The 54844-nt window shown below is 49.0% G+C and carries 70 protein-coding genes, 2 pseudogenes and 1 CRISPR repeat array (1 of these 73 cut by a window edge); of the genes and pseudogenes, 8 read left to right on the plus strand and 64 right to left on the minus strand.

Features of this window, described 5'->3' with window-relative positions; all coding sequences use genetic code 11:
• Positions 1-18 precede the first annotated feature (18 nt).
• Positions 19-2134: direct repeats of the CRISPR family, unit length 37 nt; unit sequence GTTTCAATCCTCACCCGGCTTGGTAGCCGGGTGCAAC.
• A gap of 8 nt (positions 2135-2142) precedes the next feature.
• The 16 genes from BRO54_RS20760 to BRO54_RS00075 all read right to left on the minus strand — a co-directional run bounded on the left by BRO54_RS20760 (position 2143) and on the right by BRO54_RS00075 (position 15465).
• Positions 2143-2271, minus strand: a complete 129-nt coding sequence (locus BRO54_RS20760) for a hypothetical protein (RefSeq protein ID WP_275651036.1) — start codon at positions 2269-2271, stop codon at positions 2143-2145.
• A 91-nt stretch (positions 2272-2362) separates the two neighbouring features.
• Positions 2363-2653 carry a CRISPR-associated endonuclease Cas2 gene (cas2, locus tag BRO54_RS00005; RefSeq protein WP_025949257.1) on the minus strand — a complete coding sequence of 97 codons (291 nt, stop codon included), beginning with the start codon at positions 2651-2653 and terminating at the stop codon, positions 2363-2365.
• Between the two features lie 6 nt (positions 2654-2659).
• A complete protein-coding gene (gene cas1c / locus BRO54_RS00010) occupies positions 2660-3691 on the minus strand; it encodes a type I-C CRISPR-associated endonuclease Cas1c (RefSeq protein ID WP_074042716.1) in 1032 nt (343 codons plus the stop codon).
• Positions 3684-4298: a CRISPR-associated protein Cas4 gene (cas4, locus tag BRO54_RS00015; protein WP_074042717.1), complete on the minus strand. Its 615-nt coding sequence runs from the start codon at positions 4296-4298 to the stop codon at positions 3684-3686. The genes cas1c and cas4 overlap by 8 nt, the downstream gene beginning before the upstream one ends.
• 24 nt (positions 4299-4322) lie before the next feature.
• Positions 4323-5438 (minus strand): type I-C CRISPR-associated protein Cas7/Csd2, encoded by a 1116-nt coding sequence (gene cas7c / locus BRO54_RS00020; protein ID WP_074042718.1) that lies wholly within the window; start codon positions 5436-5438, stop codon positions 4323-4325.
• A complete protein-coding gene (gene cas8c, locus BRO54_RS00025) occupies positions 5435-7210 on the minus strand; it encodes a type I-C CRISPR-associated protein Cas8c/Csd1 (protein ID WP_074042719.1) in 1776 nt (591 codons plus the stop codon). The genes cas7c and cas8c overlap by 4 nt, the downstream gene beginning before the upstream one ends.
• Entirely contained in the window at positions 7191-7901 is a 711-nt protein-coding gene (cas5c, locus tag BRO54_RS00030; RefSeq protein ID WP_074042720.1) for a type I-C CRISPR-associated protein Cas5c, read from the minus strand. Before cas5c ends, cas8c begins: the two co-directional genes overlap by 20 nt.
• 26 nt (positions 7902-7927) lie before the next feature.
• Positions 7928-10114 (minus strand): CRISPR-associated helicase/endonuclease Cas3, encoded by a 2187-nt coding sequence (locus BRO54_RS00035; RefSeq protein ID WP_074042721.1) that lies wholly within the window; start codon positions 10112-10114, stop codon positions 7928-7930.
• Between the two features lie 302 nt (positions 10115-10416).
• Positions 10417-11160: a class I SAM-dependent DNA methyltransferase gene (locus tag BRO54_RS00040; protein WP_074042722.1), complete on the minus strand. Its 744-nt coding sequence runs from the start codon at positions 11158-11160 to the stop codon at positions 10417-10419.
• Positions 11157-11513: a ribosome silencing factor gene (rsfS, locus tag BRO54_RS00045; protein ID WP_011231999.1), complete on the minus strand. Its 357-nt coding sequence runs from the start codon at positions 11511-11513 to the stop codon at positions 11157-11159. The genes BRO54_RS00040 and rsfS overlap by 4 nt, the downstream gene beginning before the upstream one ends.
• Positions 11510-12088 (minus strand): bis(5'-nucleosyl)-tetraphosphatase (symmetrical) YqeK, encoded by a 579-nt coding sequence (gene yqeK, locus BRO54_RS00050; RefSeq protein WP_074042723.1) that lies wholly within the window; start codon positions 12086-12088, stop codon positions 11510-11512. Before yqeK ends, rsfS begins: the two co-directional genes overlap by 4 nt.
• Entirely contained in the window at positions 11997-12647 is a 651-nt protein-coding gene (locus tag BRO54_RS00055) for a nicotinate-nucleotide adenylyltransferase (protein ID WP_074042724.1), read from the minus strand. Before BRO54_RS00055 ends, yqeK begins: the two co-directional genes overlap by 92 nt.
• Before the next feature lie 39 nt (positions 12648-12686).
• Complete coding sequence (gene yhbY / locus BRO54_RS00060) at positions 12687-12980, minus strand: ribosome assembly RNA-binding protein YhbY (RefSeq protein WP_074042725.1); 294 nt, start codon at positions 12978-12980, stop codon at positions 12687-12689.
• Positions 12981-12983: 3 nt separating this feature from the next.
• A complete protein-coding gene (gene aroE, locus BRO54_RS00065; protein ID WP_074042726.1) occupies positions 12984-13814 on the minus strand; it encodes a shikimate dehydrogenase in 831 nt (276 codons plus the stop codon).
• Positions 13815-13837: 23 nt separating this feature from the next.
• A complete protein-coding gene (yqeH, locus tag BRO54_RS00070; RefSeq protein ID WP_074042839.1) occupies positions 13838-14947 on the minus strand; it encodes a ribosome biogenesis GTPase YqeH in 1110 nt (369 codons plus the stop codon).
• 2 nt (positions 14948-14949) lie between these two features.
• Positions 14950-15465 carry a YqeG family HAD IIIA-type phosphatase gene (locus BRO54_RS00075; RefSeq protein WP_074042838.1) on the minus strand — a complete coding sequence of 172 codons (516 nt, stop codon included), beginning with the start codon at positions 15463-15465 and terminating at the stop codon, positions 14950-14952.
• A gap of 328 nt (positions 15466-15793) precedes the next feature.
• Here BRO54_RS00075 and sda point away from each other — a divergent pair, with 328 nt between their 5' ends.
• Positions 15794-15934, plus strand: a complete 141-nt coding sequence (gene sda / locus BRO54_RS00080; protein ID WP_008879941.1) for a sporulation histidine kinase inhibitor Sda — start codon at positions 15794-15796, stop codon at positions 15932-15934.
• A gap of 36 nt (positions 15935-15970) precedes the next feature.
• Here the strand turns inward: sda and BRO54_RS00085 are convergent, their stop codons facing one another.
• Positions 15971-16765, minus strand: coding sequence for a phosphatidylserine decarboxylase (locus BRO54_RS00085; protein ID WP_074042727.1), 795 nt, complete (start codon positions 16763-16765; stop codon positions 15971-15973).
• 123 nt (positions 16766-16888) lie between these two features.
• Here BRO54_RS00085 and pssA point away from each other — a divergent pair, with 123 nt between their 5' ends.
• The 3 genes from pssA (at position 16889) to motB (ending at position 19172) form a co-directional block, all read left to right on the plus strand.
• Positions 16889-17428: a CDP-diacylglycerol--serine O-phosphatidyltransferase gene (gene pssA, locus BRO54_RS00090; RefSeq protein ID WP_074042728.1), complete on the plus strand. Its 540-nt coding sequence runs from the start codon at positions 16889-16891 to the stop codon at positions 17426-17428.
• A 174-nt stretch (positions 17429-17602) separates the two neighbouring features.
• Positions 17603-18400 (plus strand): flagellar motor stator protein MotA, encoded by a 798-nt coding sequence (gene motA, locus BRO54_RS00095; RefSeq protein WP_074042729.1) that lies wholly within the window; start codon positions 17603-17605, stop codon positions 18398-18400.
• Positions 18393-19172, plus strand: coding sequence for a flagellar motor protein MotB (gene motB, locus BRO54_RS00100; protein ID WP_074042730.1), 780 nt, complete (start codon positions 18393-18395; stop codon positions 19170-19172). The genes motA and motB overlap by 8 nt, the downstream gene beginning before the upstream one ends.
• A 134-nt stretch (positions 19173-19306) precedes the next feature.
• Here the strand turns inward: motB and ytvI are convergent, their stop codons facing one another.
• The 28 genes and pseudogenes from ytvI to BRO54_RS00235 form a co-directional block, all read right to left on the minus strand.
• The gene (gene ytvI / locus BRO54_RS00105; protein WP_074042731.1) at positions 19307-20332 is read right to left on the minus strand and encodes a sporulation integral membrane protein YtvI; all 1026 of its coding nucleotides are present in this window, start codon (positions 20330-20332) and stop codon (positions 19307-19309) included.
• An 80-nt stretch (positions 20333-20412) separates the two neighbouring features.
• Positions 20413-21024 (minus strand): undecaprenyl phosphate transporter UptA, encoded by a 612-nt coding sequence (gene uptA, locus BRO54_RS00110; RefSeq protein ID WP_074042732.1) that lies wholly within the window; start codon positions 21022-21024, stop codon positions 20413-20415.
• A gap of 107 nt (positions 21025-21131) precedes the next feature.
• A pseudogene (locus BRO54_RS00115) lies at positions 21132-21518 on the minus strand (sigma-70 family RNA polymerase sigma factor); the annotation flags it as partial.
• 28 nt (positions 21519-21546) lie between these two features.
• Positions 21547-23040, minus strand: coding sequence for a recombinase family protein (locus BRO54_RS00120; RefSeq protein WP_047752759.1), 1494 nt, complete (start codon positions 23038-23040; stop codon positions 21547-21549).
• Between the two features lie 191 nt (positions 23041-23231).
• Positions 23232-23483, minus strand: coding sequence for a hypothetical protein (locus tag BRO54_RS00130; protein ID WP_025949280.1), 252 nt, complete (start codon positions 23481-23483; stop codon positions 23232-23234).
• Positions 23467-23832, minus strand: coding sequence for a hypothetical protein (locus tag BRO54_RS00135; RefSeq protein ID WP_050437068.1), 366 nt, complete (start codon positions 23830-23832; stop codon positions 23467-23469). The genes BRO54_RS00130 and BRO54_RS00135 overlap by 17 nt, the downstream gene beginning before the upstream one ends.
• Positions 23829-24167, minus strand: a complete 339-nt coding sequence (locus BRO54_RS00140; RefSeq protein WP_025949282.1) for a hypothetical protein — start codon at positions 24165-24167, stop codon at positions 23829-23831. Before BRO54_RS00140 ends, BRO54_RS00135 begins: the two co-directional genes overlap by 4 nt.
• Positions 24136-24792 carry an ATPase gene (locus BRO54_RS00145; protein WP_074042733.1) on the minus strand — a complete coding sequence of 219 codons (657 nt, stop codon included), beginning with the start codon at positions 24790-24792 and terminating at the stop codon, positions 24136-24138. Before BRO54_RS00145 ends, BRO54_RS00140 begins: the two co-directional genes overlap by 32 nt.
• On the minus strand, positions 24792-25139 hold the full coding sequence (locus BRO54_RS00150; RefSeq protein ID WP_074042734.1) for a hypothetical protein: 348 nt from the start codon (positions 25137-25139) through the stop codon (positions 24792-24794). Before BRO54_RS00150 ends, BRO54_RS00145 begins: the two co-directional genes overlap by 1 nt.
• Entirely contained in the window at positions 25139-25537 is a 399-nt protein-coding gene (locus BRO54_RS00155; protein WP_025949285.1) for a hypothetical protein, read from the minus strand. The genes BRO54_RS00150 and BRO54_RS00155 overlap by 1 nt, the downstream gene beginning before the upstream one ends.
• On the minus strand, positions 25537-25680 hold the full coding sequence (locus BRO54_RS19935; protein ID WP_167367361.1) for a hypothetical protein: 144 nt from the start codon (positions 25678-25680) through the stop codon (positions 25537-25539). Before BRO54_RS19935 ends, BRO54_RS00155 begins: the two co-directional genes overlap by 1 nt.
• Complete coding sequence (locus BRO54_RS00160) at positions 25674-25955, minus strand: hypothetical protein (protein ID WP_025949286.1); 282 nt, start codon at positions 25953-25955, stop codon at positions 25674-25676. Before BRO54_RS00160 ends, BRO54_RS19935 begins: the two co-directional genes overlap by 7 nt.
• 6 nt (positions 25956-25961) lie before the next feature.
• Positions 25962-26435, minus strand: coding sequence for a hypothetical protein (locus BRO54_RS00165; RefSeq protein WP_033024102.1), 474 nt, complete (start codon positions 26433-26435; stop codon positions 25962-25964).
• Positions 26436-26597: 162 nt separating this feature from the next.
• A complete protein-coding gene (locus BRO54_RS00170; RefSeq protein ID WP_074042735.1) occupies positions 26598-28421 on the minus strand; it encodes a fibronectin type III domain-containing protein in 1824 nt (607 codons plus the stop codon).
• A gap of 31 nt (positions 28422-28452) precedes the next feature.
• Entirely contained in the window at positions 28453-29526 is a 1074-nt protein-coding gene (locus BRO54_RS20315; RefSeq protein ID WP_239691168.1) for a hypothetical protein, read from the minus strand.
• Positions 29527-29590: 64 nt separating this feature from the next.
• The gene (locus BRO54_RS00180) at positions 29591-29782 is read right to left on the minus strand and encodes a hypothetical protein (protein WP_023634630.1); all 192 of its coding nucleotides are present in this window, start codon (positions 29780-29782) and stop codon (positions 29591-29593) included.
• A 56-nt stretch (positions 29783-29838) separates the two neighbouring features.
• Positions 29839-30051, minus strand: a complete 213-nt coding sequence (locus BRO54_RS00185; RefSeq protein WP_025949290.1) for a hypothetical protein — start codon at positions 30049-30051, stop codon at positions 29839-29841.
• A gap of 4 nt (positions 30052-30055) precedes the next feature.
• Complete coding sequence (locus BRO54_RS00190; RefSeq protein ID WP_074042736.1) at positions 30056-30214, minus strand: PTS ascorbate transporter subunit IIC; 159 nt, start codon at positions 30212-30214, stop codon at positions 30056-30058.
• Positions 30215-30502: 288 nt separating this feature from the next.
• Positions 30503-30688, minus strand: coding sequence for a hypothetical protein (locus BRO54_RS00195; RefSeq protein WP_139268028.1), 186 nt, complete (start codon positions 30686-30688; stop codon positions 30503-30505).
• Positions 30689-30898: 210 nt separating this feature from the next.
• The gene (locus BRO54_RS00200) at positions 30899-31198 is read right to left on the minus strand and encodes a hypothetical protein (RefSeq protein ID WP_074042738.1); all 300 of its coding nucleotides are present in this window, start codon (positions 31196-31198) and stop codon (positions 30899-30901) included.
• A 266-nt stretch (positions 31199-31464) separates the two neighbouring features.
• The gene (locus BRO54_RS00205; protein WP_239691169.1) at positions 31465-31812 is read right to left on the minus strand and encodes an FmdB family zinc ribbon protein; all 348 of its coding nucleotides are present in this window, start codon (positions 31810-31812) and stop codon (positions 31465-31467) included.
• Between the two features lie 115 nt (positions 31813-31927).
• A complete protein-coding gene (locus BRO54_RS00210) occupies positions 31928-32119 on the minus strand; it encodes a Fur-regulated basic protein FbpA (protein WP_074042739.1) in 192 nt (63 codons plus the stop codon).
• A complete protein-coding gene (locus BRO54_RS00215) occupies positions 32103-32537 on the minus strand; it encodes a hypothetical protein (protein ID WP_074042740.1) in 435 nt (144 codons plus the stop codon). Before BRO54_RS00215 ends, BRO54_RS00210 begins: the two co-directional genes overlap by 17 nt.
• Positions 32538-32655: 118 nt before the next feature.
• Positions 32656-34953, minus strand: a complete 2298-nt coding sequence (locus BRO54_RS00220) for a phage/plasmid primase, P4 family (protein WP_074042741.1) — start codon at positions 34951-34953, stop codon at positions 32656-32658.
• Between the two features lie 10 nt (positions 34954-34963).
• Positions 34964-35176, minus strand: coding sequence for a hypothetical protein (locus tag BRO54_RS00225; RefSeq protein ID WP_050437069.1), 213 nt, complete (start codon positions 35174-35176; stop codon positions 34964-34966).
• A gap of 94 nt (positions 35177-35270) precedes the next feature.
• Positions 35271-35405 (minus strand): hypothetical protein, encoded by a 135-nt coding sequence (locus BRO54_RS20765; protein ID WP_023634618.1) that lies wholly within the window; start codon positions 35403-35405, stop codon positions 35271-35273.
• Between the two features lie 22 nt (positions 35406-35427).
• Positions 35428-35622, minus strand: a complete 195-nt coding sequence (locus tag BRO54_RS00230; protein ID WP_025949295.1) for a hypothetical protein — start codon at positions 35620-35622, stop codon at positions 35428-35430.
• 42 nt (positions 35623-35664) lie between these two features.
• Complete coding sequence (locus BRO54_RS00235; RefSeq protein ID WP_025949296.1) at positions 35665-35883, minus strand: helix-turn-helix transcriptional regulator; 219 nt, start codon at positions 35881-35883, stop codon at positions 35665-35667.
• Between the two features lie 160 nt (positions 35884-36043).
• Here BRO54_RS00235 and BRO54_RS00240 point away from each other — a divergent pair, with 160 nt between their 5' ends.
• The 3 genes from BRO54_RS00240 (at position 36044) to BRO54_RS00250 (ending at position 37719) form a co-directional block, all read left to right on the plus strand.
• On the plus strand, positions 36044-36379 hold the full coding sequence (locus BRO54_RS00240; protein ID WP_025949297.1) for a helix-turn-helix domain-containing protein: 336 nt from the start codon (positions 36044-36046) through the stop codon (positions 36377-36379).
• A complete protein-coding gene (locus BRO54_RS00245; RefSeq protein WP_025949298.1) occupies positions 36376-37056 on the plus strand; it encodes a restriction endonuclease in 681 nt (226 codons plus the stop codon). Before BRO54_RS00240 ends, BRO54_RS00245 begins: the two co-directional genes overlap by 4 nt.
• 153 nt (positions 37057-37209) lie before the next feature.
• Positions 37210-37719: an ImmA/IrrE family metallo-endopeptidase gene (locus tag BRO54_RS00250; protein WP_025949299.1), complete on the plus strand. Its 510-nt coding sequence runs from the start codon at positions 37210-37212 to the stop codon at positions 37717-37719.
• A 15-nt stretch (positions 37720-37734) separates the two neighbouring features.
• On the opposite strand, the pseudogene BRO54_RS00255 reads toward BRO54_RS00250, so the two are convergent.
• The 7 genes and pseudogenes from BRO54_RS00255 to BRO54_RS00290 form a co-directional block, all read right to left on the minus strand.
• A pseudogene (locus BRO54_RS00255) lies at positions 37735-38088 on the minus strand (sigma-70 family RNA polymerase sigma factor); the annotation flags it as partial.
• A gap of 525 nt (positions 38089-38613) precedes the next feature.
• Positions 38614-38757 (minus strand): YrzI family small protein, encoded by a 144-nt coding sequence (locus tag BRO54_RS00265; protein WP_011232016.1) that lies wholly within the window; start codon positions 38755-38757, stop codon positions 38614-38616.
• Positions 38758-39128: 371 nt separating this feature from the next.
• Positions 39129-39377, minus strand: a complete 249-nt coding sequence (locus BRO54_RS00270) for a YrhC family protein (protein WP_011232017.1) — start codon at positions 39375-39377, stop codon at positions 39129-39131.
• A gap of 62 nt (positions 39378-39439) precedes the next feature.
• Positions 39440-40573, minus strand: coding sequence for a bifunctional cystathionine gamma-lyase/homocysteine desulfhydrase (locus BRO54_RS00275; protein WP_074042743.1), 1134 nt, complete (start codon positions 40571-40573; stop codon positions 39440-39442).
• 2 nt (positions 40574-40575) lie between these two features.
• The gene (locus BRO54_RS00280; RefSeq protein ID WP_074042744.1) at positions 40576-41499 is read right to left on the minus strand and encodes a PLP-dependent cysteine synthase family protein; all 924 of its coding nucleotides are present in this window, start codon (positions 41497-41499) and stop codon (positions 40576-40578) included.
• A gap of 269 nt (positions 41500-41768) precedes the next feature.
• The gene (mtnN, locus tag BRO54_RS00285; protein ID WP_074042745.1) at positions 41769-42476 is read right to left on the minus strand and encodes a 5'-methylthioadenosine/S-adenosylhomocysteine nucleosidase; all 708 of its coding nucleotides are present in this window, start codon (positions 42474-42476) and stop codon (positions 41769-41771) included.
• Between the two features lie 14 nt (positions 42477-42490).
• Positions 42491-43138 carry a class I SAM-dependent methyltransferase gene (locus BRO54_RS00290; protein ID WP_074042746.1) on the minus strand — a complete coding sequence of 216 codons (648 nt, stop codon included), beginning with the start codon at positions 43136-43138 and terminating at the stop codon, positions 42491-42493.
• Positions 43139-43327: 189 nt separating this feature from the next.
• On the opposite strand from BRO54_RS00290, the gene BRO54_RS00295 reads away from it, so the two are divergent.
• Positions 43328-43537 carry a YrzA family protein gene (locus tag BRO54_RS00295; protein WP_074042747.1) on the plus strand — a complete coding sequence of 70 codons (210 nt, stop codon included), beginning with the start codon at positions 43328-43330 and terminating at the stop codon, positions 43535-43537.
• Positions 43538-43658: 121 nt separating this feature from the next.
• Here BRO54_RS00295 and BRO54_RS00300 read toward each other — a convergent pair whose 3' ends face one another.
• The 12 genes from BRO54_RS00300 to alaS all read right to left on the minus strand — a co-directional run.
• Positions 43659-44282, minus strand: coding sequence for a YrrS family protein (locus BRO54_RS00300; RefSeq protein ID WP_084544538.1), 624 nt, complete (start codon positions 44280-44282; stop codon positions 43659-43661).
• A 66-nt stretch (positions 44283-44348) separates the two neighbouring features.
• Positions 44349-46121, minus strand: a complete 1773-nt coding sequence (locus BRO54_RS00305) for a peptidoglycan D,D-transpeptidase FtsI family protein (RefSeq protein ID WP_074042749.1) — start codon at positions 46119-46121, stop codon at positions 44349-44351.
• A gap of 106 nt (positions 46122-46227) precedes the next feature.
• The gene (gene greA / locus BRO54_RS00310) at positions 46228-46704 is read right to left on the minus strand and encodes a transcription elongation factor GreA (protein ID WP_074042750.1); all 477 of its coding nucleotides are present in this window, start codon (positions 46702-46704) and stop codon (positions 46228-46230) included.
• 110 nt (positions 46705-46814) lie between these two features.
• Positions 46815-47450: a uridine kinase gene (gene udk / locus BRO54_RS00315; protein ID WP_011232026.1), complete on the minus strand. Its 636-nt coding sequence runs from the start codon at positions 47448-47450 to the stop codon at positions 46815-46817.
• Between the two features lies 1 nt (position 47451).
• On the minus strand, positions 47452-48720 hold the full coding sequence (locus BRO54_RS00320) for a peptidase U32 family protein (RefSeq protein WP_011232027.1): 1269 nt from the start codon (positions 48718-48720) through the stop codon (positions 47452-47454).
• Positions 48721-48738: 18 nt separating this feature from the next.
• Positions 48739-49668 carry a peptidase U32 family protein gene (locus BRO54_RS00325; protein ID WP_074042751.1) on the minus strand — a complete coding sequence of 310 codons (930 nt, stop codon included), beginning with the start codon at positions 49666-49668 and terminating at the stop codon, positions 48739-48741.
• Entirely contained in the window at positions 49665-50318 is a 654-nt protein-coding gene (locus BRO54_RS00330; protein WP_074042842.1) for an O-methyltransferase, read from the minus strand. The genes BRO54_RS00325 and BRO54_RS00330 overlap by 4 nt, the downstream gene beginning before the upstream one ends.
• Before the next feature lie 202 nt (positions 50319-50520).
• On the minus strand, positions 50521-51612 hold the full coding sequence (mltG, locus tag BRO54_RS00335; protein WP_074042752.1) for an endolytic transglycosylase MltG: 1092 nt from the start codon (positions 51610-51612) through the stop codon (positions 50521-50523).
• A gap of 241 nt (positions 51613-51853) precedes the next feature.
• On the minus strand, positions 51854-52159 hold the full coding sequence (locus BRO54_RS00340; protein WP_074042753.1) for a DUF1292 domain-containing protein: 306 nt from the start codon (positions 52157-52159) through the stop codon (positions 51854-51856).
• Positions 52160-52174: 15 nt separating this feature from the next.
• Positions 52175-52591: a Holliday junction resolvase RuvX gene (ruvX, locus tag BRO54_RS00345; protein WP_011232032.1), complete on the minus strand. Its 417-nt coding sequence runs from the start codon at positions 52589-52591 to the stop codon at positions 52175-52177.
• A 4-nt stretch (positions 52592-52595) separates the two neighbouring features.
• Positions 52596-52862 (minus strand): IreB family regulatory phosphoprotein, encoded by a 267-nt coding sequence (locus BRO54_RS00350; protein WP_015375467.1) that lies wholly within the window; start codon positions 52860-52862, stop codon positions 52596-52598.
• 67 nt (positions 52863-52929) lie between these two features.
• Positions 52930-54844: the 3' portion of an alanine--tRNA ligase gene (gene alaS / locus BRO54_RS00355; RefSeq protein WP_074042754.1), read on the minus strand. Its footprint extends 722 nt past the window's final position; the window shows 1915 of its 2637 coding nt (coding positions 723-2637); the start codon falls outside the window, past its right edge; the stop codon is at positions 52930-52932.

Genomic DNA, 54844 nt, shown 5'->3' on the forward strand with positions numbered 1-54844 from the left:
TTGGACGTTCGCATTTTGATTTCAATCCTCACCCGGCTTGGTAGCCGGGTGCAACTGCCTGGCGATCATTGCTTTAATCCGCTTCGCTTCGTTTCAATCCTCACCCGGCTTGGTAGCCGGGTGCAACCATATGCGCCGACAACAGCTTGGACGTTCGCATTTTGTTTCAATCCTCACCCGGCTTGGTAGCCGGGTGCAACTAGAATTTTCCTGCAAGTTTGGGAAGACTTGTTTGTTTCAATCCTCACCCGGCTTGGTAGCCGGGTGCAACGAATGATACCAAACTCAAAGATAGAAAAACTTGTGTTTCAATCCTCACCCGGCTTGGTAGCCGGGTGCAACTGGACAAGCGGGGTGAAATAGTGAACAGACAAAAGTTTCAATCCTCACCCGGCTTGGTAGCCGGGTGCAACAATCGAGGTGACAGGCATGGGACATGACGAACGAGTTTCAATCCTCACCCGGCTTGGTAGCCGGGTGCAACTATCTATCATCGAAAGTGTGGATATTGGTGCGGTGTTTCAATCCTCACCCGGCTTGGTAGCCGGGTGCAACGTTTTTATAGATGATGCACCGGACGGTGAAAGCAAAGTTTCAATCCTCACCCGGCTTGGTAGCCGGGTGCAACTTGATAAAGATTTTAATTGTACGATTATCGAAGATGTTTCAATCCTCACCCGGCTTGGTAGCCGGGTGCAACGAATGATACCAAACTCAAAGATAGAAAAACTTGTGTTTCAATCCTCACCCGGCTTGGTAGCCGGGTGCAACAGCGACCATCGAGTTTAATTTGAGGAAACGGGAGGTTTCAATCCTCACCCGGCTTGGTAGCCGGGTGCAACCTTTTTCACCAACGGCGGCCGTAATGATGAACATCGTGTTTCAATCCTCACCCGGCTTGGTAGCCGGGTGCAACTCACCCGTGCTGGGGATAGTGTGTTTTTGCTTTATGTTTCAATCCTCACCCGGCTTGGTAGCCGGGTGCAACCTGATCGGTGTCATCCCATGCACCCCACCAACTAGTTTCAATCCTCACCCGGCTTGGTAGCCGGGTGCAACCTCCATCCCTTTTTCAAACCATTCATTCCATTCGGTTTCAATCCTCACCCGGCTTGGTAGCCGGGTGCAACGGTGTGTCGCCGCCTTCGATTGGCCCCATATTCAGTTTCAATCCTCACCCGGCTTGGTAGCCGGGTGCAACCCTAGTACTTTCACTTTCTTTCCAACTGTTTCTTTGTTTCAATCCTCACCCGGCTTGGTAGCCGGGTGCAACTAAAGCGTTGTACTCGTACGCGTCAAAAGCCTTCGTGTTTCAATCCTCACCCGGCTTGGTAGCCGGGTGCAACTCGATAATGTTATCGATCAGTGGCATTTCCACTTTGTTTCAATCCTCACCCGGCTTGGTAGCCGGGTGCAACTATCTATCATCGAAAGTGTGGATATTGGTGCGGTGTTTCAATCCTCACCCGGCTTGGTAGCCGGGTGCAACCAATTCGCCCCAAATCTTAGGGATCGCATACGTTGTTTCAATCCTCACCCGGCTTGGTAGCCGGGTGCAACGCACGGCCACTTCATTCCAATTCCGGCGCCGGCTATGTTTCAATCCTCACCCGGCTTGGTAGCCGGGTGCAACATGTCCTTTTCAAGACGCGACATGATGTCCTCTGGTTTCAATCCTCACCCGGCTTGGTAGCCGGGTGCAACTTTGATGGTCTTTATCCAGCATGCGGAAGACTTGGTTTCAATCCTCACCCGGCTTGGTAGCCGGGTGCAACTCACAGCAGCCGTGTTGATACAAAGTTGCTCAAAGCGTTTCAATCCTCACCCGGCTTGGTAGCCGGGTGCAACCGTGCGATCTTCCATATATGGCCGAGCGATTCATGGTTTCAATCCTCACCCGGCTTGGTAGCCGGGTGCAACCAAAAACTCCCCAGCGCGTATGACTTCGATACACTCGTTTCAATCCTCACCCGGCTTGGTAGCCGGGTGCAACGCGACGGGGGGTGTGGGGGAGCTCCCCCACCATGTTTCAATCCTCACCCGGCTTGGTAGCCGGGTGCAACTATTGACCTGCTTGTCCGTTTGCGAGATCAGTATGTTTCAATCCTCACCCGGCTTGGTAGCCGGGTGCAACGCCCGCGTTTAGATATCTTGTGTTGAGCAGATTTCAAGACATAAAAACGCGAACTTACACATTCCGCTTGGATCAAAGTTACAATGATCACTGATCCATTTTCCATCTTCGGCTTTATAACCAGCTTTTCCGCTCATCGCGATCCCCCCTATTTTTCAGCATCGCTTTATGTTCGCGTATCATTCTCTTCTTGCCGCACATATCATCGGCATTTTGTCATCTTTGTCATCACAAAATGATGGGATCATTATAATCAACGTAATAATCTTTTCCATAGACACGAACCGCCTTTGACCGGCTGCCGTACAATGTATATATCCGCAAACTATCTTTTTCCAAGTCAATGACACGCAACAATTGATGCTCCATTTCTTCCAGCTGCGCTTGACTGACGCTACATTCGAACACTGATTTTTGCACCCGCTGTCCAAAATTTTGGCAAATGGTCGCCACTTTCCGCAACCGTTTTTGACCGCTTGGTTCTAATGTTTCTACATCGTATGTCACTAAAATATCCAATAATGATCACCTCATGACAAATGGAGTGTACTCGGCAATATCCCCCCGTAAATGCCGGGCTAATAATCGGGCATGTACGTGAGGCAACAAACCTAGCGGAACTTTTTGATTGATAATGGGGTGCTGGATTTCTTCTTGTTTCCGTTTTTGGTAAGCAGCCAAAAAGGTTTTTCTCCCCTTTTCATTCAAAAATACAGCTCCACCCGGGCGCATGTCAAAATCGCTTTTATCCAGTTGCCTCCGGTTGATTAATGTCAGAACAAATCGATCAGCCAAGTAAGGCCGGAATTCTTCAACAAGATCCAAACCTAATGATGGCTTCCCAGGCCGCAACGCATGCAAATAACCGATTTGCGGATCAAGCCCCACCCCCTCCAATGCCGAGATGCAGTCTTGTGTTAAAATGCTGTAAGCAAATGATAAACAAGCATTGACCGGATCCCGAGGAGGCCTCCGAGACCGTAAGGTAAAGGCAAAAAATCCGTCCTCATCTGACCGTATGAGCGATGCGAACGCTTCAAAGTAGACAGATGAGGCGTATCCCTCGACTCCCCGCAGTTCATCCAATGTCGATTGTTTTCCAATATTACGTAAACTTTGGTCTAGTTGCTTTACAGATTGCTCCAACCTCGCTCGCTGCTCTGGATAATCACGCATCGCCCGTTGCAGCACGCTTTTGCTGTTGCGAATTTTACCGGATACAAAACGTGAAGCGATATGGAGCATCCTTTTCTCATCTTCCAATAGTTGATGTTGTGCTCTTCGAAGCAATACATTTCCATTTGTTCTGCCAGTGGCTCGGGCCAAAAAACGGCCATATGCATCATACCAAATGACAGAAACGCCTTGGTTGACACATTTGCCAAGCAAATACGGGCTGATCGAAACATGTCCAAACATAACAATGGCACCAATATGGTGGATAGGGACTTGCAATGTCTTTGCCCCTTCCACCTCAACGACAATCGTTTCATGATCAAGCCGTATATACGACTGTTGCGTTTGAACGTATAGCGTATTCAACAATACTTTAATCATGATCGTTCTCCTCGCTTATCCAAGCGGCTACGTTCGCAGGAACCTGTGGCATGCAAACGTCCTGCAACGAGCAATCACGGCATCGCGCATCATTGACGGGTGGCGGCAATCGGTCGTTTTGCAACATTTCTCTTACATTTTGTATCGTTTCTTCCACAAGTCGCCGCAAAGGTTTGGTCACGTCTACTTCCAACCGTCTTCTTGACTGATAATAGTATAAGGCCCCCTTTGCCACCGGTCGATCGAACATTTCTTCTAGGCAGAGAGCTTGAGCCGCCAACTGCACCATATCCGCCTCTTTCGTTTTTCGTTTTCCGGCTTTGTATTCCACTGGATATGGCGTTCCATCAGGAAGAAATTCTACACAATCTGCTTTTCCTATAATCCCTAAACGTTCCGACCAGATTGGCAAAGCACGCTCTACTCTTCTGTCTCCCAACTGTTCTCCTTCCGGTGTATCTACCCGTTCATGCACCCGATTCCCTCTCAGTGTAAAAACATTCTCCTCAAAAGTCTGTTCGAGATGAATCAATGCACATTGACGTGGGCAGTACACATAATGTTGCAAAGCCGATAGCATAATCCACTCATCTTCAGTCCACTGCATAAAACCAACCCTTTCGCCAACGTTTTATACAAGGCGCGTCACGGTGACCCCAGGAAACCCTTCAAGAAAAACGTCTTTTTGCCCCTCATCTGCCGGTCCAAGCAAAACATAATCATTGAATGACCTTGGCGCTTCCTGTTGGCGCCGCTCCACTTTCACTAATTCAAACAGTTTGTGGGCTGGAGCTGACCCTTTCGCATTTTCATGACTAAAAATATACAGTGCTCTCACATTCATTTCTCCCCGAGCCGCAGAATGGTCAAATGCAAATAAATGGACGAGCGCATCCCAAAAATCAGTTAAATCTTCCGCAGTAACCCCTGTTTTTTCTCCTAAAAATGGATTGTAGAATCCATGCAATCGATACAAGCCGTATGGAATTAACGGCTTTCTTCCCATCTCCGTTTGTTTTCTGCGGCGATCCGATTCTTTGGTGATCGCGGAGCGTGTGATGGTCAAATCCCATGGAAATACCGGGTCAATTGAGCGAGAAAATGTCAGCTGCATCGGCCCGCGCACTTGACCAGCATTCAGCCCTGTTGACATCACAGCCCCGAACATGCGGACATCATAATACTTTCGACACAAAGCCTTTTGCGCATTTTGGCGTGTTTGTTCATCAATTTTCATATTATTTGCCGCCTGTGCCAAACGTTTCGCCATATTTCGCAATGGCTTTTCCAGCTGTTTTTTAAGACCGGCCTCATCCAATCCTTCCGTTAATTTTTCACGAATATCCTTCTCTTTGACATCCTCGCCAGTGTAGATCACCCGATTGTCTTCCAGCACCAATCCTTTTTCCTCAAGCTGTGAAAGCCAATTCATCAATTCTTCGTTTTCACTTTCTTCTTCATTCAGCTCGATCGTCGCCAGCTTCACTCCAATGTCTTGATATGCCTGAAAAATGATTGTGTTTAAAGCTGTTTGGCTTTGAATAAAAATCGGTTTGCCTAATACCATCGCGGCGTAATCGCGAATTTTCCGCTTGATAGCAACGTCGGTCACAATGCCGTGCATCGTTTCCGGATCGACACGCGGCATGTTGCCCGCATCTGGATCCCCATTTGGATTCCCATCTTTGACATCAAAAAGCAACACAAATTCATGACGTTTTGTCGGATCGATATAGCGCTCCATCATTGGCTTTCCCCCGTTCCATTTGTTTGATTGCTTTGATGGCGACTGCGGAACTCAGCGCGTTGATGATAAAAACCAAGCGCGAACTCTGCCTGTTCTCTTAAATTGAAAATCGTCGGAAAACCACCAGCTTCATCCAGCTGTTTCATCACTTCTTCAAGCAAACGGCCAAGCTCAACAGACACTTTCGGCAGATGAGCTGTTGTCGAAAGCCTCAGCAATGAACCAAATGTCGATGCTGGAGCCGTAGAAGCCGCGCCATAAAATCGATCAACGATTGTGCTTCCAATTCGGTATCCTGAAGCGCGCCGTTGAATTTCTTCCAATACGGCCAATAATCGCCCACAAATATAGGATGGCTGCAAGTAATGGTTGTTTAACGACTGCATCGTATTTGCTTCCTCCTTTCCATATGTGAGAGCGAGTTTTAACAAGCTGGCTGATGAATGGTATCTCCACGTTTCCTTCGGATCACTCAATACTTTCGAAGAGCGGAAACGTTGAAGCGCTAACGGCAGCAATTCAGCAGGCGGAAAAGCTCCTTGATAAATCGTGCGCAAACATTGCCGCACCAGCCCTGGTGACATATCAACAGCTCGAATCAAAGATGCCAGCGGCAATAAATGGCCTTTTTCCCCAGTCGGTTGAACGATGCGTACAGCCGCCGCATATCTCTCCAGATGCATCAGCAATTGAGAAATCGATGTATGAATCCATTCACGAATGACTAATCTCGCTTTATTGGCTGAAAGGACAGCCATGTGAAAGAATGTCTTGTCTAAATGAAGCGCCTGCTCGCGCCCCGTTTTCGGAAGAGCAAGCAATTCCTCCAACTGCTTTAGCTCAGGGGGAGGTGTTAAGTTGTTTGTCCCGTCTTCAAAAGATCCTGATTCAAGTATAGAAGCGAGCACACTCTCGTCGATTTGAATTTCTCCTCGTTCCCCTTCATTCATGGAATCATTGATCCAATATACAGCCATTTGAGCTTGCAAATCGTCTCTCTTTTTTTTGTCTCTATATAACTCTGCATGATGTTTATCTTCCCGCAACAAGTAATTGAAAACGTCTACAGTCAACGTTGCGCACTGAAAACATATAGGCGCATTATTCGTCTGGTCTTTGCCCATCGATTCAAAGGCTTTTTCATTAAAGCTTGTTAGTCCGCGCCGTTGGCCAAATAATGAAATCGCACTTGGAAAAATGCGCACATAAGGAGCGTAGTTTCTGCAAATCGCACAATTGTTTTTATCGTTAGACGCCAGCTCTTGTTCTAAATGTTGAACCCAAAACTGCTGGATTTTCGGATGCTCGCAAATCAGCGATTCTTCATTTACTTGAAATGTAACAATATCTCTTGGCCTGATCGATGAAAAAAACTGCTCTTTCAAAGAGCTTTGAAGAAAGTCAAGAACTCTTTTTAGCTCTGCCATATTTGTGTGATCATAGGCCTCTTCTATGAGTCGCACATATTCCTGATGCGCAAGCTGTGCTTCACGAATCTTTTTTGGTTCGTTATTTTCTGGAACTCCCAACACATATCGCGCATCGTCCACTAATAAATATGGTTTCACGTTGTTCTCGGACAATTGTCCCGATCTCTGTCGAATAGGAGCTTCAATCATGCGATACTCCCCTTTTTCAAATGGGCCTTTTAAATAAGGGGTCGCTCCGCTTAAATCGATAATCCAATTAATCAGTTTTTTTTCATAGCAAAGAGGAGGCATTTTCTTTTTCCTCTGCAACTGATCCGCCAACTCAATCAACTCGTAAAGCATCTTGGCCCTCCAATACATATAACTGTTGATATCTTTCTTTTGGAATATGCATCCAGCCGTTTTCTACTTTTGCCTCAAAAAAGATGGGCTTTGCGAATCCAGCCACCGTTCGCGTCCCTGTTTCATCATGACGGAGAAACTCCATTTCTTTTCTGGAATTGTCTTCGATAAAAGCGAGATCGAACAACATTGTGCCGATATCCATATCAATAGGCTGCACGACATCCTTTTCGTTTATAGGTGAAAAATTGGCAGCAAATTCCCTTGTTCCTAAATATGGCGTATGATGATACTGCCCCCTTTCAACCCTGCGGTTAAACTGGTCACGATATTTGGCGACTGGATCCACTGCTCGTCCTGTTAAAACGATATCCGCAACAACCCAATAAGCAACGTTTTTTAAAATCAAGCTCGTTCGTTGAGCACGATCGTTTTCAATCAAAATTGGTTTTTTACCTTGTTTGTTTTTAAGTTCGTTACGCAAAATCGCCTGCTGACCCCCTAAACTTAAAATCCCGATTTGTCGAATCTCGTAGCGAAATTCCGGCTTCCAAAAGATCGCTTCCAATACCCCCCGCGCTGCGCTCGGCGTCATCACCGGATAACTGATGCGCTCGACTTTAAATTCTGGTCTTGTAAAACAAGCATACTCCCCCCACACCTTCACCTGCACTTTCGCTCGACGTTGCATTTCATGTCTCCTTTCCATCGCCGTTTCTATCCAATCAGACTGAGTGGATCGTAAACTTCTTCTTTAATTCCTATCCGTTCATCATAGTCACCAAGCCACTCATAGACATTGTCCGCTACCTCCCGCAGCCACCCGTCCTTTTCTTGCTTTTCCGCCTCAAAACGATATAACTGGATCATATACGGTTGCAAACGGCGAAACGAATAGCGGGACGGAGAAGATTCCCACATTCGCAAGTATTCCGACGCCTCTGCATATGGAACGATGACGGAAACCGTATCCTGATCAATAAGGCGATATTTTTCGGCAACTAATGGATAATCAAGTGTTTCCCGATCTTTTTGGATGTTTTTCGAATCCACATCCACCGAGGCGAATAAACGACGAAAATATTCCCGAAATATATTGGGATCATGCAAATCATTAGGATGGCGTTGAGCCAATAAGAACCGTGCTGTTTCCATCGCTGTTCGATATGGTCCTTTTGGACTTGGCATGTCTTCTGTTTCAAAAATAATCACGTTTCCTTTATCCATTTTTCCTTCGCGATTGCAGCGTCCTGCTGCTTGTACAATCCGGTCAAGCGGCCCCATTTGGCGCATGACAATCGGAAAATCCAAATCAACCCCTGCTTCCACCACTTGGGTGCTGATGAGGCGGACAGGTTGATTTTTCTTTAGACGTTCACGAACTTCCTCTAAAATTCGGCGGCGATGTGCGCCGCAAAGAAGGGTGGAAAGATGGAATACACCCTCGTCCTCTTGAAGAAGTTCAACGCACTCTTTCGCCTCTTTCCTCGTGTTAAAGACAACCAATAATTGCTTATGTTGGCGAATGAAACGGACAAGCTGCAGCAACGAAACGGGTGATTTCCATATCTCATAGTCCACTCGTTGCATTTGTCGAAAATGACGATTCACGGTCGGAAGCGGCAACATTTCTTTGACCTCTATTTCGGAAAATACATCCAAAAATCGGCTTTCCTCAAAAAACGGCTGAGTGGCGCTCGATAAGACAACGGTTGTCTGACAATGACGCACCAACATGGCCAATGCATCTAATGTCGGCTTTAGCAGTTCTGTCGGGAGCGTTTGAACCTCATCGAGAATTACGACGCTGCGCGACAAGTTATGCAGTTTGCGCACCTTGCTTGGACGATTGCTGAACAGGCTGTCAAACAGCTGCACGGTTGTCGTGACAATGAGGGGAGCGTCCCAATTTTCCGCAGCGAGGCGTTGTTGGATGAGCCGTTCATCCGCTTCTTCCTTCTCATCATCCACCTCAATTTGGCTGTGGTGCTCCAACACCGCATCGTTCCCGAAAATGCCGCGGTATACATCCGCCGTCTGCTCGATAATGCTTGTATACGGAATGGCGACAATAACGCGGTCAAGTCCATGTTCCACCGCATGTTTCAATGCAAAAGCTAAACTGCTTCTCGTCTTCCCCCCTCCGGTCGGCACAGTCAACCGATATACTCCCTGCGGTCTGGAGGCGGCGCAGACGCATTCCTCATACACTTCCCTTCTCATCCGATTCACCGCTGTATCATCCGTGCGGCTTGTTAATTGTTCCTGATCGGCGGTAAATCGATTCCATAAATCCGTTATCGAAGCCACAGGCGTTCGGAGCGAAGAAAGCTCCAGCTGGAAGTGGCGCTCTGTATCTAAATAATCAGCGTCAACAAGCGCGGAAAAGATCAAGCGAATCCACATCTCCCTTTCCGTTTCAGAAAACGAACAAACGTTTTCCACACTTTGCATGCATGGAAATACGAATTCCTTTAGGAACGATTCGGCTTGGTTTAAGACTTCCCGAAAATGTTGTTCTTTTAAGCTCTGTTCAAGGGTAGATGATAAATAGTGAGACGAATGCAAACCCGCATGATGGCCGGCGATCGGCAGCGAAAACCATTGCCAGGCATATCGATTGCGCATTTTTCCCCAATACACTTGGTACATCAACGCCGCTCCCCAAATCGCATGAGGGACGCTTTGGCCCATTTCCCCATCTGCTTGCTTTTTCAAATATTCTTGAAAAAGAGGATGGAATTTTCCCAAGTCATGCAAAAGGCCGCATAAATAAGCCACTCTTCCCCCTTGAAAGGGAGCGGCGAATGATTGAGCCATTTCCGCTACGCTTAACAAATGTTCGTCCAACCGATGCCATTCCTGTCCATTTTCCCGCGGCGTATGGGCATAAACATCGTTCATTTTCAGTTCAACCCCACCAGACGTTTTCTCTCAGACCATTTGTCCTATGTTTTGTATATTTCGACCAATATCTTCATAATCCTTCTAAATCACACATCTTTTTTAAATTTTTCCCATCTTTCATTTGCACATAGGTCGAAACGTGTCAATCTTGACAGCACTTTATGATGATCCACACACTCCTTAATTTCCACATCCACGTAAAAAAAAAAGCCTCTCCGGCTTTTTTTAGCAATGTTCCATCAACTTTTTGCAACAACGCCTTCTTTTTCGTCTATCCTGTCTCTCACTCTCCCCGCCACTCACCGCTTCCGCGCGACGAAAAACAACCGTTCCGCAGTCTCGGTCGGGGGCGCATCGGTGAAATCGGCGGTCACCTCGAGCACCTCAAAGCCAGCGGAATCGAGCCATCGCTCATAGACAGCGCGCTCGAACGTGCGCTGTTCATGCCATTCGTCATAGCGCTCGTACCACTCGCCGCGGCGAACGAAAAACGTCAGTTCATGCCCGACGCTGTGCGGCCAGTCAAGCGGATGGCACGTCCATATGTAGCTGAGGTCGTCGTCCTGGTCCGCAAACACGGCGTCGCGAAACAGGACGTCCATTTTGTAGACCGAATGGACATCAAACAAAAGCAGCCCGCCGCCGCCAAGGGCGCGGGAGACGGCGGCGAACGTCCGCTTCACATCCTCTTCATCCGTTAAATAGTTGAGAGCATCGCAAAACATGAAGGCGCCATCCAGATCAGAAAACCCGTCGAGCTCCGCCATGTTTTGCTCGAAAAACAGCACCTCCACTCCCGCCGCTTCGGCTTTCGCCTGGGCGACGGCGAGCATATGCTCGGACACGTCGACGCCGGATACTTGCCATCCCGCCTTGGCAAGGCGGATGGCAAGCTCTCCCGTCCCGCAGCCGATGTCAATGACCCGTCTCCCCGGCCGTTTGGCGTATTGGGCGAATGCCCGTTCAACAAACGATTGCCATGCGTCATACGGCGCCTCAGCCATGAGCGCATCATACCAGTCGGCGAAGCGGCCGTACGTCATGGCTGCAGCACAGCCGCGACGTCTTCCGTCGGGGCGTCCCCCCAGAGCCGTTCGAGGTTGTAATACTCGCGCTCCTCTTTGGCAAAAACATGCACAACGATGTCGCCCAAGTCGACAAGCACCCATTTCGCCTCATGGAATCCTTCAACCCGCTTCACCACTAGGCCGTGTTCTTCCGCTTGGTCTTGAATTTCGCGGGCGATGGCCTGCACTTGTTTGTCCGAATTGCCATGGCAAATGACAAAATAATCGGCGACAAGCGAAATGCCTTTCATGTTCAAGACGACAATTTGTTCCGCCTTTTTATCATCCGCCGCGCGGACGACAAGCTGCAACGCCTCTTGTTCCGTCACCGTTTTGCTTCCCCCTTCACTTCACGCATGAGTGAATTGTACGCATGAATCGTATCTGGATAAATGAGCTGGCGCTTCTCAAGCAAAAACGCGATCGTATTTTTCACCGCCTGCAAAAGCGCCCGGTTGAGGTCTTCTTCCGCCAAGCGACGTACGTCGTCGACGCCGGGGAAGCGGCGCCCTGGTTCAATATAGTCGGCCAAATAAATAATTTTTTCAAGCAGCGTCATTCCCGCCCGCCCGGACGTATGGTAGCGAATGGCATCCAGCACCTCTAGATCGTCGATGCCGACTTCTGTCTGCACCAAATAGGCGCCAACGGGCGCATGCCATAGCTCGCTGTTGTAAGCAAGCAAATCGTTGGGCATATTTTGCGCCAAAATGATTTGTTTCATTTCCTCGACCGGACGGAATTTGGCATAGTCGTGGAAAATCGCCGCCAGTTCCGCCTTTTTCGCGTCGGCGCCGTATTGCTTGGCCAGCTTAACGGCAGTATCGACAACGCCAAGCGTATGCTCGTAGCGCTGCTCTGTCAGCTGTTGTTTCACGATCAGTAACGCCTGTTCTCGCTCCATATAGCCCCTTCTCCTCAATATAAAGTCTAACGCCTTCCGGCACAAGATAACGAATCGTCTGCCCGTTTCGCACCCGCTCGCGGATGAGCGAGGAAGAAACGGCAAACTGCGGCGCCTCAACTTCGATGACCGGATACGGCGTTTCCATTGAAAACCCCGGCCGCTTGACGCCAACAAACGTCACCAACTCGATGAGCTCATCGATGCGGTGCCAATGGGGCAAATATTCGACCATATCGGCGCCGATGATGAAATAAAACTCGTCATTGGGATGCATCGCGACAAGCTGCCGGATCGTATCGTACGTATACGAAGGCCCTTCGCGCTCAAGCTCGATCGTCTCAATATGAAAGCGCGGATGGCCCGCCACTGCCAACTCGAGCATGCGCAGCCGGTCTTCGCTTTTGGTCACTTGTTCGTGCTGCTTATGGGGAGGAAGGCGGTTGGGCAGAAACCAGATTTCTGACAACCGAAGGGCGTCAAGCACTTCATTCGCCATGAGCAAATGACCGTAATGAGGCGGATCAAACGTGCCGCCGAAAATCCCGATTTTTCCCATCTTCTTTCCTCCCGCCGCCTGCCGTGGCCGCTCTCGTTGTCAGTCAGGCAGAACGATTTGTTTATGCTCCTTCGATTCTTTGTATAAGACGATCGTGTTGCCGATCACTTGCACGACTTTCGCCCCCGTTCCGGCCGCGAGCTGCTCGGCGACGGTATAGCGGTTTTCCTCACAGTTTTGCAAAACGCTTACCTTCAGCAACTCGCGCGCTTCGAGCGCCGCCGCAATTTGTTCGGTCATCGCTTCCGTCACACCGCCTTTGCCGACTTGGAAAATCGGTTTCAAATGGTGAGCTTGAGCGCGCAAAAATCGTTTTTGTTTTCCCGTTAGCATATCTTACCTCCTCAACGCTTCGATGACAAGCTGTTTCATCCGGTTGACATCCGGCCATTGGCCGGTCCATTTTTCAAACGCCAGCGCCCCTTGATATACGAGCATGCCGACGCCGTTTTGCACACGGGCGCCGCGCGCTTTCGCTTCTTTCAGCCATTTCGTTTCCAGTGGGTTGTAAATAATATCGGAAACGATCACCCCTGGACGCAACCGTTCAAGAGAAAGCGGCTGCGCCTCGACACGCGGATGCATGCCGACAGAAGTGGTATTGATAATAATATCGTATTCGGCCAACCGCGTTTCGGCCTCGGCGAGTGAAAAATACACCGAGCGGCGTTCGTTCCCTTCGCCGACGAGCCTCGCCGCTTTTTCCACCGTCCGGTTGGCAATATCGATGCGCTCGGCTGCCGTCAACAGCAACGAAAAGTAAATGCCGCGCGCCCCACCGCCAGCGCCGATCACCAAAATCCGCTTGCCGTCCAAGGCGATGTTCATTTCCTCTTCCAACGCTTGGACATAACCGGGCCCGTCTGTATTATAGCCGACGAGCCGGCCGTCGTTGTTGACGATCGTATTGACTGCCCCGATGCGGCGCGCATGTTCGTCCACTTCGTCCAAAAACGGAATGACCGCCAGTTTGTGCGGAATCGTCACGTTCACCCCGGCGATGCCGAGCGCCCGCACGCCGGCGATCGCCGCGCCGACTTGCCCCGGTTCGACGGAAAACAAATGATAGCGCGCCGGAATGCCCAAACGGGCGAACGCATCGTTATGCATGAGCGGCGACAGCGAGTGCTCGACGGGAAACCCAATCAACCCGTATACCTTTTCCACGTTTCTCCCCCTCCCGCTTTCCATTAAATCAACGATTGACGGATAAATACGTCGACCCCTTTTGGAGCATGGACGACGAGCTGAGCACCCGGGTCGTTGCACGTCACCCAGCCGAGTCCGGAAAAGACGATGTCCGTCTTCCGCTCTTTGACCGACAGCGAGCGCGGCACAAGCGGCGGAAATTCAGCGGCATAGCGTTTGTTTGGCGGCGACAGCAAATCGCCAAGCTGATTGGCATAAAGGGAGTCGGCTTTTTCCAACTTCGTCCGATGAACCGTCAACTCATTGGCCATGTAGCAGACGAACGAGCGGCGCCCGCCTTTGATGTAATCGAGGCGGGCCAAGCCTCCGAAAAAGAGCGTCTGCCCTTCGTTGAGCTGATAAACACGCGGATGGATTTCCCGCTTCGGCGTAATGATCTTCAAATCGCGTGCATCAACAAAGTGCGCCATTTGGTGATGGTTGATGATCCCCGGCGTATCATACAGCGTCGCTCCACCCTCAAGCGGAATTTCGATCATATCGAGTGTCGTTCCCGGGAAATATGACGTGGTAATCACATTCCCTTTGCCGGTCGCCTCTTCAATGATCCGATTGATGAACGTCGACTTGCCGACATTCGTGCAGCCGACGACGTAGACATCACCGCCCTCACGGTAACGGTTGATCGCTTCCATCACCTTCGCCATGCCAATTCCTTTCGCCGCGCTGACAAGGCAGACGTCAACCGGACGCAGCCCGAGCTCTTCAGCCATGCGGCGCATCCAGCGCAGCAGCTTCGGATATTTGACCGACCTTGGCAATAAATCCGCCTTGTTGCCGACAAGCAAAATCGGATTCTCGGCCGCAAACCGCGGCAAACCAGGAATCCAGCTGCCGTTGAAATCAAAAATGTCGACGATGTTGACGACAAGCGCCTTCGATTCCCCGATGCGGTGCAGCATGTTTAAAAAGTCGCTGTCATCAAGCGGCACGTCTTGCACTTCGTTGTAATGTTTCAAGCGGAAGCAGCGCTGGCAAATGATTTCTTCCTCGTCTTTTTCGAGCACGCTTTTCGGCGCATAGCCCGCCTTTTTCGGATCGTCAAACTGAATGGCCGCTCCGCAGCCGATGCAACGCAGTTGTCGCTCCACGATCATTCCTCCCAGTAAATCATCCCTTTTTTGCGCATAACGTTTAAAATTTTCCGCTCTACTTTTCGATTGAAGCGCGTCCATAATCCGTCCGTCTGGGCGACCGGGACGACTAAAATCGTGTTGAGTCCAAGCCGGTTGCCCCCAAGCACATCGGTCAGCAACTGGTCGCCGATGACGACGACTTCCTCTTTCTTAAGCTCCATCATCTTTAATGCCTGCAAAAACGCGCGTGTCAGCGGTTTGCGCGCTTCAAAGATGAACGGGATGCCAAGCGGCTTAGCAAACGACTGCACGCGTTGTTTATTATTATTCGATACGATGACGACCTTAATGCCCGCCTGCTTCATCGCATCAAACCATGCGGCCAGCTCCGGGGTGGCGCTCGGCCGATTCCATTCGACGAGCGTGTTGTCCAGATCGGTGATAATCCCTTTGACCCCTTTTTTCTTCAGCTCATCGGGGGTAATGTCGATAACACGCTTGGCAAACTGGCTTGGCAAAAAGTAGTGAAGCATGCCGGACACCCGCCTTTCCATTTGCTTTTCCCATCATAGCGAATTTTATCGTTTGTTTCAAAACAAAGTTTGCCAATGATAAATAGAAAAAATTTTCGACAAATTTTGCACCTCTCCATCTTGTGGATAACTGTTGCCCACATTATACACAAGCTGGTTATCGCACTTTCACCACTTTATAAACATGTTTTCCACATGTTATCCACCATTTTCTGTGGATAATGGAACGGTTGTTCTCTTTCACAAATCATGGTACAGTGTAAGTAACCTACCATTATATGTATGACATGCTTGTCATATTCCATCCAAAAAAAGGAGGACACCCCCGATGAAACATCTGTCCGACGAGCTGTTGATCGAGTCGTACTTCAAGGCGAAAGAGCTCAACCTCAGCCCGGAATTCATCGAGTTGATTGAAAAAGAAATCCAGCGCCGTTCATTGACCCATAAAATTAAGCTGTCCTCATAAACGAAGGCCTTCGGGCTTTTTTTGTTTCCGAAAGCCTTAGCGTTCGTGCGCCTGGCACCAATAGCCGAGCCGCTCGCCGACTTTGATCGGCATGGGCGCAACAATGCGCGGGTCAGGTGCGAAGCTTCCTCGTTCAAACAGCAAGACGACCGTTGAACCGAACGAAAAATACGCCATTTCCTCTCCTTTGACAAGTTGCTCACCCTCATGGGTCAATTCGATGCTGTTGACGAACATGGCGCCGATTTTCACGATTGCCAAGCGCTTGCCGCCGGCTGTGACCTCGGTGATGAGGCGGTAATTTTTCTCCAGCGGCCGACGCCCATATTTTAAGCCGAGACGGTTGACCGGATACGACTTGCGGCCGAGCGCCCACTGCTTTTCGATCACCCCAGATATTGGGCTGTGGATTCGATGATAATGGCTCGGGCTTAAATACAGAATAAAAAAGAACCCGTTCACATATGGCTGAGCCGCTTCGACGCTGCCGAGCATTTCCGCAATGGAATACGGCTTTCCCTTGACAATCATTTCACAGTTTTCTCGAATCGTGCCCATGTCTTCAATGACAGCGTCGACCGGGCTGACGACCGTATGCTCATCAGCGTCGACCGGCCTCACCCCGGCCTTCAGCCGGCGGACGAACAGCTGCTGCAACGTCTTATAATTTTTTAGGCTTTTTTCCATTTCGTCTTGGTTAATATGATAAATTTTTGCATACGATGATATCAATAGCCCGCTGAGGCGCGATTTGGCAAACGAAGCGAGCAGCTTTGAAGAAAGCGAGTGATTGGTCAGCTCGATGAACAAACGATAAAGCCATTTTCGCAAGCACGTTCCCTCCAGTAGCGCAACATCGCCATTCGTTACTACCTTCCATATTACCGCCAAAATGAGTATAATGGTAGTAGAATTTTCTTTTGGCGTTTTCTGTTGGAAAAGGAGTGGGGAAACTTGTTCTTATCGGACTATTTAGATTATACGTTAAAAAAGCTGAAAGCAAACGTGGCAAACATTTTGACGATGACAAACTTGTCGCTTGGCGGCTTTTCCGTCCTGGCTACACTGAAAGGGCAGCTTCATATGAGCGTGCTGCTCGTTTTTTTAGCAGCGTTTGTCGATCGCTTTGACGGCGCTGTGGCGCGCAAGCTGAACATTGAATCCGAACTTGGCAAGCAACTCGATTCGATGAGCGACATCGTCTCCTTCGGCGTCGCTCCCGCCTTGCTGATGTACCAAGGCTTGTTCCACGAGTTCGGCGCGCCCGGCGCGGTATTCACCGTTTTGTACATCGCTTGCGGCGCCTTCCGCCTCGCCCGCTTTAACATCACAGAAAACAACGGCTACTTCGCGGGGCTGCCGATCACGGCCGCCGGGGTGCTGATGACGCTCGGCTATTTGGCCATCCCGTACTTCCCGCCGCAGTCGTTTATGTTTTTGGCGCTCATTTTATCGTTTTTAATGGTCGGCACGTTTAAGCTAAAAAAAATATGACGATCACCGGAGCTGCCCTTTCCGTCAGCCTAATGGAGCGGGCGGCTTTTTGCGTCTCATGTCACACCTTTTTCCCTTTTCAACCTCCTATATTCAGTATATGATAAATATGGTTTCTTTATAAAAACGCCCAATGGCGTAGATCGTTCGTATGGAAAAAGCGGGGGGATTCATTTGGACAAAACATCGGTCATCGGCATCATTCTTGGCGTCATTGCCGTCGGGTTGGGCATGTACTTTAAGGGCGTTTCGCCTGCTGTATTGATCAATCCGGCAGCTATCCTCATCATTCTCGTCGGGACGGCGGCAGCGGTCGTCATCGCCTTTCCGACGCAGGAAATTAAAAAAGTGCCAAAGCTGCTCAAAGTCATTTTCACGGAATCGGCGACGCCAACGGTCGAACAACTGATTCCGCTGTTTGTCGATTGGGCGAATATCGCCCGCCGCGAAGGGCTGCTGGCGCTCGAGGCGAAATTGGACGACATTGATGACCCGTTTTTGCGCAACGGGCTCAGCATGGCGATCGATGGGCAAACGCAAGAGTTCATCCGCGATGTGATGACAGAGGAAATCGCCGCCATGGAAGAACGCCACGAAGCGAATGCCGCGATTTTTTCCCAAGCGGGCACGTATGCGCCGACGCTCGGGGTGCTTGGCGCCGTCATCGGCCTGATTGCCGCGCTTGGCAATATGGAAAACATCGCCGAGCTCGGCAAGGCCATCAGCGCGGCTTTTGTCGCCACGATGCTCGGCATTTTCACCGGCTATGTGCTTTGGCATCCGTTTGCCAACAAACTGCGGCGGAAATCGAAGGAAGAGGCGCGCGTGCGCTACATTATGATTGAAGGGGTGCTGTCCATTTTGGAAGGACAAGCCCCGCGCATGATCGAACAAAAACTCGCTTCATACTTGCCGGAAAGCGAGCGGCGCCAATTAGTGACGCAACAAGAAGGAGAAACGGCCAATGGCTAAGAAAAAAAAGAGCGGGCATGACGAACACATGAGCGAATCGTGGCTGATTCCGTACGCGGATTTGCTGACGCTGCTGCTCGCCTTGTTCATCGTCTTGTTTGCGAGCAGCCAAATTGACCAAAAGAAGTTTCAAGAAATTGCGCGCGCCTTTAGCACCGCCTTTGCCGGCGGAACAGGCGTCCTTGACTTTCAAAGCCCGATCGAGCCGATCACTCCACCGGCCCAAGACGAAGAAGGATGGCATCAAGCAAAGCAGCCTTCTCCAGCCGTAAGCGGAAAGGAAAAAGAAGAATTAGGGCAAATCAAAGCGAAAATCGACAGCTACATCCGCGACAACAAGCTGACGGGAAAACTGCAGACTTCCTTGACAGACGAAGGGCTCGCCATTACGATTGTAGATGATATTTTATTCGACTCCGGCAGCGCCGAAGTGCGCATGAAAGACCGGCGTCTGGCGGCGGAAATCTCCGCTTTGCTCGTCATGAACCCGCCGCGCAATGTCATTATCAGCGGCCATACGGACAACGTGCCGATCCATAACGAGAAATTTGCTTCCAACTGGGAGCTAAGCGTCATGCGCGCCGTCAATTTCACGAAAGTGCTGCTTGAAAACAAGCAGCTCGACCCACGCTATTTCAGCGCCAAAGGGTATGGCGAATACAAGCCGATCGCCTCCAACGCCACCGCTGCCGGGCGGATGAAAAACCGGCGTGTCGAAATTTTGATTTTGCCGCACACCGACGTCAACGATTCGTCCACATCCACTCAGTGACCGCCGCGCCTTCAGCGGGCGGTTTTTCTTTAGCCGCCGTCTTGCCAAAACGCCCTTGCCCATGTCCAAACGGAAAAACCGGCGGTTCGCCGGTTTTTCCCCCTTCATCCGTGAAGACCCTTGCCCGAAAAAAATCAAAGCTTGATCGTCCATTTAATGACCCCAGCTTTAGCAAGCGCCTCAATCAAAATGACAACGACCGGCCCGACGAACAACCCGATAAAGCCAAGCAGCTGAAATCCCAGATAGACGCTGACGAGCGCGGCGAGCGGGGAAATGCCCAAATTGGTGGAAAACACTTTCGGCTCGATGATCCGGCGCACGACGGTAATGACGACAAACAACACGATCAGACCGATGCCGAGCACATTGTTTCCATTTATGATGCTGATGCCCCCCCACGGAACAAGCACCGAGCCGGTCCCTAAAATCGGCAAAATATCCACAATGACAATGACAAGCGCCATCAGCGCGGCATAATCGACACCGAGCAGCAGCAAACCGGCTAACGCAAGAAAGAACGTAATCAAACTAAGCAAAAACTGCGCTTTTAAAAAACCGATCCCCGCTTTGCTCAGTTGGGCGACGACCATCCCAAGCCGCTGTTCGGTCCGTTCGGACAAGTAGCGGCGCATGCCGTGCTTCAGCCGCGGCAAATCGAGGCAGATGAGAAACAGCGCGATCAAATACACTAAAAAATGAATCAAAAACGCCGGAATGGCGGCAATATAATGGACAAGCGACTGCGTCAAATTGGTCGCAAACGACAAAAGCATTTGCTCGACGGTATTTACGCCACGTTCAAGCGAATCGATGATTTCCTGTGGAATGGAGCTGGAATACGACTGCCACGTTTGAATGAGGCGGTCGAGCACTTTCGTCGTTTCGCTTAAGAAGTAAGGCAGTTTTTGCGAGAGCGCCATCACTTGCTGTACAAAAATAACGACTAGAAAGTAAAGGGAAAGCCCCAGAATGATGATAAACAATGAAAAAATCGCCGTGACGGCGTGCGCGCGCTTCAGCTTATAGTTTTCTTGCAATCGGCGGATGGACGGCTCGAGCAAAAGCGCAGTCGCAAGTGCGAAGAGAAGCGGCACGCTGTATGGCACAAGCCATAGCCCCACAGCGAATAGCAACGCAATCATAATCCAACGTTTCACGTTCGTCCCTCATTTTTCATAAAAATTTAGCCAAAAGATGGTTCATGTATAAATATAGCCGACAGCATGCGGACGGGCAACTATTTTATGCGCTCGTTTTCATCTGCAGCGCGACGCCGCCATTGCCAAACGATGTAAATCACCGCCACCGCCACCGCCGCTGCGATAGCCGGTCGGACATATGGCGCCGCCATCTCGTCAATTTGCCGCCATCGTTGGCCAAGCTGCTCTCCCAACCAAATAAACAAGATGGACCACGGGATGATAGCCAACACCGTGTAAATCGTAAACGGCAACCACTTCATCCGAGCGATGCCGGCCGGGATCGAAATCGCATGGCGGACGACGGGAATAAACCGGGCGCTGAAAATGACGCCGGGGCCAAATTTCGCAAACCAGCGTTCCGCCACATCCAAATGTTTTTTCTGGATCAATACATATTTCCCATACTGATCTAGAAACGGTCGTCCACCATAGTAGCCCATCCAATACAAAAACAGTTGCGCCACCGTGCCGCCTACTGTTCCGGCTGCCACGGCCCCAGCAAATGAGACATCCCCCCGTGCTACCAAATAACCGGCATAAGCCAACACGATCTCGCTCGGGATAACTTCCACCATCAAGGCGAGAGCGATGCCGGCATAGCCTAAACTGGTCAAAAATGAAAACATGGATTGAATGACTTCGTGCACCGTTTTTCCCCCTTGTCTTTCGCTTCCTTGTCCATTTTTTCATTATACTATACGTTCCTTGCAAACAAAATGGAAAAGCGGGTCGCTGCACCAGCAACCCGCTTTTGTTATGACCGCCGTTTTTCTTTTTCCTGCCGATAAAACTCGTGAAACATTTTCATTAATGCCCGTTTTTCAATGCGCGAGACGTAGCTTCTTGAGATGCCGAGCTCTTTAGCGATTTCACGCTGCGTTTTTTCCCGCTGCCGGCCGAGGCCAAAGCGATTGATGATCACCTCTTTTTCCCGCTCATCAAGCACGCTGATATATTGTTTGACTTGTTCGAGCTCCATGTTCAAGTGGATTTCATCGACGATGTCTTGGCCTTCGGCTTTTAAAATATCAAGCAGGCTGATTTCGTTTCCTTCTTTGTCCTGGCCGATTGGCTCATGCAGTGAAACGTCTTTGCGCGTTTTTTTTAATGAACGCAGGTGCATCAGGATTTCGTTTTTAATGTCATTAGTGTGCGGAAATAAATGTAAATCAAAACAAAATAATTTCAATATCATCTTTGTCAAGTACACGAATTTCTTTGATCGCTTTGCGCACTATTGCTTGCTTTGTCTCAAAGCTTAATTCATCTTTATGCCGCATGAAAAAGTCTATCGCTTCACGTAATATATGCTCGCTAGGTTTTGTATCTTGCAGTGCCCTTAATTGTTGTTCCAACTGAGCGTATTGCTCTGTTAAATCCTTCTCCCGCTGTTGCAGACGACGGATTTCCTCTTTGATTTCCTCTAAGTCAATATCGTCGGATATTGTCACAAGGTTTAACAGGCGTTTACGCCCTTTCCTGGCCCGTTCAATTTCTTTCGCCAGCCTGTCGAGCTCTGCTTTTTCAAAGTTGCCATCTGTTCTCTCAGGCTGGAAATCGTGTAACCGATCGGGATTGTTGAATATGTCCATTAAATGAGACCATACAACTTTTTCAATTTCGTCCGCTCTAACAGTCATCCCGCAGCCCCTGTACTTAGCGCCTGCTGTGTTCTTTATGTCCGTATACTCGCGATAATACTTCCCCCAATTCTTCGTATATCGCCCTGTCATCGTATTGCCGCACTGGGCGCAACGCAATAAGCCGGACAGCAAGTATTTATGCTTGGTCGTTTTAGCATATCGGCGCCTGGACTGTTCTAACAGGATTTGCGCTCTCCTGAACTGTTCCTCCGTAACGATCGCAGGCACATCGACATAAATCCATTCCTCTTTTGGGCGCAACGTCATGGGCACTTTCTGATCCTTGCGATACCGGTTTGCAATCATTCCCTCCGTATTCCACTTGTTTTGCGGCCTTTTCCCCATATACGTTTCATTCATCAGGATTTGCCGCACCACTTGACGATGCCAGACTGTTTTACCTGTTTTCGTTGGCACTTTTTTCTCCGTCAGGTAATGAGCAATCCCATTGATCCCTTTAAAACGATCCTGGCCGATAAAACTGTCGAAAATAAATCGGACAATTTCTGCTTCTTCTTCGTTTATCACAAGTTGGCCCGTTTGTTTATCATAATCGTAGCCATAAATCTTATCATCTTTGACAATCTTGCCTTCTTTCGCTTTTCGTAACCTGCCTGCCATTGTTCGCTCTCTGATCTTAGCCTTTTCGAACTCGGCGATAGCTCCCCTGAGTGAAAAAAACAGCTTGCCTTCAGGCGTATTTTCGTACTCTCCGTTCACAAAAATGAGTTCAACGTTATTTTTGCGCAGCTCATCGTCAATGAGCAACTGATGCATAAGATTTCGCGCTAAGCGATCGGGATCATAAACGATAACGGCCTCAATAAGCCCTTTCCTTACATCATCCCGCAGCTTTTCAAGCCCTGGGCGCTCTAAAAATTCCCCGGAGTAGCCTTCATCCGTATATATCAGCACTTGGTCTGTTCCTGCTTTTTTCTTGGCCTCATCAATCTGGTGAGCGATCGAATACCCCTTTTGAGCTGATTCCTCCGTCGATACTCTTGCGTAGATCGCCTTCATCTTTTTGGGCTAGCTCCCTTCTTAACATGTATATCTTTATTAAATAATGATAGCAGTCCTTAATTGCCTTGTCAGTATGCTCCCCATATATGATGCGGACGCGCATACGCATACCCCCTCTTGCTGAAGGATATGCGCTTATCGTTTGTACAAATGACCAAACAAAAAAACAGATAACATGTCCACACATGCTACCTGTTGTCAGGTCTGATTTCATGTATATGCTCCTTTGTTGCTATTCTTTCGTTAATTATTGCTTTCATCAAATGTTTCGTCTCCCCTAAAAATTCGCCGATAAACAGACCAGTTAGTAAGCACGTTGCAAACATGCCTTCCATTACATCGGGGAATAAATACGGAACAATGATATAGCTCAGTGCAATGCCACATAAGGCCATAACTAGGCTTAGCCAAAAATCCAGTTGTTTAAATAGTTTCAGCATATGCATGCCGCCCTCCCTCTAATCGAGCAGCTATTTTTTCAAACGCCTGCAAAATATCACTGGCATCAATCTTCTCACGCCCGGCCTCCTGCTTAATGATCGTGGTGTACGAATATATGAATGACGCCAGCATTTCTTTCTGTTCATCTGAAAATTCTATATCACACAGCTTCTTAGTATCATCGACAACACGTCCAAGCAGGTCAATGATCGAATCGTAACAAGCAAGCTGTCTTTTTGCCTCAAAAAAACTATAATTTCGTTTCAATGCCTTTTTGATTTCTTTGCGCATTATCCCCATGTGAATCAATAACATGCCTACTTCCGTATTTGTCAATTGAATCTTCATGATTTCTCCCCTTTTTTTATTTCGTCGAGATATTCTTGTAACTTGCGACGTTCAGACTCTGTCAGCTCATTAGGACGCATCATAAAAAAGGAGTTTCGTCCGATCCTAATGCGCCTATCAGCAAACTGCTTTACTCGTTCCCAGTGCATACAGGCGGACGGAAGTAAAATATAGCCCATGCGATTTACGATGTCTTGCGCGATTTCAAGCTGTTTGAAAAAATAGAATTTCTGTGTGATTTTCGCGAACTTCACAACCGGTATCGACGGAAAATGATACAACAATGTACGCGGATCTTTATCTTTATAGTGCTCCGGCACCAGTGAGTAGTTCACGGGCAGCCCTCCTTACGGTTTGACGCGATTTCTCATGTATTTCCTCAAGAGTCCTGAAAAATTCGTTCCCTTCTCGTTCGGTAGACGGCAACGGAAACCCTAGCACCATTGTGTCTGTGTCATATAGTCCGAGTTTAAATATTTTCTTCGCCTTCCACATCGGCAAAAACTGTTTATGCATAAATTCACCTGTCTGATAATCCGTAAAATGGATTGCAAAACCGCGGTCGCCAATCTTTCGGACATTAATCAAAACCTCGACGATCTGCCGGATGCGACTGTCCACGTTGTTGATTGACGGCGAGCAATATATTTGTACGCTCTTCATTTTTCGCGTAAACATCATAACTTCTGTGGCGATCGTCGCGCCGTATTTTGACCATTTGCGATTTGAAAACGCCATTTGCGCTTCATCCCAGCAACAAATGCTTCCCTGTGCTTCGGCCACTTTGTACCAATCAGTGTAATGCTCAAGAGGCATCGAGTCCTTAAGACCGTAGTTCGAAAACAACTGAATATCTCCGCCAAGCGCACGTACCTTCTCGCGCCAGTGATGCGCTAGAATGGACATTATTAGCGTCTTACCGGCCCCTAATGGCCCCTGAATGAAGAAATGATGAGCCATTAACGCTTGCCCCCCCTCTCCGCCCCGTTTGGAGCGACAATGACCGGCTTTGGCGGTTTCGGAATAAGCGCTTCGATCGTGTCGATATAGTATTGCGGATCAGCGACAAGCACTTTTCCTTGCATGATAAAGTTGATAATTTCACGATACGGATCGCTTTTTCCGTGTAAATATTCATTTTTCGATAGGCTTTCAAGTAATAAAATAGCCTTGATCTGCCATTCCTGCAGCTCTTGCGCTTTTGTCGTCATTTCTTCGAGGACTTGTTTGACGTCCGATATGTGCTGCACTTGTGGAAACAAGTCATCGGAAATGACGTTTTGTAGCTTTTCGGCATTGCTTTGCATCATGATCCTCCCCCACAGCTGGAAATGCCAACGATAATAAATGCAAAGAACACTAATCCAAATAAAAGGATTTTCGTCATATCAAGCTGGTTCGGTTCCGGAGGACGATATGAAGTAATTTGCCGAAGAACAATACTTTTTTCCAGTTCCGCCAATCGTTGAGTTTCCTGCACCGACCGCGACGGCGCGCGATAGAAAAAGTGTCGTCCCTCAGGTCCAGTCGTAATCTCACAGTCATGTATTGGCACTTTATATTTGCCTGTCACATACACTGCCCCGTCGCGAATGTCATCAATACGCTGTATATCACTCGTTTTTTGTTCATGGTCAAACACAATCAGGATGTCGTTTGTTTCTGGAAAAAACTCGTCCTTTTCCTTTTTCTTTAGCAATCCCATTAGATTACCGCCCTTCTCTGTTGTTTCTTCAAGGTTTTTCTATTTGAAAACTGAACGATTTTCCACCCTAAAAAGGCAACAACACCAATGCCGGACGCCGCCCCAGCGCCAAGCGTAAACATATAGAAAAATGCATCTACCACCACTTTACACCCTCTTTCAAACTATAATAGAGACGCATGACTGATCGGAAAATCAGCAGCGATCCTAAGATCACAACGGATGCCAACGCTGACGACACGACAAGTTGCCAAGCTGTCGGCATATCGCCAAACACGGCGAGATATTTGCCGACATTTAAACCCTGAGCGGTTATTTGCCCAACTGCGCGTAGCTTTTCTATGCCCATATCTAAAAATGTGATAGGAGGATTAAAGATTTTATCAATGAAACCATGTATCGAATCTTTAATGTTCATAGTGAATTACTCCCCTCCTACCCGAATGGACGATAGCAATTTAATCGCCGCAACGGCGGTAAACATCCATAGAATGAAAAGCAATATATACGCGATCGGCTCAAGTTTCAATGGCTGCATCGCGGTGAAAATTTTTCCGAGCATGTCTGAATAGCCATTTCCACTTCCACCGCGCGGAACATATACAAGGCTGGCAAGCGTTTTTGCAAAACCGACGAACAATGAAACAATCATTTTCGCCAGCTCGAAAAACAGCAAAAACAGCTTTACAGCTAGAACGCCGATTTTATACAAAAAGTACAGCAGCCCGTCAATCAACGCGTAAATGACTTCAAAAAACCCGACGATTAAATCAATAAGCCCCTGAAACAGCTTTTTTAACAGCCGCCCTATCCACTTTATGACTGACCATATGACATCAAAGAGCTTCCCAAACGCATCGCCGAGTATGCCTGCTAATACTAACGGCACAAAAATCATCGTTATCACTTGCTTATCACCTGCGAATCAGACTATATAACAGCCCAATCAGTTTTTCACCGAACATTGCTACTGCGAAAATAAATAGGATGGGCGTAATATATGGCATGTATCGTTGAAACACGATTTCAATGACCTCCTGTACGATATTGACATTCATATTCATGATTTCATACGCCCTCCTTTTACGAAAATCGTTTTTCGCAAAAATGCAATAAATGGCCTCCAAAAAATGAATACAAGCGACACTAAGATCAGCGGAGCCGCCCAGGAGAGAATGTTAACAACAGTTTTCATGAAATCGTCGAATAATATCGGAAATTCAATTGTCTTGCCTTGAACTGCGGGAACCTGAACAGCCTGCCCTTCTGTGCCAAATTCTCCGACTGGCACTAATTTGGCGTCATATCCTCCGAAGAAGTCCGTCTTCATATCTTCTTTTGGAATCATAACTTGCTGGGATGCTGCATCAACGACTGTATATTCCTTTCCACCGATCAGCACTTTCACTGTTCCTTTGATTGGGCTTGTCCATGTGACGACATAGTCGCCGTTTTCGTTTTGCGTTGTCGCCACGCCAGTTAAGACCGGAACAGGCTCGGACAGTGTTGTCGTTTCAATCGTTACCCCTTGCGACTCATTTCCTTCAATATTGACCGACGTAACCTTGTACGAATACGTCGTTTCCGGCGTAACGGTCAAGTCCGTCCAGTACGTCCCATTTGTTTCAAACATCGGCGTATAGCCATCCGATGTCGTCGCGGCGGAAACAGCTGTCGCGCCAAAAAGCTGATCCCAAAAAGATTTTTGTTCGACCTTTTTGCGATAAATCTTCACATGAGAGAAAAACTCACTGTCTGGATTTGTCCATGACAGCTTCACGCGATCGTATTTTGCATCCGCGCTTAAATCTGTAACATCTTCAGCAAGTGGAATCTTCGTTTTGACTGTTGTTGTTATACCATTTGATTCATTTCCACTTGTGTCAAATGCAGTAACTTTAATGGTATATGTGGTGTTAGGCTCTAAATTAGTGAATGTATAAGATGTTTTTGTCTTATCTAAAATTGCCTTTAAAACACCATTTAAGTATAGTTTTGTTCCTGCGAAATCAGCCTCAGCAGGATTAGTAAATGTCAAGTCAACCGTTGTATCGGTGGCAGATGCTTTTAAGTTCGTAACGTCACCTGGAGGAGTAGTATCTGCCACCGGAGTCACAGAAACGCTTGAAGATCTTGCAGATTCGTTTCCTGACGTATCAACCGCAGTTACAGCAAAATAATACGTAGTACCATTCATCAACCCAGTAACGGTATACTTGGACGTCGTAATCGGGCTAGCAGTAATCTTTGTAAAGTTCACATTATCAGTAGATTGATAAACATTATACCCTCTCAAATCTAGTTCAGTATTTTCATTCCAATCCAAAGAAGCAGAGCCGTCATCACCAGTAACAGTTAAACCAGTAGGAACAGCAGGCGGAGTCGTATCAGAAGCAACCAACACATCAAATTCATAAATTTGTCCAGGTTTAGAAGTATCAGCATGAACAATTTCTATTCTTTTAACCCCTGAAATATCTGGAATATCTTTAATGGTAGGGGGAGTACTATTATTGGCATAAGCACCAGTTGCAATTTCAGAACTTGAATAAGATCGTAATAAATTACCATAACTATCATAAAACTTAAAAGTAGAACCCGCATTATACCATTTTAGTACAATTTTGTCAATAACATATACGCCACCTAACTCAAAACGAACAATAGCAGGAATATTAAATTCGGAGTAAAAACCAGTAGGAGAAGAATAGACATTATCTGTTAACCTTACAGGATAACTAACACTACCACTGACAACAGTAGGAGTAATACCATTTAATAACCCACCGGTATAAGCATAAACTCCTAAAGGTACTAATAAACTTGAAGCTATAGCCCCAATTGCAAGCAAAGGCAATATTTTTTTCTTTATCTTTTTAAACATACATTTTCACATCCTTTTCTAAACACTCATCCTATGGTCCCCCACTCCCATCCGGATCATCAGGGTGTTTTTTGTAGTATTTTGATCCTTGTATGCCGTCGTCTTGGCTTGGTATTGGCGCGTTGCCGCCGTTGTCACCGGGGCTTGGCGGTGTGTCGCTGTTTTGGCTTGGTATCGGCGCGTTGCCGGTGTCCGGTGTCCCGCTTTGGTCTTTTGGGATCGGCATTGGCTGGTCATCCGGCTGTTGCGGGTGTCCCGCGTCCCATCCTCCTGCGTCGGTGTTTCCCGGCTCAGGCATTTTTTCCGGCAATGACGGCAATGTGTCGAGTGGATTCACGATGTCAAAGCCGCCTGAGTCATCGTTTCGGAATGGAATCTCCGGCGCTTCGCTTTCAATTCTCCCCTTTGTAAATCCCGACGTATCAAGCCCCGAATCAGGCATGCTTGGCACTTTATTCTCAATGCCGTGTGTGTCCACCCCCGGGAGATCTGGCGGCTCTGCCGGCGGTGACGGCGCTGTTCCCAACATCACTTCAAGGTCGGCTACAAGTTTCGGCACAATCGTATCGCGAAAAATGGCCGCGACTTGGTTCCAGTTCGGCGCAGGAGGAATGGCATCTCTAATTTCATTGAGCTTCCCCATATACTGACTCCATCCAGGACAATTGAATAGGTCGCAACCAATACAGCTGTTTCCAGCCGAATCAGCCCCCATAAAAACTACATGCCTTGATAAATCATTATCAGACCATGCCTCTAACGCATGAAATTCTCCTACTGATGCCCGAATCCTAAAACCTTTTGCTCCTGGAGGAAAGTTATAATCAGAAAATCCAGCCAAGGCTGATGATCCCAATAAATTCCCCGACGCATCAAACCATTGCAGTGCACCTTGTCCGGATCCTTGAATTTTTACCCTTGTCCAGTTGTCGTCATGATATATACTGTCTGCCCAAAGGATTGCATCGCCGCTTTGGGATCCAAAATATCCATAGATACATTCGCCGTTTGAACATACTGCATCAGCTGCATACGATCGATCGGGCAAGATCATCACATATGCAACCGCTATGGCTAAAATCATCAATGTCATTTTTTTAACCATATAATATATCCCACGCCCCCTATGTTAAAAAAGGGGGACAGTGACATCCCCCTTTTTTGGCTCATTACTTAGCCGTGGCGCGTCCAAAAATAGACTTGATAAAAGAAATGATTTTCGGTGCGAACCCAAGCGCCAAGGCAAGCAACACAAACGGACCCACCCAAGAAATGAGGCTGTTGACACTGCCGATTAAATCTGAAACCGAAAACGGCAACGTCAGCCCAGAAAGATCAATAGCGGCACCTAAAGCAGGCATGAATGATTCCTCCTTGATTTAATAAGATTTATTTCACTAGCAATGCTAGTTGAAACCTAATACCGTCGTATTTCATAATCATCAGTATCCTGTCTGTTGATCTCGTTTTCATTGGCAAAACTTTTTTTAATGACCGGGATCAACAGCGATATAGCACCGGCCGCTGCCATGATCATAATGGCAGGTGCCGCATAAAACAAAATCCATTTGACGTAATACCAAAACTCATCCAACCTCGCTGGCGTAAAAAACGTCTGAAACTGTGGCATCTTATCACGACCTCGATCTGATCGCCACGATCACGCCATGCAACAGCATCCCGACGGCGACAATGGCGACGACAAGCATGACGAAGGGAGCAACGGTTTTCAATAAAAAACCAAATACGCCCCAAAAAAAGGCCCAGTCAAAAACATTCCCAATACTCGACACGTTACTCCCTCCTTACCTCGCCGATTTGTAAACCGCCATCGTAATAAAACATAGCGTCAAGAAAATGGCCCATGCTCCGAGCGCGGTTAAAATGTCGCCATTTCCAAATACAACTTTAAAAGTGTATGCGACTAGCGTTCCCGTCTCTACCATCGTTGCTTGACCCCTTTCATCGTTTCGATCAGAAACATCGTGATGGGGAAAGCAGCGATGCACGAAGCCATTATTACGAGGTAGGTTGCCAGTATGTCTTTTGGCGTTGCTAAAAATATAAGCGTATACATTTGCCTACCTCCTCATAAATCGTTCAAAGACCATGAAGATCAGCATAGCTGTCAATATAACGGAAATGATAATATCGCCCAGAGTGATCTCATGAATGACCACAATGTTTCCTTCTTTCGTTTCGATCACCGTATGTTCGCGCATTTCAACGTATTCGATGTTCGATGTCATTTGATTTTGGTCATTCACGACCACCACCCCCACACTTCAAATGTACAAGCTATTTTTCCGCTTTCATATCACCAAAAAATTTTGGTCATATAGAAAAAAATCGGACGAAAAGAAAATCTTTCGCCCGATTAAATCAATCTGACCAAATCAAATACTTATGGTTATAGGGGTTACAATCAACAATACAAAAATAGCGCGGCGTGGATTTTTATATATATTATTATATCTTTAAAATACTGCACGTTTTTGAGTCATTACTGCGAATCTTCTTCCCGTTTTTGTGATACCTGTTTCAAGCGTTTGAATCCATTCTTCAAGTTCTTTCATGCCGCAGCCAAGGTCAAGAAGTTCTTGGGGAAACTCTGTGAATCTTCTTTTCCATCGCTTCATGCGAAGAAGCGCTTTTCTTGCTTCACCAAACGAATATACGCGACGTTCCTTTCTCGTTGAATATTCTTGATTTCCTACGTACATGCAAAGGTAAATATACTGTTTACCGTTCGATTTTACTTGAGAGAGATAAGCCATTTGATTCCCTCCATATTTTCCAGTGTTATTTCATTATCGAGATGCGAAAGCAAAACAATAATGAATGTAATTATTAGCGCCAGCCATTTCATTTTTTCATCATCCTTTTTAATCATTTCATCATCCCTTTTAACTAGTTAAATAATAAAGAAAGCCACCCATTATGATCGCGAATATCGCTGACAGCAAGAACGATTCTAGAAAGTCTTTTACATTCTCTTTCATTTGTCCCATCTCCCAAAAAACAGAATTGCTATTGTGTTTCATCAAAACGGAAGATCATCCTCATCATATGGCCATTTGCAGCTGGCTCCCCAGTTGGCTGGATCCGCAGCATATCTTTTTGCTTCGATTCGAAAAACTTCTTCCTTTATTTCGCGAAAAAGACGTTTAATTCTTGGCTGCATGTATTCTTCGTCTTCTATATTCAGCAAATATTCAACATACTCGCCAAGATTCAAAATATCTTCATCATCTACATTTGCGCCAAGCATTGTGTGCGAAAACTCAAAATTCGCTGATCCACAAAGAGGACAAGAAATAGGCTGCTTGTCCTCTTCAACAGTAAAACCTTCTCCACAAACACTGCATGTGTACACATCCAATCTAATCATGCTTGCCCCTCCTCTTCTTCGTGTAAAGCATACAAACCGCAATGGCACTTCAATTTCGGAATGACCGTGATGCTCCAGACTTCAAAACCACAGATTTTGCAAAAGAAACGGTATATCATGCATGCACCTTCTTTTTTCTTGATTCTTTCATGCATCGATACTCATGATTTAGTTCAGAGACGGTCAACTCCGACAATTGCCGCCCATCTTCCATTTTCGTGTGTCCCATCGCAATAAGCTGCTCGATCCGTTTATCCTTTACTCGCTCGATCGCTTCGCGTAAATATGATTTAAATGGCTTTGACATTCGAATCGCCCCACTTTCGTTGCCGTTGCAGCCAATCGATAAATCCAACTGCTTCCTGAAATGCTTGGTCAAACGGTACGCGTTCAGCCAGCACTTTGATTTTGTATGGTTTTCGTTCCTCCGGCATATAGTTAGCACGCCATACGTGGGCCAGCTCCCCTTCCCGTTCAATAAAGAGATATGCACCAGCGCCATAGCGAAACTCGTAAAACTCGCCGTAGCAATACACTAAAAAACCTTTGGCCCGCGCTTGTTCGTTTTCTTCCAATCGCTTTATAAGTTGCTGTTTATGCTGCTTGATTTGCTTTTTTAAATCCAATGGCAATGTGCCTTCTTCATAGATCAAGCTAATTTTTTTGTTTTTTATTTTTATTTGAATATTTAGATTTTCTATTTGATAAAAAAGGTTATATAACATATAAAACCTCCTTTATAAGTTACCTAGTTACTTAAAGTTACTTAAAATAGGGTATTTTCCTATATATAGCCCTATAGGAGAAATACCTAGAAATGAGTAACTCATGGTAACTAGGTAACTATATTTCTTCCTCAACCAAGTTACTAGTTACCTTAAGTGACTTATTTTCCGGTATTTCCGTAAATTTTTCGCCTATAGGCGATTTACCGGAATTCAGGTAACTAGAGGTAACTTTGTAACTTTCGGTGGAAAGTCCGATGCCGAAAAAGAATGTTTTGTTTCCGGTGGATTTCCGTTTTTCAAATCCGCGCAACACTAATCTTGCAGAAAACTTTTGCTTTTTCATCGCAATCTCACTGTTTTCCTCGCACCAGTCGATATATTCTTTGTACAGTTCGTTCAATTGCACTTTTGCGCCTGGATGAATCACGCAGCAATCGTTCAAGAAGTTGCTTAAAAGGTCCATTTCCTCTTTGTATTCATCCGTTGCGTTCTTGATTTCATCTGGCTCGCCTAATCCTTCTTTTTGCCACTTCAAGCATCCTTCGACCGCCCAGCGTAAAATTCCAGGAAGCTCCTTCATCAGCTTTTCAGGAAGCTGCTTGTCCACTTGTTCTTTTGGGATCGTGTAAGTAAAAGGCACAAGGCGAATACGCCGCCAAATTCCTTCATCATCGCCTTTAATGATTGGCTTATGGTTCGTTGTAAAGAAAATCTTGAACTCTGGCACAAACTCGAAAAATTCCTTCCGCAAAAAGCGCGCCGTGATCGGCTCACCGCCTGTAAGTTGCTTAATAAGCGATTCTGATAAACGCTGGCCGTCCTCGCTCTCCACTGCTGATACAAAACGCGATCCATGCAGACGCGCAATATCGTTATTGATACCGGAATCGTTCATTTTTGCCGTAAACGTATTGGAATTTGTCTGCTTTGCATAATCGCCCAGCAATGCTTTAATCGTGTTGATAAACGTCGATTTTCCGTTTCTCCCTGTTCCCCAGAGGAAAAACACGACTTGCTCGCTAATATCGCCTGTCAACGCATAGCCAATCGCTTTTTGCAAGAAATTGATAATTTCGTGCTTCACTTCGTCGCCATCGCGGAAAATCGACTCAAGAAAGGCAATCCATGTTGGGCATTTTGCGTTCGGATCGTAAGGAACATGGGTATTTTTTGTCATCATATATTCACGCGCATGCGGAAGAAGCTCGCCTGTTCGCAAATCAACGACTCCGTTGGAGCAATTCAGCAAAAATTTATCTTTGTTCAGCTCTTCCTGGCTGATTGGAAGCATCGCCTCGGCACGCGCAATGGAATTGAGAAATACCGAGCTCTTTTCACTCGCCTTCGCCCACCTTAACAGCTCATTTCGTGCATCGTTGTTTTCTTCATGTGCTGCTTCGGCGTACATTTCACGAAACGTGCGAATCGCTATGCGCTCGATTTGCTTCTTTTTATCCTCCACCCATGTCTTTCCGTCCCAAATAAGCCATTCCTCAAACTCAACGCAATAACGAAGATTTTCTCCATTTCTTGCAACAAGACGCTCAGCGTTCCCCATTTCAGTTAAATTGAATTTTCTCGGTTCTCCTTCTTTTCGTGCTGGGAAAGTCATAGGTGGCGGAGAATGATAGTTTGTTCCACTTGGTTCATGTTTGAGTGCGCTACTCAAAATAGTGGAAAACTCTCGTTGATCGAGTGGTGGAAGGAAAAAATATCGGTTTAAGAAACTAGCAATCTCGGAAACTTGCTCCGGTATATAGCCAAATTCAACAAGACGGCAGCAATGGGCATACAGCGCGTTGTTCCGGCCGCCTTCGTGCATTGGAATCGGAAATGGACGCTGCGCTTTATCGATCTTTTTCAACCGTTCGAAGAAAATCGGCATCGGCGACAGTTCTCCGTCGGCAATATGTACCCATTCGCGTCCGCCTGTATTTTCGCTTGGAAGAACCACTTGACCGCGCCCGGAAAGCCGATAGTCGCCGACAAAGCCGCCAGCCATGAGCACTGTCGCGTCTTGTCCTTTGATTTTCCCTGTCGAACGAAAGAAAAATTGAAAGCCTCGTATTGTGCGAATCGCATGAAATTTATATCCTTCACGCAAAAGCGCCTTAAGAAGCATCTCCCCTTCTTCCTGCTCGTCGATGTCAATAACGTCATACCCGTCTGGAATAACAAGACCTGTCCACCCTTTTTGCCGCAACCAGGCACGAATCTCTCCTTCTGTCATGCCTGGGCGATTTAGATCTTGCCATCCCTTCATGCAAGGCCGTTTCGCGACACTGTATGCTTTTTGCGGATCAGATTCATTGTTCATCCGTGAATAGCCAATCAGCCGAATAATCTTGAGGGGCTTTTTCGCTGATGGAAAAAGCCTCTCAAGACTCATTTGAAAGTCAAGTGCTGCCTGCATACTGTGATCCTCACTTTTTCGGGAATGTATATTTCACTTGATCAGTCCAAACATCGTAAAACACTACCATGGTGTGTCCGTTTTCATCGCGGATCAGCTTTCCTGCTGGAAACACGGAAAAATCTTCGACTTGGATAGCGGTCATATCAAACGCTTCCTCGATCCACCGCATTACAATCGGAACATATTTTTGCATCGGATCGGCCTTTTGTTTTGTCACCATTCGGAGTCCCCCTTTTTGGACTTTCTTCGTTATGTTATATTTTTAATAGGCATATTTTTTAGGACAGTGAGCGTTAGGGCGCTTGCTGCTTTTTTTATGACGCTTTTTCATCAGCGCTCCGTCTTTCTTGCACTTTTTTATATTCATCGGGCAAGACTTGAGCCAAGTATGCATACACATCTTTCTCCACTTGGCTGAACATTGGTCCCTTTATGATCGTTACTTTCATCCAAGTTTCCCCCTTACCACCCTTATAGCCCCATGTTTCGAGCTTTTTTCATCTCGATCTCTTGCAACTTGTCCAACACAGACTCAAACGATTTAATGACTTGCCGTGCAGCTTTGTAATCTTTTGTCATGACTGCATCGAGCATATGATCAATGCATCCGATTGCTCTGTTGACGTGTTCTTTTTCCTCAACGATGAGCGAAATTTTTACTCTCACTCTCTCACTCCTTTTCAATACAATGGATGTATAGGCATTAAATTATGCAGTCGCAATACACGAAATGTGACATTTATCCTCAAAAAAATATGTCCAATCGAAAGAAAGAACGTTGGCGATTCGCTTTGCCACTTCGACACTGGGATTTCTTTGGCCGTTTTCAATCATAGCGTAAGTACTTCTTGAAATCCCAGCTAATTCAGCGAGTTCTTTTTGAGTCATCTTTTTGTTTAGACGCATGTTTTTTAGCCATTTCCTCATTAGGTTATCACCTCCTTTAAAGTAAAGTCACAAAACGCGTATCGTTAATCAAAGTATATGTCACAATTCGTGTAATGTCAATATCAAAATACACTATTTGTGTAAATTATTTTTTTGTCACTTTTTGCGACTATAATTAAACCTAAGGAGGATGTTGACAATGGTCGATTTAGGGAATCGTTTACAGGAACTTAGAAGTAAATTGAATATGAGGCAAGAAGATGTAGCAAAAAAGATTGGCGTAGGCCGTACTACCTATGCAATGTATGAACAAGGAAAAAGAGAACCTGACTATGAAACGCTTCTCAAGCTTGCTGATCTATTTGAGGTTTCAACAGATTATTTGCTGACCGGCAAGACAACAGTGGAATCTAAAAAACAAACAAATCTATTCTTTTTCGACACCGAAGGATTAACTGAAGAAGAAATCGATGAAATAAAGAAACACATTGAATACGTAAAATGGAGAGCCCAGCAAGAAAGGAAAAAATCATGAATAAACGAGATAGACAAACGCTGGCAAGATTAGGCGGATTCACTTTTTTGGTTGTCATTTTTCTTATCCGTTCAAAGTTTAACAATCCATATGTTTTCTTAGGACTTTTGATTTTTGGAACAGCCTTTGTTGTCGCCCTGATTGAATCATTAATCCCTGTCAAATCTTCAACAAGGAAAAGACAATCCCCTCAGAAAAAAATATCGGAGTCCAAGAAAGGCATCAAAACGGCAACTGGAAAATACGGCGTTCGTTCGGATCACGTTATTTTGCAAACGCCACTTGAGCATTTATCAGGGTTGGAATTCGAGCAACTTGTGTATTTATACTTAAAATCAACCGGCTGGCAGCCGATCAAAACACCTGAGGCAAAAGACGGGGGCGTCGATATCGTTGTCACTAATAAGGCAGACGGTCTTAAGATAGCGGTACAAGTGAAGCACTACTATCGTTCCAAAAGCCAGGTGACGGTTAAAGATATACGTGAACTTGACAGCGCCAAGAAGAACCATGGCTGCATCGGAACATGGTTTATTACATCTGGGACATTTACAAATGCTGCACTCGTGGAAGCCGATATGCGAAAAATGCGAACATCGGACATCACATATGTTGAAACAAAAATTTTGCCCTGGAGAGAACATCAAGCAAGAAAACACCAAAAAAGCCACTCCTAGAGAGAGTGGCTTTCGGAACTATTAAGATGCTTCGCATTCCCCATAATCTTCCACATCCTCTCATTTCCCATCATTATACCATGTTCTTCTTGCAAAAAAGAACGTATGTTTCTATAATTAAAGGCAAATGATACAACAAAGGTTGAGGGAGAAATGAACTATTTATATAAGCCTGGCGATCTGGAAATGCATATATCAAACGTTTATAAACAGCATGGCATCTTGTATCCGTATCAGCTCGACGAGCAATATTTAGCGGATATCTTTGACATTGCTATCGTTTATGCATCAAGATCATTCGGCTATTGGAGTGATTGCCGCATTATTGGGCTGCATAAAGACTTGCGATTTGATTCTGTTAAACGGCGTGAAGTGTTTTTTCATGAACTTGGACATTTATTGTTGCACGTGGGGGATCAGTTGAACATGTCCAAGTCATTTCGAGATTACCAAGAAATCCAGGCGAACCGGTTTATGCTATTCGCGGCAATTCCTTATCACATGCTTACATATATTGACTTATCAGCAAAACGAGATTTTATATTATGTGAGATGCAGGATGTGTTTAAAATGCCGGTTGATGTATGCGCCACTCGTTTAGATTACATTGAAAACAAAATGTTGCAGATTTGCGCGGAAAATTCGTTATATTATAGATTGTAATTTATTTCCGCACACTAACGACATTAGGATTTCGTTCTCGATGCATCGAGCCGCATACGTTGCCAACTTCGTTCCTTTGCCCGGCGAATAGCTTTCAATCGCCTTGATCAAGCCGATCGTGCCAATGGAGATTAAATCCTCAACCTCTTCTCCCGTATTTTCAAACTTTTTCACAATATGGGCAACAAGGCGCAAGTTGTGTTCGATGAGCCGGTTGCGGGCTTGCTCGTCGCCTTTTGCCATCAGCGCCAAATACTTTTCCTCTTCTTGAGCGCTTAACGGCTGGGGAAACGCATTGTTTTTAATATACGAGACAAGAAACGTCAGCTCTTTCAACAGAAACGTAAACGCCGTGAAAATGCCGGACATGCTCTCACCCCCGCCTGCTGTCATCGGCGGAAACCGCCTATCGTTATGTATATGCAGGGGCGATGTTGTCCGTGTCTTTACGACAAAAATAGACCGGCCCGAAATGAGCCGGCAATAACTTGACCAATCAAAAACGATTGATGCCAACGTTCTGCTGATGCGGTCCGCCTGCTTATCCCCCTCCCGATGCAGAAGAACCGCCGTGCTTACGCTCTTGCCTCAACGCTGACTTCCGCGGCGACAACAAGCGCAATCGACGCGGTAATGATGATCGACATGACAATGGCGAACATCCCCGTTCCCTCCTTGACCTTCTCTTCTAGATTTTATTTTACCAAAGAAGACAGGGAACGCTTCCGCCACATTTTGAACAATTCGTGAAATTCGACCGTCAACAACAGCACGCGGAGCACCGATAACACCCCTTTAGCCTGAGTCAAGTCGAGTCTCCCGTCTGTTTCATCCACATCACAAGCCATACTGGTACAATTGACATGAATCTTCTCCCCTTTCATCTCCATTGTTTTAAAACAACCGTTGATGAGCGGAACATTTGCGGTCAAGCAACTCCTCCTCGGCTGCACGCGCGAACCGCTCCTCTTCGATGTTCCGTTGCCGCGGCTTTCTCCGCTCAATCGTGATCGTGATAAAAAACAAATGGATCGTCATGCCTCCCCACCTCCTTTCCATGCAAAAAACCGCAGAAGGAAGGCGTTTCTGCGGCTAAGCGTACAAAAAGGCCGCAGAAAGCGAGACTACTCCCCTTCTGCGGCCCGATCGCTGTTTTTCGTCATCGGTGCACGTTCATTCCCGGTCGGCGGAAGGTCGAATAGCCGTTTGATAGAATGGATGCGTTACTGTTGTCCACATCATCATTGTCATTGTCTTCGACCTCCCTTTGGAAATGATGCTACGTAGGTAATTATATCCAAAATTATTTCCATTGTAAACCGTTTTTTTGCAAAATAGGCAAAAAGCTTGCTTTCCCTTGAACGCCAGCATGGCTAAACAAAAACCCGCCTTTCGGCCAAAAGGCAGGTTTACGGTTCGAACCGCTTTTCTTCTTCCTCAAGACGACGGGCATAGCGGGCGGCTTGGCGCAAACAGGAAAGCGACGCGGTAAAACAGACGGCGACCGCCAATAGGGCGAACGGCTTTTTCGCTGTCTCAACCGCTCCTGGGATGATCGTTCCGAAATAGAGAAACGCTCCAAACGCGAACAAGACGAGACTGTATGTTTTAAAGTCGCCCGCCTTGGCCCGCAGCTCGTTTCGTTGCTGCTCGTTCAAGCCCGACCCCTCCTCTCCCCTTTCACTGTATCATACATGGACGGAAGGGGGGAGCGGCAATTTCAGCCAAGCGCCTGCGCCAAATCGTCAAGCAGATCGTTGACATCTTCAAGCCCGACCGACAAACGGATCAGGCCGTCGGTAATGCCGAGCTGTTCGCGCCGTTCCTTCGGGATCGAGGCGTGCGTCATTTTCCCTGGCAACGAAATTAAACTTTCGACCGCCCCTAAGCTTTCGGCAAGCGTAAAGTAGCGCACGCGCGACAGCACTTTCTCGGCGCGTTCGAGGCTGCCGACATCAAACGAAATCATGCCGCCAAATCCGCGCATTTGCTTTTTCGCCAACTCGTGGTTCGGATGATCCGGAAGACCTGGATAATAAACGCGCTTGACCGCCTTGTGTTCAGCCAAAAAAGCAGCGATTTGGCGCGCATTTTCTTCATGTTCCTCCATCCGCACGGCGAGCGTTTTCATCCCGCGCATCAACAGCCATGAATCTTGCGGCCCGAGCACGCCGCCGGTTGAATTTTGCACGTAATGAAGCCGTTCGGCAAGCTCCGGCGTGCGGACAACCGCCAACCCAGCGACGACGTCGCTATGGCCGCCTAAATATTTCGTCGCGCTATGGATGACGATATCGGCGCCAAGCTCAAGCGGCGTCTGAAAGTACGGAGTGGAAAACGTGTTATCGACGATCAATAGCAGCCCGTGCGCACGGGCAATGGCGGCGGCGGCTTGCAAGTCAGTGATTTTCAACAGCGGGTTCGTCGGCGTTTCGATATAGATGGCTTTCGTATTCGGCCGGATGTGCGCCTCGATGTTGGCGACATCGCTCGTATCGACGAACGTCGCCTCAAGCCCGAACCGGTTCAGCACGTTCGTCATGACGCGGTACGTGCCGCCGTAGACATCGTCAGTGAGCACCAGATGGTCGCCGCTTTGAAACAACATCATGACGGCCGTAATCGCCGCCATGCCGGAAGCGAACGCAAAGCCGGCTTCGCCGCCCTCGAGGTCGGCGATCAGCTTCTCAAGCGCCGCGCGCGTCGGGTTGCCGGTGCGCGAGTATTCAAACCCTTTATGCTTTCCGACTTCTTCTTGCTTATACGTGCTCACTTGATAAATCGGGATCGACACCGCTCCAGTATGCGGATCCCCCGGAATGCCGCCATGAATGAGCATTGTTTTCCGCCTCATCGTTACCTCCCACCTTCATAAATGTGTTTGCTTAAATAGCGTTCGCTCCCGTCCGGAAAAATGACGACGATATTCGTCCCTGGCTTTGCCTTCTCTGCTTCCATCAAAGCGGCATGAAACGCGGCGCCGGACGAACTGCCGACCAAAAGCCCCTCTTGTCTCGCGAGTTCGCTGACGCGCCGGAACGCGTCATCGTCCGCGATCGTGTAGATGGCGTCAAAATAATCCGGATCCATAAACGGCGGCAAAAACTCCATGCCGATCCCTTCCGTCCGATGCGGACCCGGCTTGCCGCCGCCTAAAATCGAGCCTTCCGGTTCGACGATGACCGTTTTAATGGCCGGGTTTTTTTCTTTTAAAAACGTCGCCGTCCCCATAAACGTGCCGCCGGAGCCGACGCCGGCGACAAAAATGTCGATTTGTCCGTCCAAATCGTCCCACAGCTCCGGACCGAGCGTCTTGTAATACGTCCTTGGGTTGGCCGGGTTTTGGAACTGCTGGGGGCAATAGGCGCCTGGAATCGTGCGGGCGAGCTCCTCCGCTTTGCGAATTGCACCTTCCATTCCCTCTTCGGTCGGTGTATGAACGATTTGCGCCCCGAGCGCCTTCATCAGCTGTTGTTTTTCGATGCTGAACTTTTCCGGCACGCAAAAAATGATGTTCACGTTTTTGCCGATCGCCGCCAGCGCCAGACCGATGCCGGTGTTGCCGGCCGTCGGCTCGATGATCGTGCCCCCCTCTTTCAGTTTTCCTGATGCAAACGCCTCGCGCAGCAGCTCTTGTCCGAGCCGGTCTTTAATGCTTCCGCCAGGATTGAAGTATTCAAGCTTGGCGAACAGACGAACGCCTTCCGGCAGAGGGAAGCGCGTAATTTCCACAACCGGCGTATGGCCGATCAACTCATGGATGCTTTTTGCTACGCGCATACAAGTCACTCCGTTTCTTCACGCTCAGTTTAGCAGCAAAACGGCGGCGTTTCGTTGTCTATATCGATGCCATTTGCAGCTTTTACAGAGCATGGCGGGCGACCGAACAACGCTGCTTCCAGACCCATGCATCGGTCGTGAAGCGAGTGGTTGTTCGGTCTTCCGTTACGCCTAGCCGTGACGAAGAAGCCTGCAGCTTGCCTCCGACAGTCGAGAAAATAGACAAGCTGCTTTTTCGTCAAGGATATGGTAAACTTTTTCGTTGCATCTTAATAGCGCTTCTGTTTCATAACGGAAAGCATCGACAAGACAAGTTCAGCCGAATGTTTCGCCGCCGTCTCCAAAAACTGTTCAAACGACACGTCTGACTCCTCACCAGCAATATCAGACAACGCCCGGATGATGACAAACGGCGTTCCAAATTGCACGCACACTTGGGCGATCGCCGCCGCTTCCATTTCGACGGCGCACAATTCCGGAAACTGGCCGCGCACAAATTCGACTCGCTTTGGATCGTTCATAAACGAATCGCCGGTGGCGATCAAGCCGGTCACTGCCTGCAGGCCATCAAGCCGCGCCGCCGCCTGCTTGGCCGCCTCAACAAGCGCCTCATCCGCCCGGTAGCGCGCCGGCAGGCCAGGCACTTGCCCGTAAGCGTAGCCGAACGCAGTCACATCGACGTCATGATGGACGACTTCCTCGGAAATGACAAGATCTCCGACACGAAGCGAAGGCAAAAATCCGCCGGCCGAACCGGTGTTGATAACGAAATCAGGGCGGAAGCGATCAAGCAGAAGCGTCGTTCCCATCGCGGCGTTCACTTTGCCGATCCCGGATTTCAACAACACCGCCTCTACGCCGTCAAGGCGCCCTTTGGAAAATTCGCACCCGGCGATGACCGTTTCCTCGCGCCCTTCCATGCGCGAACGCAAAATCGCCACTTCTTCTTCCATAGCTCCAATAATAGCTGCTTTCATCGTTCTCCCTCTTTCTACGTCGTTTGTTTCACCGCCTCCATCACCCAGACGAACGCATTTTGCTGCGCAAAGGAGACGGAAAAGCCATGCTTGGCAAACAGTGATGCCAATACGTCAAGCGTCGTATAATATTCGCGTTCCAAATCGTCGGCCAAATCGTGAAAGCCGCGCGCTCGGGCTTCCTCAACCGCCCGGCGGAACGCCTCTTTGTCGCGAAACGCCGTATCGGCAAACACTATTTTACCACCCAGATGGAGCAATTGACTATATTTGGCCAGCGCCTCGTCTTTTTCCGCATCCGTCAAATGATGAAACGCATACGTGCTGGCGATCGTGTCGATCGGCTCCGGCGGCGTCGGAAATTGCAAAAAATCCCCGTCCATAATGACCGCTCGCCCGCCGAGCTTTTCCGCCGCTTTTTTCCTCATCGGCGTCGATGGCTCGATCCCGTACACCTGCTTGCCGCGCTCAAGCAGCTTTTTCGTCAAGTTGCCAGTGCCGACGCCAAACTCGAACACGACTTGGCCGGCTTTGTCGGCAACCGTGCTTAAAATGCAGTCATAACCGGCAAACACGTCGCGATATTGCTCATCGTATCCTTCGACCGATCGGTCGTACGATTCCGCCCATTGTTCAAACAAGTCAAGAAACTCTCTGCCCATATGGTCACACTCCAAAAAAGTTTATAATTCCTATAAATATAGTATGTTTTTGGTATTGCCTGCTCCTACTGTAGCATATGTTTTTCCCTTGTTCAACGATCATGTTTCGTTCGTATTGTCCCCCCCTTGTGCGCCGGTGGATGAGGGCGGGAAAATTTGCTACACTGACAATGGAAAGGAGGAAGAACGATGCCTAACATTTCTCTTGATTTGATCGAGGACAAAATCGAATTTTTTGAAGCGGACGACTTGCGAACGCTCGAGAAAAAAATCAACGAACAAATTGAACATAACAAGGCGCTCTTGCTTTCCGTCCACCATGTTTCGCATCAAATGCACATCATGGAAAACGGGAAGCGGTGGTACAGCGCGGTCGTTCATTTCAAAGCGAAAAAATAACAGGTGCCCCTCGTTTTTGGGCACCTGCGTGTTTTGCCGCCGCTAATGAACCGCCATTGTTTCACTCATGGCTAAGCGTGCCGTTGAAACTTCGAATATCTCCGCTTCCCTCATCATAACGCTATGGCTTTTGCTTCAACTTTTGCACTTTCGTCGGCTTCCATCCTTCGTTCGTCACCCATTCAATGTACACTTTGTAATGGGCGGTTTGATTTTTCGTTGAAATCGTCGCGACCGCTTTGTTCGGCCCGTTGTTGCCGATGAACCAAACGATCATCTCCTCCGGGGCGATGCCGGTCGCATAACTGACTGCATCAAGCATTTCCTTCCAGTCGACCGAATCTTTCTTAAACACCGTTTCATGCGGCTCCGATTGCGTCGTACCGATCGGCTGCCATGCCGGGTTGACGATTTCTTTTTCAATGTTGGACCCCGGCGGGCCCGGCGTTTCTGTCGTGCCCGCTTCGCTCGTTTCATCGGTGGAAGCAGCGTCTTCTTCCTCGGTGTGCGTTTCTGCTTCCGCCGGCGCCACCGCTTCACCTGTTTCCACTTCCACCCGCTTCGCATTGGCCGCTTCTGTTTTGGCTTCGCGATCGACCGCCTTCTCGCTCGGTTTATCGCCAAACAGCAAGTTCCCACCGACAATGAGAATGAGCAGCACGACAACCGCAATGGCTCCATTGAGCCAACGGTTGATTCTCCGCCGCTTGGCGCGGGCGGCAAAGCGCGTCCCCATTTGCGCCACCGTCTCCTCTCCCTTCTTTGGATGATGTTCGTGCTGGAAAAATGGATTCTCCTTACATTTGGTTCGTCACTTCGCTTCATTTTTGGCGCGGTCATAAGCATAAAGCGCCTCGACTGCGGCGGCGAACACATCATTCGTCGCGGCCTGCCCGCTCGGGCAGTCGAGCTCAACGACAGCGAGAGCGTATTTCGGGCGGTCGGCTGGAAAATAGCCAGCAAACCATTTATTAATGAATTCAGCGCCGCCATCCATTTTTCCTGTCTCCGCCGTCCCGGATTTGCCGGCGACCGGATACGGCAGCGAACGGAAGCGGCGGCCGGTGCCATCCTCCTTGGTGACAACGCCGCGCAAAAGCCGCTGCAACTCTTCGGCCGTCTGCGGCGCGATCGGCTCCATGTCTGAAGCCGATTGAGGCGGAAACGAAAAGAGCGTCGCACCGTTTTTATACAGCACTTTGTCAACGGCCCGCACCTTGAGCGCCTCGCCGCCGCGGGCAATCGTCGCCATCATGTTGGCGACGCCAAGCGGCGAGACGCGTACATTTTTTTGCCCGATCGCCGTTTGCGCCACCGCAAGCGGCACCCGCTTGTCGCTCGGATCGTTCCAAATCGTTCCTTTCCGTTCTTCAGGAAACTGGCGGAAATGCTCCTCATGGTACACTGCTCCTTCCCACCCGGCTGTCGGATACAGCCCGAGTTTTTTCGCATACGTTTCAAACGCATCCGGATCGTGCTCGATCAACTGCTTGCCGAGCGTGGCAAAGGCATTGTTGCAACTGACGGCAAAGCTGTCCGCTAAATCAAGCATGCCGTAATCATGCTCATCATCGCGGGTTTTGCCGTCAATTTTTCGGCTGCAGTCAAAGGTCGTCTCAAGCGAGGCGAGCCCCTCATCAAGCGCCGCGGCCGCAATGATCGTTTTAAAAATCGAGCCGGGGATTTGCGGCAGCACCATTTGGTTTTCCGCGCCGCGATTTTTATACGGATCGCGCGGATTCATATTGGGGCGGCTGACCATGGCGAGCACACTGTTTGTGTCAATATCCAGCAAAACGAGACCGCCTTTTTTCAACCCGTATCGGTCAACGATCTGCTCCATCTCTTGCTGTATGTCGCGGTCAAGCGTCGTTTGCACGGTGACGGGATAAAACGGGTTGCCCGGGTCGCTGTATTTGACATCGAGCCCAAACAGCGGCCGCCCTTCGGCGTCAACGTGATAAAGCAGCTTCGTTTCGCCGTCGGCGAGCAAAAATTCATCAAACGCCATCTCAAGCCCTTGAATGCCCACTTCAGCCTTTGGCGGCAGCGGTCGTTTCGGATAACGCTTCTTGATTAGCTCACGGTCCGGGCGGGTGAAGCCGAGCAAATGCGGGGCGTACACCGTTTCCAGCGGATATTGCTTGTTGACGGCTAAGACGCCCGGAATGCGCAAATCGTTAATTTGTTTCATTTGATTCGCGCTCAAAGCGAGCGGCTCTCCGTCCTTCTCTAAGACGAACGGGCCGTCCGCCTGCTCAAGCTGGCGGCGGATCTCTTCTTCAGAGACGCCGGCGATGCGGGCAACTTGTTCCATCGGCCATTTCATCGCCGTTAAAAACGGGAATAAGACAAGCGACGGCACGTATCGCTTCGTGAGCGGCGCGCCATTCCGGTCGACGAACGAGCCGCGCCCGTCGTCAATGATCAGTTCTTGCGTCCGCTGGGCGACGCTTTCGGCAATTAAATTATGACTGGCAAACGACTCGGCGTCAATCAGCTGGATCTGCGCCAAGCGCCCGACAAGCAACAAAAAGCCCAATTGAATGAGGGCGAGCATGGCAAGTGTTCGTTTTTTCCACATAAAGAAAACACCTCATCATCAGTGTTGACGAGGTGTTTCTATTTGAAACGTGGATGGGCGGCCATTTTCCCGATTGGCGCGCCTTTTCCTCAAGTCAGCTGCTCTTTTATTTGACGGCTACGATTTTCACAAGCATTTCCCCGCCCGGCGTTTGCACCGTCACCTCATCGCCGACGCGGCGGCCGAGAAGCGATTTCGCAATCGGCGAGTCGTTGGAAATTTTCCCTTCAAATGGGTCGGCTTCCGCACTGCCGACGATCGTATACGTCTCTTCCTCGCCGTCTGGAAGTTCAATGAACGTGACCGACTTGCCGAGCGAGACGACGTCTGGATTTTCTGTATCTTCTTCAATGATGACAGCGTTGCGGATCATGTTTTCAAGCATTTGGATGCGCGATTCGACAAACGCCTGCTCATCTTTGGCAGCATCGTACTCCGAGTTTTCCGACAAATCCCCGAACCCGCGCGCAATCTTAATGCGCTCCACCACTTCTTTCCGCTTGACCGTTTTTAAGTACTCAAGCTCTTGTTCCAGCTTCTCTTTTCCCTCTTTCGTCATCGGATACTGCTTTTCGTTCGCCATTCATCTCACTCCTCTATATATTCTGCATTATGTAAAACGTACGAACAGCAAAAACGGCTGTTCGTACGCTTACTTGTTATATAATATATTGTTTTGTCTCTGTTATGTTATTACAAAACCGCTTTTTGTTCAAGAACTGTGCGAATTTTTGCCACCATTAAATCGATGGCGACGACGTTCTGTCCGCCTTCCGGAATGATCACATCCGCGTAGCGCTTCGTCGGTTCGACAAACTGGTTGTGCATCGGCCGGACGACGGACAAATATTGCTCGATGACCGAATCGAACGTGCGGCCGCGCTCTTTAATATCGCGGATGAGACGGCGGATGATGCGGATGTCCGGGTCGGTGTCGACATATACTTTAATGTCCATTAAATTGCGGAGTCGCTCATCCTCCAAGACAAGAATGCCCTCCACGATGATGACATCCTTTGGCTCCACGCGAATGACGTCGCTTGAGCGAGTGTGCAGCGTATAATCGTACACCGGCTTGTCAATCGGCTCATAGCGAAGCAGCTTATGAATATGCTCAATCAACAAATCGTTGTCAAACGCCAGCGGATGGTCATAGTTCGTCTTCAGCCGCTCTTCAAACGGAAGATGGCTTTGGTCTTTATAGTAAAAGTCTTGCTCCAAAACAAGGATCGAGCGGTCGCCGAAATGATCGTAAATCGCGCGGGCGACGCTCGTCTTCCCCGAGCCGGAGCCGCCGGCGACGCCGATGACAACGGGCTTCTTCCCCATCTTAATTCTCCTTTCTCATCATGTTGTACGGGAAGAGAGGGCGCTTGACCTTAAATTTCACGATTTGCAGCGGATGGCGCGCCGCATCAAGCTCGTTGCCGTCTTCGTCCCAAATTTTCTCAATCACTTGGGTGAAGTTTTCAATTTCCGGACCGAAAAATTCGACTTCATCGCCCGGGCGGAAATGGTTGCGCTGTTGGACGGTGGCGATGCCCGTCTCCGGGTCATAGCCAAGCACCAAACCGGCGAATTCATGCGTCGTTTTCCGGCTGTGCGTCCCGTACATATGGTTCGTATAATCCGGGAAGCCGTCAAAGAACGACGGCGCCGTCTCGCGGTTGGCGCATTTCTCCAGCTCCCGCACCCACTCTTCGCGGATCGTGAAATGGTCTGGATCAGCGCAGTAGGCATCAATCACTTTCCGATAGACACTGACAACCGTCGCCACGTAATGGATCGATTTCATCCGCCCTTCAATTTTCAAGCTATCCACACCCAATTCGATCATCACCGGAATGGCGCGGATTAAATTCAAATCTTTCGCGCTCATCGCAAACGGGGCGTCCCCTTTTTCAAACAACGGAATTTCCCGGCCGTCGGAGAGCTGATACAAATCGTAATCCCAGCGGCACGACTGGCAGCATCCGCCGCGGTTTGAGTCGCGCGCCGTCATATGGTTGCTCAATACACAGCGGCCGGAGTAGGCGGAACACATCGCCCCATGGATGAACGCCTCGATTTCAATATCGACTTTCTCTTTGATCTGCCGGATTTCTTCTGCGCCCACTTCACGAGCGAGCACAACCCGCTCGAGCCCTTCCTCTTTCCAAAATTGGACCGCTTTCCAGTTGGTAAGCGATTGCTGCGTGCTTAAATGCACTTCAAGCTTCGGCGCCACCCGGCGCGCCGTTTCGATGATGAGCGGGTCGGCGACGATGATGCCGCAAACACCGGCATCTTCAAGCGCCCGCAAATAGTCATCAAGGCCAGGGATGTTTTCGTTATGGGCGTAAATATTGGCAGTTACGTATACTTTGGCTCCGTATCGATTGGCAAATTCGACCCCTTCGCGAATTTCCTCGATCGTAAAGTTGTCGGCGTTGGCGCGCAAGCTGTACTCTTGGCCTCCGATAAAGACGGCGTCCGCGCCGTAATGGACGGCGATTTTCAGTTTTTCCAAGTTGCCAGCCGGGGCGAGCAGCTCTGGCTTTTTCACAATGACGCGCTTGCCGTCAATGATCTCGGAGATGCGATCATTTTTTAAAAGCATGCTGCTTCCCTCCTTTTCTCAATAAATGGTCTCCTTGAAGAAAAATCCGGTGTCAATGCGGCGATGCGGCGGCTGAAGCGCTTCAACGGCCGCAAGCAGCTCCTCTTTTTCCCGTTCGTACCGCTCGCGGTCATCAGCGCATAAATCGATGGCGCGGCGGTACAGCTTCGTCACTTCGGTAATGTAGCGCGGCTCGTGCAAAATCCCGTCAATTTTAAAGCTGTCGATGCCGGCCTCGACCATGTCGCCGAGCTCATCGATAATGCAAACATCGTTCGGGCTCATAATATGCGTGCCGTTTTCGTCTTCAAAAATCGGATATTTGTTGTCGCGCTCTTTGTCGTAAAGAAACATCCCTTTTTCGTACTTCTTCCGTTCAACTTCCATCACTTTCCCTTGATATTCAAAATAGCTGCCGATCAGCGAGCGCTTCGATTGGTACATGCACATCGCGCCGTGCACTTGCACCTCGATTTCCACTTCGGCATGGGCTTTGATTTCCAAAATGGCGTCCATGTTCAACTCGCGGGCCAAGACGGCGCGCTTCGCCCCTTTCCGGCCCCAATAGTTGCACGCATACCAGTTCGTCGCTGTCGTCTCCGTGCTCCAGTGGAGCTTCATGTGCGGCGCCGTTTCTCGGACAGTCAAGAGCACCGCGGGATCACCGAAGACGATGGCATCGGCGCCGACATCAGCCAAAAACGCGACGTAGTCGCCAAGCTCGTCCACTTTATCGTTATGGAAAATGGCGTTCATCGCCACATACACGTTCATGCCGCGCCGGTGGGCGGCTTTGACGGCGGCAGCGACATCATGGCGGGAAAATTCGCCGGTAAGCCGCAAACCGTAGCGCTGCTCGCCAATGATGACCGCGTCCGCTCCGGCTTCAGCCAGCTCGTCGATATGGGCAACGCTCGTCGGCGTCACGAGCAATTCGGGTTTTTTCACTGTTCTTCACCTCGTTTTTTCGATATGGCGAGCCCATCGCCGACCGGAATGATGACCGTATCATAGTCGCTTCGACTCATGAGCCACTCATTGTAGCGGCGAATTTTTCGGGCGATGTCCCAAAGCCGTCGATTGTCCGCCGGCGCTTCGGCGGCGACGAGTCCTTTAAACAAGACGTTGTCGCTGATGATGAGGCCGCCTGCAGCCACAAACGGCTCATAGAGCGTAAAAAAGCGCTCATATTGCCCTTTGGCGGCATCAATAAACAGCGCATCAAACGGCGCGGCGGCCGCCACATCGGCCTCGACCGCGAGCGCATCGCCCAACACCGCCTCGATTTGCCGCTCGGTGTTCGTCTTTTCGATGTAAAAACGGGCGCGCTCATACCGCTCCCGGTCTTTTTCGATCGTCACAATGCGCGCATCCGGCAGCGCCTTTGCCATCCGGATCGCCGAATAGCCGATCGCCGTGCCGATTTCCAAAATGCGGCGCGGCCTGATCAGCTTCAAGATGAATAACAGCACTTCCATGCTCACCGGATCCATAATCGGTATGCGGTGCCGATAGGCGTACTGCTCCATCTCCTCAATGTCCTCATCCGGCGCCGGACGCAGCTTTTGCAAGTACGAAACAATGTCATTGGAAAGCAAGAGGAATTCCTCCCTGCCGTCAGCAAACTGAAAAGCGCTCGCCAAAGGTTGAACCACAACCCGGCATTTGCGCTTTGTCGTCATGAAAAATAAGAGCCGCAAAGGACTCTCATCGTATCCGTTGGTCTATTCAACTATACTACCACAAAACAATGGAAAAACGAAGCTGTTTCCCCTGCTGGCCATCAACTTCCGTTTTGATCTATTGTTTCCCAATATGTTTCGCCTTTTCCCGGTTATGCTCGGCCAACGTTTTCGTAAAAATGACCTCGCCGCCCGGTGTCGCCAAAAAGTATAAATAGTCGGTCGCCGCCGGTTCAAGCGCCGCTTCGATCGACATTACGCCGGCGTTGGCGATCGGCCCCGGCGGCAGTCCTTTATGCATGTACGTGTTGTACGGCGAATTGACCTGCAAATCTTTATACAACACACGCTCTTTATGTTCGCCAAGGGCGTACAAAACGGTCGGGTCGGTTTGAAGCGGCATGCCGCGGCGCAGCCGATTGTAAAACACGCTGGCGATTTTTTCGCGGTCAGCTTTTTCCGTCGCCTCTTCCTCAATGAGCGACGACATCGTCAACAGCTGATGCGGCGACATGTTTTTTTCTTTCATCGCTGCCTTATATGTGCCAAGCACAGCTGCCGTTTTCGCCACCATCGCCTCAATGATCTCAGAAAGCGGCGGCTTTTCGTCCGCAAACACATATGTCGCCGGGAACAAGTAGCCTTCCAGCGAATAGCGGATGCCTTCCCGAAAAACAGCATCAGTCAACAAATCTGGGTACTTTTTCATCAGCCGTTCGATATACGCACGATCGTTAAGCAGTTTCATAATCTGTTCTTGTTTGTACCCTGTTTTCGCGGCAATGATGTCGGCGATTTGCACCAATTGCGACCCTTCCGGAACGGTGAGCTTCAATCCGATTTTTAGCGATTTCCCCGTTTTTAACAGCTCGATGATGCGCGCCATTGGCATCGCCCGCGTCAGCTCATACTCCCCAGCCTGGAAGCCGGATTCATTTTTCCAGCGGACATATAAGCGAAACACGGCCGCGCTTTTAATGAGCCGCTTTTGTTCGAGCTGCTCGGCAATCGCCGCCGCCGATGAACCGATCGGAATCGACACATGGACCGGGGTGCGGTCATTCGGGTCGACGGGCTTAAGCGCTGAACGGATGTATAAGAAACTGCTGGCGCCGGCAATGACAAGCGCCGCCAGCAGAACAGCACAGACAATCAAGACGATTTTCCGCACAAGCCGCGCCTCTGGCGCCCTAAAATCGTTCTGTTTCATCTTTTTCCTCCTTTCACCCCGGCCATATTATACTACAAAGTTCCGCATTTTTCGCCCTTGACGGTCAAAAAATGCAAAGCCAGGGGAGGAAACGCGCCGGTCAATCGAAGCCCTTCGCAACATTTGTCGGACAAACAAGAAGATGTCTGAACCATTGCATGGAACACAACTTATCGTTTCTCAGCGCATATACGCCAATAAGAAAAGGGGCCCCGATCCTTTTGGCCCCCTCTGCTGTCCGTTATTCGTCGTCTTCGTCTTCCTCTTCCTGTTCAGCGCAAAACGTATTCCATACTTCTTCGATCATGTCCCACTCTTCTTCCGTCTCGATTGGGAGCAGTTCGCCTTCTTTGTTCTCATCCCCAGGGATGAAGGCGGAAACGTGCACTTCCGTCTCGCCGTTCTCATCTTCCGCCTCGACGCCGACCGGATAGTAAAACACATACGATTTGCCGAAATCATCCGATTCAAACGTAAACAAAATTTCGCACAGCTGCTCGTTGCCATGTTCGTCGACAACGGTAATATGACGGTCTCCGTGTTCCATGTTTTCTCCTCCAATTTATCGTTTACTGTCCAAATATGACTGCAAAATGACGGCCGCCGCCATTTTGTCGATCACTTTCCGCCGCTTTTTCCGGCTGACGTCGGCAGCGATCAACATCCGTTCGGCGGCCATCGTCGACAGCCGTTCATCCCAAAGCACAACGGGCAAAGAAAACTCCTCGCGCAATTTGGCGGCGAACCGCTCGCTTGCCTCAGCGCGCGGCCCGAGCGTGCCGTTCATGTTTTTCGGCCACCCGACGACAATCGTATCGACGCCGTACTCATCGATGATGGCGCGCAGCCGCTTTAAGCCGTAGTCGCCGCGCTCCGTATCAATGGCGATCGTCTCCAATCCTTGCGCTGTAAGGCCGAGTTCGTCGCTAACGGCAACGCCGAGCGTTTTCGTTCCCAAATCTAATCCTAGCGTCCGCATCAGGTTAATCCTTTCGTTGCCCCTGTAAATAGAATTTCACCAATTCCTCGATTAATTCGTCGCGTTCAATTTTGCGGATGAGCGCACGCGCATCCTTATGGCGCGGAATGTAAGCTGGGTCGCCAGACAACAAGTAGCCGACAATTTGGTTGATCGGATTGTAGCCTTTTTCCTGCAAGGCGTCATACACCGTCAACAACACTTCGCGAACGTTCGTCTCGGCCGGCTCCTCGGAAAAATGAAACTGCATCGTTTGGTCAAACGAGCTCACCGTTTCCACCTCGCTCCTTATTCAGGCACCCCGTCCTTTTACATCCATTGTACACGATCCGCGCCAATTAGGAAACGGATTTCACCCATGTTTCGACATAACCGAGCGCTTCGCCGACCTTGCTTGGGTCCTTGCCGCCAGCTTGCGCCAAATCCGGGCGCCCGCCGCCCCCACCGCCGCAACGCGATGCCACCTCTTTCACCAGTTTGCCGGCATGGAATCCTTTTTTCACCAAGTCGTCCGTTATTGCGGCAATCAGTTGCACTTTTCCGCCCTGGGCGGACGCCAACACGATGACCGCCGTGCCGAGCTTTTGTTTCAAATCATCAGCCATGGCCCGCAGTTGGTTCATGTCATTGGCCTGCACTTTTGCCGCCAACACCGGCACGCCGTTTACATCTTTCACTTGACGGGTGAGGTGCTCAGCTTCCATATGGGCGAGGCGGGCAGCAAGCGATTCATTTTCGCGCTCGAGCTCTTTCAGCTCGGCAAACAGTCCGTCAAGACGCGCATTCAACTCTTTCGGGCTTGTTTTCAGTTTTTGCGCCGCCTCTTGCAAAATGGCCAGCTGTTCGCTCATAAAGCGGTACGCCGCTTCCCCGGTCACCGCTTCAATCCGGCGCGTGCCGGCTCCGATACCGGATTCGGAGATGATTTTAAACAACCCGATGACTGATGTGTTGGGCACATGGCAGCCGCCGCACAGCTCGAGGCTGTAGTCACCGACTTTGACGACGCGGACGATGTCGCCGTATTTTTCGCCAAACAGCGCCATCGCGCCCATCGCCTTTGCTTCCTCAAGCGGCTTATAGAAAATGTCAACCGGGAGGCTTTTCCAAATTTGTTCGTTGACGATGGCTTCGATGCGCTCGAGCTCGTCCGGCTTCACTTGTCCAAAATGAGTGAAGTCAAAACGAAGCCGGTCCGGGGCGACAAGCGATCCCGCTTGGTTGACGTGGCGGCCGAGCACGTCTTTCAGCGCTTGATGGAGCAAATGGGTCGCCGTATGGTTTTTCACGATGCGCGCCCGCTTCGCCTCATCGACACGTGCGGTATAGCGAGCTCCTTTTTTCACTGTTCCGCGTTCGACGACAATCGCATGAAGATGTTGACCGTTCGGCGCTTTTTGCACATCTTTGACGACCGCCGTTCCGGTTTCGCCATCAAACACCCCTTGGTCGGCGATTTGTCCGCCGCTTTCGGCGTAAAATGGCGTCACATCGACGATGATTTGCGCCTCTTCACCGGCTTTCACTTCCTCGACAAGCCGCCCGTCTTTGACGATGGCGATGACCGTCGATGCGGCAACAAGCTCATCGTAGCCGACAAACCGGCTTTCATCTTTAATGTCACCGAGCACTCCGCCTTGGACTTGCATCGAATCGACATCTTGCCGGGCCGCACGCGCCCGTTCGCGTTGCCGCTCCATCTCCCGTTCGAACCCGTCATGATCGACCGTCATGCCCGCTTCCGCCGCGTATTCTTCCGTCAACTCGACTGGGAAGCCGTACGTGTCGTACAAGCGGAACACGTCTTCGCCCGGAATGACGTCGCTTCCTTGCGCTTTCGCCTTTTCGATCACTTCCGCCAATATGGCGAGCCCTTCGTGAAGCGTTTCATGAAACCGTTCTTCTTCCGTCCGGATGACGCGGGCGATGAAATCAGCTTTCTCTTTCACTTCTGGATAGTAGTCATGCATAATCTCACCGACAACCGGAACGAGCTCATACATAAACGGACGTTCAATGCCGATATGTTTCGCATAGCGCACCGCGCGGCGGAGCAAGCGGCGCAGCACATAGCCGCGACCCTCGTTTGACGGCAGCGCGCCGTCGCCGATCGCGAACGTCACGGCGCGAATATGGTCAGCGATCACCTTAAAGGCGACGTCTTTGTCCGGATCTTCGCCATACCGCTCGCCGGCGATCTGCTCGGTCGCGCGGATGATCGGCAGGAACAAGTCGGTTTCAAAGTTCGTCGGC

It is taken from the genome of Geobacillus proteiniphilus (assembly GCF_001908025.1).
Lineage (GTDB): Bacteria > Bacillota > Bacilli > Bacillales > Anoxybacillaceae > Geobacillus > Geobacillus proteiniphilus.

Excerpts from the sequence above, each read along its gene's own strand:
- BRO54_RS20760 (WP_275651036.1), bottom strand. The coding sequence starts at position 2,271 with ATGAGCGGAAAAGCTGGTTATAAAGCCGAAGATGGAAAATGGATCAGT.
- cas1c (WP_074042716.1), bottom strand. The coding sequence starts at position 3,691 with ATGATTAAAGTATTGTTGAATACGCTATACGTTCAAACGCAACAGTCG.
- cas4 (WP_074042717.1), bottom strand. The coding sequence starts at position 4,298 with ATGCAGTGGACTGAAGATGAGTGGATTATGCTATCGGCTTTGCAACAT.
- cas7c (WP_074042718.1), bottom strand. The coding sequence starts at position 5,438 with ATGATGGAGCGCTATATCGATCCGACAAAACGTCATGAATTTGTGTTG.
- cas8c (WP_074042719.1), bottom strand. The coding sequence starts at position 7,210 with ATGCTTTACGAGTTGATTGAGTTGGCGGATCAGTTGCAGAGGAAAAAG.
- cas5c (WP_074042720.1), bottom strand. The coding sequence starts at position 7,901 with ATGCAACGTCGAGCGAAAGTGCAGGTGAAGGTGTGGGGGGAGTATGCT.
- BRO54_RS00035 (WP_074042721.1), bottom strand. The coding sequence starts at position 10,114 with ATGAACGATGTTTATGCCCATACGCCGCGGGAAAATGGACAGGAATGG.
- BRO54_RS00040 (WP_074042722.1), bottom strand. The coding sequence starts at position 11,160 with ATGACGTACGGCCGCTTCGCCGACTGGTATGATGCGCTCATGGCTGAG.
- yqeK (WP_074042723.1), bottom strand. The coding sequence starts at position 12,088 with ATGGAGCGAGAACAGGCGTTACTGATCGTGAAACAACAGCTGACAGAG.
- BRO54_RS00055 (WP_074042724.1), bottom strand. The coding sequence starts at position 12,647 with ATGGGAAAAATCGGGATTTTCGGCGGCACGTTTGATCCGCCTCATTAC.
- yhbY (WP_074042725.1), bottom strand. The coding sequence starts at position 12,980 with ATGCTAACGGGAAAACAAAAACGATTTTTGCGCGCTCAAGCTCACCAT.
- BRO54_RS00075 (WP_074042838.1), bottom strand. The coding sequence starts at position 15,465 with ATGCTTCACTACTTTTTGCCAAGCCAGTTTGCCAAGCGTGTTATCGAC.
- sda (WP_008879941.1), top strand. The coding sequence starts at position 15,794 with ATGAAACATCTGTCCGACGAGCTGTTGATCGAGTCGTACTTCAAGGCG.
- motB (WP_074042730.1), top strand. The coding sequence starts at position 18,393 with ATGGCTAAGAAAAAAAAGAGCGGGCATGACGAACACATGAGCGAATCG.
- BRO54_RS00120 (WP_047752759.1), bottom strand. The coding sequence starts at position 23,040 with ATGAAGGCGATCTACGCAAGAGTATCGACGGAGGAATCAGCTCAAAAG.
- BRO54_RS00130 (WP_025949280.1), bottom strand. The coding sequence starts at position 23,483 with ATGCTGAAACTATTTAAACAACTGGATTTTTGGCTAAGCCTAGTTATG.
- BRO54_RS00135 (WP_050437068.1), bottom strand. The coding sequence starts at position 23,832 with ATGAAGATTCAATTGACAAATACGGAAGTAGGCATGTTATTGATTCAC.
- BRO54_RS00145 (WP_074042733.1), bottom strand. The coding sequence starts at position 24,792 with ATGGCTCATCATTTCTTCATTCAGGGGCCATTAGGGGCCGGTAAGACG.
- BRO54_RS00150 (WP_074042734.1), bottom strand. The coding sequence starts at position 25,139 with ATGCAAAGCAATGCCGAAAAGCTACAAAACGTCATTTCCGATGACTTG.
- BRO54_RS00155 (WP_025949285.1), bottom strand. The coding sequence starts at position 25,537 with ATGGGATTGCTAAAGAAAAAGGAAAAGGACGAGTTTTTTCCAGAAACA.
- BRO54_RS00160 (WP_025949286.1), bottom strand. The coding sequence starts at position 25,955 with ATGAACATTAAAGATTCGATACATGGTTTCATTGATAAAATCTTTAAT.
- BRO54_RS00165 (WP_033024102.1), bottom strand. The coding sequence starts at position 26,435 with ATGATTTTTGTGCCGTTAGTATTAGCAGGCATACTCGGCGATGCGTTT.
- BRO54_RS00170 (WP_074042735.1), bottom strand. The coding sequence starts at position 28,421 with ATGTTTAAAAAGATAAAGAAAAAAATATTGCCTTTGCTTGCAATTGGG.
- BRO54_RS20315 (WP_239691168.1), bottom strand. The coding sequence starts at position 29,526 with ATGGTTAAAAAAATGACATTGATGATTTTAGCCATAGCGGTTGCATAT.
- BRO54_RS00180 (WP_023634630.1), bottom strand. The coding sequence starts at position 29,782 with ATGCCTGCTTTAGGTGCCGCTATTGATCTTTCTGGGCTGACGTTGCCG.
- BRO54_RS00185 (WP_025949290.1), bottom strand. The coding sequence starts at position 30,051 with ATGCCACAGTTTCAGACGTTTTTTACGCCAGCGAGGTTGGATGAGTTT.
- BRO54_RS00200 (WP_074042738.1), bottom strand. The coding sequence starts at position 31,198 with ATGGCTTATCTCTCTCAAGTAAAATCGAACGGTAAACAGTATATTTAC.
- BRO54_RS00205 (WP_239691169.1), bottom strand. The coding sequence starts at position 31,812 with ATGATTAGATTGGATGTGTACACATGCAGTGTTTGTGGAGAAGGTTTT.
- BRO54_RS00210 (WP_074042739.1), bottom strand. The coding sequence starts at position 32,119 with ATGTCAAAGCCATTTAAATCATATTTACGCGAAGCGATCGAGCGAGTA.
- BRO54_RS00215 (WP_074042740.1), bottom strand. The coding sequence starts at position 32,537 with ATGTTATATAACCTTTTTTATCAAATAGAAAATCTAAATATTCAAATA.
- BRO54_RS00220 (WP_074042741.1), bottom strand. The coding sequence starts at position 34,953 with ATGCAGGCAGCACTTGACTTTCAAATGAGTCTTGAGAGGCTTTTTCCA.
- BRO54_RS00225 (WP_050437069.1), bottom strand. The coding sequence starts at position 35,176 with ATGGTGACAAAACAAAAGGCCGATCCGATGCAAAAATATGTTCCGATT.
- BRO54_RS20765 (WP_023634618.1), bottom strand. The coding sequence starts at position 35,405 with ATGAAAGTAACGATCATAAAGGGACCAATGTTCAGCCAAGTGGAGAAA.
- BRO54_RS00235 (WP_025949296.1), bottom strand. The coding sequence starts at position 35,883 with ATGAGGAAATGGCTAAAAAACATGCGTCTAAACAAAAAGATGACTCAA.
- BRO54_RS00240 (WP_025949297.1), top strand. The coding sequence starts at position 36,044 with ATGGTCGATTTAGGGAATCGTTTACAGGAACTTAGAAGTAAATTGAAT.
- BRO54_RS00245 (WP_025949298.1), top strand. The coding sequence starts at position 36,376 with ATGAATAAACGAGATAGACAAACGCTGGCAAGATTAGGCGGATTCACT.
- BRO54_RS00250 (WP_025949299.1), top strand. The coding sequence starts at position 37,210 with ATGAACTATTTATATAAGCCTGGCGATCTGGAAATGCATATATCAAAC.
- BRO54_RS00265 (WP_011232016.1), bottom strand. The coding sequence starts at position 38,757 with ATGACGATCCATTTGTTTTTTATCACGATCACGATTGAGCGGAGAAAG.
- BRO54_RS00275 (WP_074042743.1), bottom strand. The coding sequence starts at position 40,573 with ATGAGGCGGAAAACAATGCTCATTCATGGCGGCATTCCGGGGGATCCG.
- BRO54_RS00280 (WP_074042744.1), bottom strand. The coding sequence starts at position 41,499 with ATGCGCGTAGCAAAAAGCATCCATGAGTTGATCGGCCATACGCCGGTT.
- mtnN (WP_074042745.1), bottom strand. The coding sequence starts at position 42,476 with ATGAAAGCAGCTATTATTGGAGCTATGGAAGAAGAAGTGGCGATTTTG.
- BRO54_RS00290 (WP_074042746.1), bottom strand. The coding sequence starts at position 43,138 with ATGGGCAGAGAGTTTCTTGACTTGTTTGAACAATGGGCGGAATCGTAC.
- BRO54_RS00295 (WP_074042747.1), top strand. The coding sequence starts at position 43,328 with ATGCCTAACATTTCTCTTGATTTGATCGAGGACAAAATCGAATTTTTT.
- BRO54_RS00305 (WP_074042749.1), bottom strand. The coding sequence starts at position 46,121 with ATGTGGAAAAAACGAACACTTGCCATGCTCGCCCTCATTCAATTGGGC.
- greA (WP_074042750.1), bottom strand. The coding sequence starts at position 46,704 with ATGGCGAACGAAAAGCAGTATCCGATGACGAAAGAGGGAAAAGAGAAG.
- udk (WP_011232026.1), bottom strand. The coding sequence starts at position 47,450 with ATGGGGAAGAAGCCCGTTGTCATCGGCGTCGCCGGCGGCTCCGGCTCG.
- BRO54_RS00320 (WP_011232027.1), bottom strand. The coding sequence starts at position 48,720 with ATGCTTTTAAAAAATGATCGCATCTCCGAGATCATTGACGGCAAGCGC.
- mltG (WP_074042752.1), bottom strand. The coding sequence starts at position 51,612 with ATGAAACAGAACGATTTTAGGGCGCCAGAGGCGCGGCTTGTGCGGAAA.
- BRO54_RS00340 (WP_074042753.1), bottom strand. The coding sequence starts at position 52,159 with ATGGAACACGGAGACCGTCATATTACCGTTGTCGACGAACATGGCAAC.
- ruvX (WP_011232032.1), bottom strand. The coding sequence starts at position 52,591 with ATGCGGACGCTAGGATTAGATTTGGGAACGAAAACGCTCGGCGTTGCC.